Genomic DNA, 57671 nt, shown 5'->3' on the forward strand with positions numbered 1-57671 from the left:
TCATCAGCCACAGAATTTACAGAGCGACTCTGTGGCGGTAATAATTTTTTGAGCGTTGCTGCTTTACGCTCTTCGGAATAACGTGGCATACATGAACCTATGCCGCCCACTGTTTATTAATTAATGGCGAAATTGCCAACTGGACAACTAGGCTGACATAGTGGGTGACCCTTGGTCTAATGCATCATAACCCAGCCAATGCATTTAGAGCCAAGCATGCGGGTGGACAAGAGAAATCAAGAGATAGAGTTTTATCTTTAAAAGAGCTAAAGATTGTTTTTCAAGTAATGAAAAACAATCAAGTTCATTTTATTCGTGAAAACCTTTTAGCAGTAGCCTTATTGATTGTTTTAGGTGTAAGGAAGGGGGAATTAATCGGATTACGATGGAAAGAGCTCGATTTCAAAAATAAGGTGTGGCGACTATCACAAGAAAGAGCAAAGAATAAACACGCGATTGATATTCCTTTACCTACGCAAGTTGTCAAATGGTTTGGAGAACTAAAAATCAGAGCGGGTGATTCAGACTTTGTCTTCCCTGCACGCAGAGCAGGTAAAAAAGGGAATAGAGGCTACATATCAGATGATACGTTGAATCATGCTCTAACCAACCTATTTGGCAGAAAAACAGTAAGCGTAACTCGAACCACACCTATTCAGTCATAGTTTAAAGCCATAGGCTACCATCAAGTTTAACCAATAAGGTGGTAGCATCATGAGCCGAGCATACCGAACTCGCGAGCAATGGCGTGAGCTCATTGCTGAATTTGAACAAAGCAACCTGAGTCAGAAAGACTTTTGTGAGCCACGCGGCATAAATTCTGCCTACTTCAGTCAACGTCGAGCAGAGCTTAAGCGCGAAGCTGAAGATAATGACACGAGCTTTGCTCTAGCGGTGCCTCAGTCGGTCACCGCGCAGCAAACCTTGCAGCTTCGTCTTGGCCAAACCGAATTGGTGTTGCCGTTGTCGGTATCACCGCGTTGGGTCGCGCAATTGGTCAAAGAGCTCAGCGCATGAAGATGTTCGTTGAGCCACCGGCAATTTACTTACACAAGGCGCCGGTCGACTTTCGTAAAAGCATTAATGGCTTGAGTGCCATTGTAGAGAGTGAAATGGCGCTCTCACCGTTCAGTGGTGCGCTATTTATTTTTTGCAATCGCCAACGCGATAAGCTCAAGGCTCTGTATTGGGATAAAACAGGCTTTTGCTTGTGGTACAAGCGTCTTGAGAAAGCCAGGTTCAAATGGCCGAAAAAGATGTCAGGCAGCACCATTTCCCTGACTGAGCAGCAATGGGCATGGCTTTTGGATGGCCTGGATATTACCCTGATGAAAGGCCATCAACCACTGCATTTTAGCTCGATAACATGATCGTTTTTTTCATATAGGGATCAAGCATAAACCATGATTTTTCGATCACTAATCGGTCTAAGAAAGCCTTTATCTGTTGCGGTTTAGCGCCGATTTATGCGGTATAATGACCGCATGAAAAAGATTGATGCAAACACACTTCCAGACGATGTTGAAGCACTCAAAGCTATGCTGCTTGAGCAGCAGGCTGAGAAGGCTCGCCTGCAACAAGAAAGTGAGCGCTGGAAGCGTGACTTCTATCAGTTATTTGAAAAATGGCAGCTTGAGCTGAAAAAGCGTTTTGCGGCCAGTGCTGAAGGTCTTCCGGGTCAAGGCGACTTGTTCAACGAAGTGGAAGACATCCTCAATCCTGATGAGGAAGAGGTCGCTGTCGAACAACACGTTGCCTACACCCGAAAACTACCGCGCCGTGCCAGACTCGATGCATCATTGCCGCGTAAAGAAGTCATTCACGATATCAGCGATGACGATAAAACCTGCGAATGCTGTGGCACGGACATGCATCGCATGGGCGAGGATGTCAGCGAGAAGCTCGACTTCATCCCGGCTAAGATGCAGGTGACTCGACATATTCGACCTAAATACAGCTGCCGCACTTGTGAGCAGCAAGGCACTGAAACCAGGATAAAGCAGGCACCGGTGCCGGCAAGCATGCTGCCAAAAAGCATCACTACGCCAAGCTTACTGGCCCAAATCATTACAGCGAAGTTCCAGTATGGCCTGCCGCTGTATCGCCAGGAAGCCATGTTCAAGCAGTTCGGCGCCGATATCAGTCGCCAGACCATGAGCCGTTGGTTGGTAGCGGTGAGTCAAAAACTTGAGCCACTGTACCAGCGCATGCATGACCTTCTCGTGCAACAGCCTGTGCTGTGGGCGGACGAGACAACAATAAAAGTCATCCAGTCTGAGAAAAGAAAATCCTACATGTGGGTGTATGGTTGCGGCACAGATAAGCCGCCGCCCGGTAATACCTCATCACCACCCAACATCGTACTGTATGACTACCAGGATGGTCGCGGCGGGTCACATCCGAAGGACTTCCTGCAGGGTTACCGTGGGCCATTGCAAGTGGACGGCTATCAAGGTTACGAGCAAACTGATGCTATCCTTGCCGGTTGCTGGGCACATGCCAGACGTAAGTTCGTGGACGCCAAAACCGTGCAGGGGAAAAAGAAAACCGGTAAAGCAGATGTTGCGATTGCGTTTATTCAAAAGCTGTACCGTGTTGAACGGCTGATGGCTGATAAGTCAGCGGATGAGCGTTTGCATGCACGGCAAAGCGAATCCGCAGCTGTAATGAGCGACTTGAAAGAGTGGCTTGATACGCAGTTAAACCAAGTGCCACCGACGAGCGTGATAGGCAAAGCCGTGCAATATACATTGAACCAATGGTCGAAGTTGCAAGTGTATTTAACCGACGGACGCATTAATATCGATAACAACCGCGCTGAGCGCGCTATCAAACCGTTCGTGATTGGTCGCAAAGCTTGGCTGTTTGCCAATACCTACGGTGGAGCGGATGCCAGTGCGATGCTGTACAGCTTGGTAGAAACCGCCAAAGCCAACGGACTGCAACCGATTGACTACCTGATGAGCCTGTTCAAGCAGTGGCCACTCATTAACGACAGCGATAATATCGACCACTTACTGCCCTGGAATATCGAGCTCACATCCTAGCGTCAATTATCTTGGCCGGTTGTGTGGTTCGCGTTACGCTTACGAAAAACAGGTAAAGGTAAGTCGAGCACTGGTAACGTGCTAGGAGATGTCGGAATCGAATATTTTGTAATTCATGATCTTCGTCGTACGACACGCACTTTAATGTCAAAAAATGGTGTTAGGTATGAAGTCGCAGAAAAGAGTATCAATCATGTAAAGAAGGGGGTTGAGGGTATATACAATCGAGACGCTTTCTATGAGGAAAGAATAGCAGCGCACCAACAACTTACTGATCAGGTATCACAGTTATTATAAATCTGACGCTGGATAAAATAAAACTTGATAAGAACACATCAAGATAAAATCGATGACCCAACATGTGATATAATGTCGAAATAAAAACAGTTTGTTGGGATTTTTGAAATGGATATTCGTACCACTTTAAGAAGTTTGATTCTCTCCGAGAAAGACAGGTTCGCGATAGTAGTTAACAAGTTATTACTGTTTCCCGAAGATATTATTGCCAACCATATAAGCTCTGATATGCCAAGGTATCCATATATAGCTCATACTAAGAAGTTCTCGCTAGAAGATATCACAATTAATTTAGATGGTTTTGACGTCGCGTGGATTCAATCAATTGTTTATGACACTGTTAACAATCAACTAGAAATAGGTCACTTTGCGCTTAATAGGAAATTAGAGGGAATAGGTATTGGTAAAAGGCTTGCTTTTGCACTCAAAAACGTCGTGAACGAAGAGCTTTTTGTTACTCAGATTTTGTTTAAAGAGCGTTCAACAAACCCTCGGTATCCGACATTTTTTGAGAATGTTCTTGGAGCCACCAAAGTACCGGCATTTCCAGACGGCGCTGGTAATGATTGGCATTGGAATTTTGCTTAAAGATTATTCGAATTCTTTAATAAGAGCGATTATTCTTCTGAAATTATCATCATCGGATGAACCCTTCCAACGATTTGCAAAGCGACAAACTACTTGTAAGTTACCTGCTTCGTAATGCCCATCACTGTCAATTCTGTCTAATGAGCAGAATAACTCGCTGTCGCCATGCACTTCATCCATTTCCAAAGGCAGACCTGTGAGCACGCAGACTCCGTCCTGTAAATCAATCAAATCGACTATATGCTGCTCAAGTTCTAATTCATTTCGAAATCGGAACTCTTTGTTCTTGACACTTCTTTCTTGTAATTGCCCGTTTGCTTGTTGAGTGGTTTTTAATGCTGTGTGAGCCATTCTTTGCTCAATTGAGATGCGACACGCGATTTTTTGAACGTTCGATGCGCTGGTGACAGGACTATATTCGTTTGCCGCAAGTCCGTTTTTCTTTCGCCAGAGCTCTCGTCCATGCCACGGAGATAAGTCATTTCCTTTTATTAGGGCAATTGCATATTCAGCGTTGTCGTCGCCAAGCTTTTGCAATGTGGCTTCCGTAGATAAGAAGTCCTTTGCTTTAGGATGAAGAGCTCGCCATAAAAGTTGGTCACCTTTTTCAGTTCGGTCAGACCATTGATGGCAAGGTTTGTGACACACAACAACTTCCCGCTTTCTCCCTACGGGTTCTTTTTTCTCAACAAAATGTGGAGCTTCGTCCTTCGATATTGTCCAAAAAAGCTTTTCACCGTCCTTGTGGATCCAAATGTCGCCCGATGTGGTTGAGACGGTCGTCATAAGATTAAACCAACGAGAAGCAACCGCTCTTGTTGGTACTTTGCCCGCAGCGGATTTGTCGTTTTTAATTCTTGACGATATGTATTCTTCTTTTTTACCTTGCTCCCAAAGTGGCTGGGCATCAACATCATTCATTGTTGCAACTGTCGACTTTTCCTTGCAAACAGACCATTCGTAATTCTGTTCGCCAAAGTTTGCTATGTAGACTTTCATCAAAGTAAAATCCAAATTTTTATTTCTCTATGAGTGCATCGATAGCCAGGCCACTAACTTTTGATCTATATGACGAATATTTCCATTCAGTATTTCTTTCTGTTTTGCATCTTTCTTTTTTCCTGATAGTAAAAATGAAGGATCCAATTGCACAAGAATCTCGTCAGATAGATGTTGGTATCTATTAAATGCCTCTTCAGGCGTTGCGATGCTTGGAGCGTTATTCATTGTGTATACCATCGCATTCAATGTGCTTCTAAGATAGTGTTCCAAATTGACTACAAGCATATCAAGTCGATCATGCAACGAGGCATTATGAATAATTGCATTTCGGACTCGATAAAGTCTATGAATTTGAAGCTCTACTTTGTTTCGATGCTCTTGTATTTTGCAGCCTATCTCATATGGATTTTTGCACTTGGAAATAAATTTATTGAACCTAAATCTTGCATAAGGATAGTCTTGAAGTGCAACTTGTAACTGTTGAACAATATCCTGATCTTTTAGGGCGTTGTACATTTCTCCCAAATTCACTGTTTTAAAGTCTACAGAAGAATTATCATTTTCTACTGTTTGCCAACGAAGCTCTTTTGCTACGCCTCTCAATGCATAAAGTTGTTTGACTGGATAATCGAGCCCAATACAGGGAAGAACACTTTTAATAACGTGCTGATCATGGGACAAAGAGTCATCATGCACTCCTAATGTAAGTGATTCCAAAGCAGACCAGATAGCAGTGAATCTACTTTCTTGACTCGTCTCATTGATTCCGTTTTGGTAAAACCTGAAAGAGGAGTTCACCTTGTTGATTGTTTTTTCATCAGCAATGTCATGCAGGTGAGATATCGTTTTAATGAATAGATTAAATTCACTGAAACTTAGGCGATCGGATGCGTTTACAAGTGGTGATGCAAAGTCGATGAGTGTTTTTATATTGGCGGGCTCATTATTTTCATGAAGGGTACAAACACTATATTCTTTCTCTACTTGGATATCCGAACGATTCATCATATATGCAATGATATCTAAGGCGTTGTTCAAGTCGACTTCTGCTTTTGCTCTCGCAGCGCTATAAGAAATCGCTTCAATTTTGATATTGACTGCAACTGTATTTCGTCTTCGATGTTCAATTAAAACAAACTCACAGTTTTGAAAATTTGTCTTACTATCTGAGCTCTCAATGAGAGTGTACAATCGCTGACTGACAAGTTTTAGTGATACCCTCATGCATTGACTCGAGTTATTAATTTTTCCCGCAAATGCATCAAAGCATTCGACAAACTCAATAAGGTTTTCTGTACCGTCTGGTAGTTTTCTGAATCGCTTCATTAGGAAGTTCTTATACAACAAGTAGCATTCAGAAAGAGGCATTCCAATTGTGAGGAGTGTACTCATCAACATGTTGGTGATTTGGTAGATTTTATCTCCCTCTGCTTCATCAATATCATTTGAAGCAGTTAAACGGTCCCTTAAAATATTTACGGAAGATTTAACATAGTGTTCTTCAATCAGTATTTTTAACTGCCTCAAGAAGCTAACAACGAGATTATTCTTTTCTTCAAGATTTCTTAAGTCTCTCTGGCCAGAAGGGTTTAGCTTAAACAAACTCAATATTTGGTTGGGGATTTCATTAAATTCAGGGGCACGAAGGCAAATGTCATTTTCAATAATTTCAAACAGCTCAATTGCAACATGGCTCCTCTTCTGTGGAGCTCTATACTTATCGCCGATTTTGTAAAGCTCCAACAGCTCAATGATACCATTCAAAGGATTATTGAAAGTTACTCTGTCTGTGTCTATGTTGTTTCTGTTGGCGAGACTTGACCAGCATTCAATAAAAAAAAGCTGGCGGGGGGTCAATCCTTGTCTATTGAGGTGCTTGTCGATTCTCATGTTGCTACTTCCAATTTTTCTGATATACTCGGGCTATCAACAGTTTTAAATCAAAGACCTTATGTACTTAGGTTTTTGATTCGGAAAAAAACGGTCTCACCTTTCGACTGAGGGTAGTTCCCGGAAAGGCTCGAGACCAATCCATTCGAGGGGGAGCACAAGCTCCCCCTTTTTTTATATGCTTAATCCTGCGCCGTTCTTCCTCAACCACTCTTTGCGTTCGCGGTAGTCCGGCATCACTTTATCTACTTCATTCCAGAAGGCATCGGAGTGGTTGCGATGATGCATATGACAGAGTTCGTGAACTATGATGTAGTCGATGATCTTAGGAGGGGCCATCATGCACTTCCAGTGGAAGCTAAGTGCCCCCTTGTTGCTGCATGTAGCCCATCTGAATCCCATGTCCTTCACGTTGATACTTTGTATCTGAACACCAACCTTTGGGGCATAATATTTTACCCTGTCGGAAATTCGTTGATGGCCCTTGTCGGTGTAAAACAGCTCGAATGCTGACTCTGCTGCTTGTGTTCCACCCTGGTCAATGAGATCTCGAGACAAACAAAAGCGGCCCTCTTTGAGCATTATGTGCCGCTTTTGACCTGAGACTAGCGACAGTCGATAGCTTCGGCCTAAATACAAAAACGTTTCACCATTTACCCATTCTCTGGCGACTGCGCTTGCGTTGAGATCTCGCCATTCTGCAAGATTACGGTAAATCCACATTCGCTTACTTTCTACAACTGCGTCCACCTGCTCAGGTGTGAAGTGAATTGGGGGGCGAACAGCAACTACACCATTTCTCTCAATGACAATATCTGTTGTTTTTCTTTCTGAGCCAGGGAGAAGGTGATAATCAATATCTCTTACTCGACGTGCATTCATTCGCTGGTCCCCGTCAACAATGCATCATGCCGGTTTTTGGCTAACTTCATAATTTCCACTGCGACGCGCTCTCTGTTTGTTTTCAATTGAGTTAACCCGGATAACGTAATTGCCTGCTTAATCTGGCTACGCGTTCGTCGTTGTTTATCGCTATTGTTCCAGTAATCAATACTGCCAATATCATCTTGAAGAATTTCGACAATACCTTCCATTAACACTTTCATGGTTGGTTTAGCATCCGACGGCACATTCCCATCAGGAAACGCCTCATTCGCTATATGCTCATAGAATGTCGTTGCTTCCTTGCTCATGCCTTCCTCACCAGCTTTACGCCCAGCAAGCGCCTCTCCGCGCAGTTTTTCTAACTCTTCTGCTAGCCGTTCCCAATCTTCTTGATAACGGTCTATTAGGTTTTCCACCTTTTCGGACAAGCTTTTATAGAAAGCAGGATCTTCATCATGATGCACGGTGCAATGCTTTCTGATGGCGTGCTCCATCTCGCTGGCTTTTGCTTCTGGGTTACCATCCGAGTGTTTGTTCAGATTCTCGATAAAATCATCGGCAAGCAACTCAACTGGCGCTACTTTGGGGTTGATACCCAAGCTAATAAGATGTTCATTGATGAGCGTTTTTACTTTTTCACCAGCATTCCCAAGATCAAGGCTTGTATCTTTATATCGTTCTTTAGTAACTCGCAAGATATAACCAAAACGCTTTGCAGGAACACGATAAGGGTGCGCCAGTGGGTTTGGTAAAATGATATCCAAACTCATTAAAAACTTTTTCAGGTAAACATCGAAGTCAGCGCGAATTTTTTCGTCTTTGAGGACTTTTACTGCCTCGTGAACAACTTTCGCGTCTTCTTCAATTCGAGCAAATTTACCAGTAACAAAATGCTCTATTTCTAAAACCTTATGAGACTTAAATAACTGTAATAACCGCTGATAACGCTCTTCAAGCACAGGCATTTCCGACTCAATGCTTTTTAAACCTTCTCGGAGTTCTTCTTGCTCGTCTGTCGCAGCATAGAGTGTCAGAGCCTCGGTAAGATGTTCAGTCAGGCCGATATAATCGACTATATAACCTCGTTTCTTTCCTTTTTTGACCCGGTTTGTCCTCGCAATTGCCTGTAGAAGTGTATGTTCTGTGATCTTCTTATCCAGATACATGACCTGTTCTATCGGTGCATCAAAACCTGTCAACAACATGTCACACACAATCAAAAACGCGACGCCAGTGTTCTTCTTATCAGGGTCATTGAAGTCAAATGAACGACAAAAGTTTTCTACTGCGTCCAGTTCTTTTGCTTGTCTTCGAGCTGCTGTTATATATGCAGCTTCGTTGGTTCCATCGCCTGATATAACAACCGCAGTCTTCAAAAACTGAATACGTTTAACTTCGCTTTCACTTACATCTGGCGATTGCAGTAACTCAGCGATTTTAGCTTCCAATGCCCTTTCAATTGCAGCCTGGTAACGAACAGCTGCGAGCTTTGAATGGCAAACAACCTGTGCCTTAAAACCGTTGGGAAAAATATTAGAAAGGTAATGATCCACTAAGTCTTTAGCGACATCGTCAATACGTGCTTCCGCTTCGAGAATATCGCCGGTAGCGCCATACTTTTTCTTAATTGCGAGCAACTCTTCTTCTGAGCGCTGCTTAAATAAATTTTCAAATTTAGTTTCGAAACCATGCTTGTCATAAAGCGCTGAATCGGCTGTTTTTCCCTCATATAAAATTTGCAGGGTTACGCCATCTTTCACCGCGTCCATCAAGCGATATTTATCAATGTACTCACCAAACCGCTTATGCGTGCGTTTTTCACCGTGGCGCTCTGTAATCAGCGGGGTACCTGTAAACGCAATTCTTGCTGCATTGGGGAAGGCTTCAAAAATATTATCGCCAAGGTCTGAGCCCTGAGTGCGGTGTGCCTCGTCAATCATTAACACAATGCGGGATGAGTCATTCACAACGCCGAAGGTGTCAGCAGTTGGAATGGCTTGGTATGTCCCCAAAGCTTCAGCAACAGAAAGTGGCATGCTCTTATCGCGCAATTGAAACTTGTGTACCATCACCATGTTGATATCTGAGCTATCTGTTGCCAGGTTTTTACGTAACGCGTCGGTGCTTTCTATGGTATTGACTCGCCCCCCGATGATAGTGGCAGTCTCTGCAAGCTGGTCTTCTAGATCAGTACGGTCATTAATTAACAAAATTTTGTAATCGCTGAGATCACGAGAGGCTCTTAACATCCTCGCCACAAATACCATTGTCAGGCTTTTTCCCGATCCTTGGGTATGCCATACCACGCCACTCTTCTCAGCGGCAGTCTGGCCGTTACGCAATTTCTGAACAATCTTATGGGCGGCCCTGAACTGTTGGTAACGGCAAACTACTTTGATTCGGGGCCCGGCATCAGTATCCATAAAAACGGTACAGGTACGTAAAATACTGAGTAAGTTTTGTTTATTCAGCATGCCACTGATTAATTGCTGTTGCTGCGACATACCCTTGGTAATGCTGTCGTTTTCAGGCCATTGAGTTTTCCACGGATAGAAGTGCTCCAGGCCCGAAGTGAATGTGCCGTAATCGGCTTCATTGTCACAGGTTCGGATCAGCATCATATTGGTATAGAATAACCTTGGCTCTCCTTCCTTCAGGCCGTGTTTTTTTGTCTCTTCACGACGATTCATATATCGCTGAAGTTGCTCAAAGGCTTCAAACATCGGATTGGCACAGGTCGGCCCGCCTTTTTTGCACTCCACCACGATTAATGGGATGCCATTAACAAACAACACAATGTCGGGAATAATGAATTGTTTAACACATCCAGGTGTATCTATACGGAACTGGTTTACCGCGTGAAAGGTATTGTTTTCGGGGTTAGCAAAATCAATTAGCTTAACCACCGGGTCTTGCTCGCCAGTCACTTCATTCTCATCAACCTGAGTTTTGAATAGCAGCTTCTGAATATTCTCATTGGCTTCCAACAAAGTGCGGTTAGGTTGACGAAGTATTTGATCCTGAAGGTCTTGTAACTGCTTTTCTGTTAGCCATGAAACGCCATCACCGGTTTTATTGATTTTGGTGACAGAGGACTTAAATACCCCTGGCAGAATCCATTGACGGAAGTTTTGGCGCAAACTTCTGTCTGGATTTTGGGGAATATCCGGACCTTGATCGATCACATGATCCCAATCCAGCTCTTCAAGCTGTTGGAGGAAGGGCTGCTCAACTTCCGTGTACTCAGACATGGGCAGTCTCGTGCTTTTCAACTTGGACGGTAACTTTTCCCGAAAGAAGGTCTTTCATAACTCCTTGTTTTTTAGAAATAAGTTTTTTTAAAAACCGATTTTCAGTATCAATTTTTTTCTCACACGCTTCTAAAATAATACCTATTCTTTCCATCTCCTCATGTTTTGAAGCAATGGCTACCATTAATGAGCGCACCGCATCTTTCGTAATAGTCTTTGTACCGGTTCCACTCGAAAAAGATTTGACATATTCTTCTTTGAATTTTAGGTAATAAGAAAAAAACTTGGGGCAAAATTGGCTTTTTAATCTTATAAGAAAAAGGTTCATCCCTAGTGATACGGGAAAATTTAAATCTGGCATTAAATAAGAAACCCCCGGATTTGCAATCTTGTTCATGAGGATATCATTGGGAAAAACAGCAGATTTTGACAAAAATTCATAAGCGGATTTTGATATATATTTTAGATTTTCCGAAAAGTCATTCTGCTCAAAGTTAGTCGTTCTTATCATTACAGCGTGATCTTTATGGTCATAAAGCTCCACATGTTTCTTTAGTATTTCATATGCACCATTTGCATGATAATCAGTTAAGGTTTCAATGCATTGACCAAAACTTATAGTGTGCCAATCCTTTGGAATCCACCCAATCGGAGTTTCTTGATACAGCTCAGGCGCTTGATCCCGGGAAGGACGAAGTTTACCATCTGAGGTGACCCCACGAGTAAACAGGTCATGTATTAAGCCCGCTTTGATTTGTTGATATTTTTCGATAAGGGCTTCGGTTTCTTCTATTGTCTGATCGGTTGCTCTCAGTATTTTAGTAATTTGATAAGCCGCAGCTGGTTCGGGCATATCGACTAATAAAGACTTAACGAAGTCTTTTCTAAGGTGACGTAAGCCACTTCCTTCAAACCCAGCGTAGTCAATTTTAGATAGATTCTGCTGTATCTTTCGATACAAAAATTCCGTGGAGTATTCTTCATTATTAGATCTGAACGCCCAGGTATCTGTCGAATAGGAAAACTCTCCTTCAGCGTAACTTACAGAAGCAACACCACCCGTCCCCATAACAACAGCAGGTTTATTTTGCATCCAAGAGTCGGTTACCTTTGGAGTAGAACTACTACAGATAAATAAGTATGGTCCACTTTCTGTCGCAGCAGAAGCTGGTAATTTTGACTTTGGTAACTCTACAATTAGATTGCCAAATTTGAGCTTATTCATATCCCAGTTCCACCATATACGCTTGTAATTGCTTTGAAGCAGCATCCCGCTCAGCCTCAATTGTTGTGGCAGGAACCGCGTATTTACTCCACAAGTTCTCAATGGCATTAATACAGGCGCGTTGGTCTGCCCGCATATACGATTGGTATATATTGAGCAGAGTTTGTTTCAGGCGTTCCAAGATTACGACGCGCGCTTCATCAGCAGAAATATTCTGGCGAGCCGCTTCTACCAGATCATCACGTTTGTTCTCGATTCCTTTAATCGTGGCTTTCAGCGCTTTGGCTTCATCTTCGAGAGCTTTGTGACGTTCCAGACTCTTGGTAATGGCTTGTGCTTGCTCATAGCTGAGCTTGCCTTGGGTGATAGCATCTTTAATCGGTTCGGCATACTCAGACGCAAAGCCAACCTCTTTGGCAAGCTCCAATATCCGTTTACCATTATCAAAGGTAGGTTCCTTTTGCGTTAGCCCTTCTGTGCAGTAGAAGCCTTTTTTTGTGCCCTTAGGTAATAAATCAGCAGCTTTGATTTCTGTAAAAAGATTGCCAGCTAGGTCTTTGATCAGTTTAAGCTGTGCCTTCCACTCAGCATTTGCGGATTTAAGCTCATCTTTCTTGTTTTTCACTTCATCGGCAGGTAATACACCGGTGTCTTCAGTATCTTCAAAGTCTTCTTCGCTGGCTGCGGCAAACAGAGCTTGCAGCTCAGCGAGCCTGGCTTGAGCTTGTTCCAATTCATCTAACACTTCAGGGTACTGGCTTAAAAGAATATCATTGTCTGGAATGAGCTCTGGCCCCCAGCCGCTGGCCGCAATGGATTTGAAATCGGCTTTAAGCAAATCAACGTATTGAGCAAATGCGCCGCGTACCTGATAGGCGTTGAGAAGGTTTTGCCCTGATAGCTCTCGCTCGATACTCTCTAACAGTTCGCTACGCATTTTATAAACGTTGCCAGGCTTTGCATGCTGATTGGCAGGATCGGGGGCTAAGGCTTCGATTAGGGGCGAGTTATTTTCCCACCAGGCTTCCAGTTGTGTCATTAATGTGAGATGCCGGTCGAGCACACCTGAATGGCTGGAAACAAATTCAGCAATGTTACGCTTTTCTGCAATGTTTGGGGATAAATCCAGATATGTCTCATCCCTTGGTACAAAGCAGTCTTCACGCAGTCCTGGGTAATTGGCCCAAAAATGCTCGAGGCTATCCACTTCAACAAGTGGCACGCCACCATGCAGGTGCGCACGCACATCATGGGGTTCGGGAGGTGGTGCATTATCGACGTAGCGGCGAATATTGCAGTTGTAATCTTCTGCGGCAATTTCAGCTTTAGGTACTTTTCTCGCATAGGCAGGGATGTCATTGCCCGAGCGGTAAGCATGAATAATTTTATCGATGTCCTCTGGGCGAAGGTGGTTTTGCGCCTTGCCTTCCCGGTACTCTCGATCGGCATTGATAAATAAAACATGATCGCGCTCGGCAGCTCCGGCTTTATTCAAAACGAGAATGCAAGCGGGTATTCCCGTACCGTAAAAAAGATTGCTTGGCAGGCCGATAATGGCCTCTAAGTAGCCTTGCTCGATGAAGTACTTGCGTGCCTGTTGTTCTTCTCCACCACGAAACAACACGCCGTGAGGCATAACCGTTGCCAGTCGACCATCGTGCTTTAGTACCGATAGCATGTGCTGAACAAACATCAGGTCCGCCTTTTTGCCTTTTTCCGGCATCATCACCGGAAAGCGACCAGAGAACTTTAGGTCTTTTTTGATGTAGTTCTGACTAAAGGGTGGATTAGCTAGCACCCGGTCGAAACGCTTTAACTCGTTTGTTTCATCATCTAAATGCTGGGGGGCACGAATGGTATCGGCTTGGCGAATGTCTGCATGGGAAATACCGTGAAGCAGCATATTCATTTTACAGATAGACCAGGTAGTTCCGATTTTCTCCTGGCCGTTCAACGATAGCTCGCTTGCATCGCCACCGTTTTCACGCAGGTAATCCCGCATCTGTATCAGCATGCCGCCAGAGCCCACAGTAGGATCGTATACGCTCATGCCTTCTTTTGGGTTACAGATTTCTACACAAATACGAACCACTTGTTCGGGGGTGTAGAATTCTCCAGCTTTTTTGCCCGCTGAGTCTGCGAAATATTTTATCAGCCATTCGTAGGCTGCACCGAGGAGGTCGGGGAATTCAAAGTCTTCGTCTTTTAGTGGTATTTTTTCGAAGTTTTGAACGAAATTAGCAAGGGTGTCATCGTCAAGTGTTCGCTGACCTATCTTTCTGTTGAAGTTAATGCTTTTTAGTACGTCTTGCAGTGCATCAGGGTTGGCATCTTCTATCGCTTCTAACGCCTTATTGAGCATGGTGCCAACATTTTCTTTTTCATGCTTTAGTGCAGGGTGATTTACTGTCTCAAACGTTGGATTTCCATCTGCACCAAGGATCGGGTTACCGTCCTTATCCTTAAGCATAACCTCTTCGTCCCAGGGCTCGTTCCATCTTGCCCGAGGAGGAATATAAAAGTATTTACCTGAATAATTATCAGGGTCTTCCAATGCTTCTTCTATATCCGCAGCGGACATGCCTTTTTGAGTTAGCTCCTTTTTTAGCAGCTCACGGCGTTGGTCAAACAAGTCACTTGCACGTTTGAGGAATAACATACCAAAGATGTATTCCTTGTATTCACTGGCATCCATGCTGCCACGTAAGTCATCACACGCAGTTAATAAGAGGTACTCTAATCGAGGTAATGTAAGTTTTTGCGTCATTTGTCTGCTCTAAACATTGTTCTTCTGTGATTCAATCCAGGTATCAAGGTCTGTTCGCTTAAACCTCCAGGAACCACCCACCTTGAATCCTGGCAGCTTGCCTTCAGCTGCAAGCCTGTACGCTGTTTTTTCCGTTAACTTGAGATATTCCGCCACTTCCTTAAGCGTGAGAATTTCATCACTCATAATTATGCTCACTTTAATGATTAAAATGAGCGTATGAGAAAATTAGGGAATAAACAAGAATAATTTGAAAAGGAAGGAGTTTCTGTAATTAAATGGTGAGTTCTTGTTCGTTGATTTTCACTTTTTGTTCAAGAGCGACGCTTAATTCATCGTTAGACAAATATTCGACTGCAAGCTTTGGTCTATTATTGCGTGACATGTTTGCTGCCAGGGCTTCTCTTAGCCCTACGTCGCGAGGGGCATGTATGAAGTTTTCCGGAATGTTGCCCTCTAATTCTTGAGAATTCACAAAAATGTGTGCTTTATCCTTATGTCTTGAACAAGCTACATAAGTGTGAGCTCTGTCCATGTTTGGTGAGTAATAGACAAAAACATCACCATCAATCGTCAAGCCCTGCGCTGAGTAAACAGTTTGCGCGTACGCTTGGGTTATGTATGTTCGCCCCTCCTCATTTGCGTAAGATGACGCCATAAACTGAGTTTCACGACCAGAGTCGAGCTTTACTCGGATCCAAATATCTCCATCATCCATGACTTTAACTTTGGTCACAGTTCCGAGATCGCCATTCGTATAATTTCTTCCGTAGTCATTTTTTGTGAACCGGATTCGTTCCCCCAAAGAAACTTGCAGGTCAATTTCCCGCTCGCTCACAATTCCCTTTACCGGAATGTTTTCTACGCCAACGATACCTTCTGCTTGAAGCTTTGTTCTCATTTCATTGTTGAGCTCCACCACATCCGCCCAGCTTTGAGCAATGACTAACGAGCGCTTTGTTGGTTGGGTATGACGAAATTGAGTCCATTCACTGACAATCCGTTCTTTGATTTTTTCATCACTAGATTCAAAATGAAGTTGGCCACGTTTTTGATATTGAGAAAGTGCTTGATGTGCATACCCATCTCTAAAATCTGCAACTGCTTGCCTATCCCAAGCTTTGTTTTGTCGGCGTATAGTTTCAACCCTAGTTGTCCCGATTACATCAGGGTCAGATAGATAGCGTAAAACACCGCCGTGTTCGATAGCATCAAGTTGTTTATCTTCTCCCACAAGAATGACTTTGAAATTGAGTTGTGTCGCAAAGTTCATTAATTGCTCAAGTTGAAACGTGCCTACCTGGCCTGCTTCGTCAATGATGAGTACGTCACCTTCTGAAATTGGAGGTTTATCTGTATCTAGCCATGCAAGCAAACGAGCGATGGTAAATGATTGAATACCAGCTTCATTTTCGAGGTTGTTCGCCGCGGTCCTCGCTACAGCAGCACCAACAACGTGTTTTCCTATTGAGTGGTAAATTTCGCTCACACATTGCATGGATGCTGATTTGCCTGACCCAGCAGAGCCCTGCAAAATAGCAAGTTGTGATTTAGAACAAACATTGTGGACGGCGAATATTTGTTCATCGCTTAACTGTATCGACTGATTAGCAATGCAGTGCTCAACTGTCTTTGAGGAAACGTTTGCCCAATCAGCGGCTCCAAGTTGTTTAGCCTTTTTTATCAATGACCGTTCAGTGCTCAGTACGTTTTGCGTTGTGAAGAGTTCGGTGTGTTTCCAATCCTTGCCAAGTTCTACTGTAGATTCCCATTGAGCCAGATTGTTTATCAATGCTCGGAGTGACTGCACTGATTGGCCATGCTCTAACGCTTCTATACCTCCAGTGAAAAAGGCTTGCTGCTTAGTGAAGGAGGAAGATTTTTCTGTAAGAGCACCAGCGAGCGTTTCGTGATCAACAATAGCTTCATTCAATAGATCTTTTTCGTCCGGTGTGTTTTCTTTTAACTTGCTTATATTCTGCTGAGCTAAACCTAGCGAAGAAAGTTCTGTTTGCCACTTTTTAAGCAGCTCTGCTCGATTAATCTCGCCTTTAGCTTCACGTGTGCTTAATGACGCTATATCTCCCGAGACAGATGAACGATTCTTAATACCTCGCTCTTTTAGCGCATCAACAATTTGCGCTGAGCGCTTGGAAAAGTGTTCACATACAGATTTTGGAATACCGCGAATATGAAATGTTTCGCCATCAAGTTCCGTCTCGAAGCCCATATTTCTAATCGAGTCTGCAAGGCTGACTTTATAAATCATACCAGCTGCTTTCTGCCAAAGCATGACGGTGCGGGAGTCCAATGTTCCCCAGCTTCCATCCTCTCGGGGCGCTAAGTTTGCAACTATTGCGTGAGTGTGCAGATGAGGATCTACTTCCCGACTGGTTGAGTGTTCAAACGTTGCTGCAATAAGACCTTCAACTTTTTCTCTTTCGTTACCACCGTGACCTCGCCGTGTGAAAGCCGCATACTCTTCAAGCAAGGATAACGCTTCTCGAACTGCTAGAAGCTGGGCTGCTTGTATTTGTTGCCGAGTCTTGGAGCTTGCCGCGGCCCAAAGTACAGATACGCTTTTGGGAGCATTAAAAGTTAGATCCCACCCAGGTGTATGATCATCGCCGGGATTCTGACAAAGACTGTTCTTTCCGCATGGCGAAAAGCCTTTCAGAATCTTCTTAAATTGATCTTTCTCAACCTTGCCTTTTAATCCAAGGATTATTGCTCCCGCACCTCCCCAAATTCCGTCGGGTTCGCCACCATTAACGTAATAGTCCTCTCTAGCGAGGTCTAAGTAGTATTTACCCTCATTATTGATTTTAGCGAAGGTCATCATGTTGACTCTCTCCTATTTAGTCTATTAGAGACTTTGACCTTCGATTGATGGTTCTGCTTATCCTGCTCTACAAGAGCGGGAGCAATTGTTTCTAGGTTCTTGGTTATGGGCCAACGTAAGCGATATGCTGCTGCAATTCCGGTAACCATTAAGTAACCCTCAATGCCATTTTTCAAACTTGGTTGGGGTAAACTAACGATGTCTTCAGGCGTTACAACAGCTATGTTCTCTTGGGGGAGGGAATAGGACTGTTCTTGCTGAGCGTTAAAAGACGCAGACAGGTATTCAATGCGGCGTTTACCAAAGACGTCGGACGCAACATTTTTTGCTTCTCCTGTCGCACCTAATCGAAAGGTGACGATGTTCCCAAACAAGCCCAGCACTGTATTTGCGTCGTTTGTGCCGTAAGTTGAATGTAGTTGCGATAACAGTTGAACTCCGGCTATTGTCCGGCAACCTTTACTTCTTCCCTGAGCAAGCCACCGCTCAAAACTCGAACTTTTATTAATTGTTGCAAGTTCATCAACAACTAACCAAATGGGGCTCGCATCTTCGTCGGAACGAGATAGGACGGCATTGCTGAGCAGGGACATCAATGCCGTAATGAGCGCTTTGCTCATGAGAGGGGAGTTGATATCGCCTCGAACAATAAGTGTTCTCTTGTCATTATTGAGTAGCCAGTCAGTAATAGAGAATTCATTTAATGAATCGGCTTTTGGTTGATTGATATTACTTATCCAAGAGAGCTGGGTGGCAATCATCGAACGAATTGACTGAGTGGTTTTGTCATGCGGGTTGACGAGGGTGGCAGCCTGAGGATAGTGCTTTTCCAACAGTGCGGAGAGCTTAGTGTCACTGGCGAAAACTCTCTCGGCAAGGTCTTTCCAAGACCAAGGCTTTCGTTCTGCTATGAGACCAACAATAACGCCGATCAGAACTACTCTGGCGGAATCAACCCAAAATGTTTCGTCGGTGGCCGAACTAGAAATTACAGATTCCGCGAAAGCCTCTGCAAGCCCTGGAGTCGTGATATCTCTTCCGAGGCACCAGTAAACACTCCGTTGGTCGCTTGGACTCAATAGTAATGTTTGTTTATCAAGAAAAAACGCCTGAGTGTATTCACCTTTCATGTCGTAAATGACGGCCCGATCTTTACGTTCAATCAATTGTTGAACAAGATACTTTATCAGGTTTGATTTGCCAGAACCCTGCATCCCCCAAACTAAGAAATTTGAAACCTCATAAACAATTGGTAACTTAATTGATGGATGGATATACAAGCCTCTCTGGCCACCACCTTTGGATTTTTTTCTAAAATGTTTTACCGCTTGTCGATGTAAAAGCAAGCGAGGCCCTTCAAGGTGCTTGTATTGAGAGCTATTAGAGTTTCTGATTCTGAACTGCCAGGTTATCCAGACACTCATTGAAGCTGATGTGAACAGAGCGCCAATACATACATACGCAACTTCTGTTGAGATTGCAGGGGGGCTTGGTAGTGCATCCTGTGAGAGAAAGGACATAAGGCTGAAAATAAGCCATTTAACAATCGCCTCAGCGATGACCCACTCTTGCAAATAGGTAAGAATGGCTGCTCCTATAAAAATGCACAGAATAACCATCAAAGCGAGCATTACTAGAAGGTTTTCCCAGAACAAAGCTGTACGTGAACGCTTCATTTGAGCCTCCTTTTCAACTGTTTCTCAATGCTGATTCTTGCCGCTTCAGACTCATCAGGGTTTAGGCCTGCAACATTCGCGGTAATGACAAAGATATTTTTGGTGATGTGACTAAGAAGGCTCGAAATCATGTCACGAAGTTCAATCTGCTTCTCCGCAAGTTGAATCCTTTGCCGAGCAACCTCTGCTACGGTTGTACCTTGTCGCTCGGCTTCGAGCACGAGCCGTTGATGATCCCGGGCCGGTAGTCGAACACTAACTTGTTTGGTTGGGCTTTGCCTTTTCATTTTATCTTCCTTGAATTCAATGAAACCACTGATAGGGTGAGGGCTTTCGAATGCATGTTGAGCGAATTAAATTCGGTGCCGAATTCGCTTCGATCTCGCACTGGGCTTGGGTCAGAGAATGAATTCGTACTGCATCGCGGCAGCACCACAGGTGCATGGGGTGTAAAACAAATTCTCTCGTCTGAATAAAGATCTCTGTAACAGAAATTCATAAAGAATCTCCGGTAGTGTTTTGCTGACTGTCGATCCATTCGGTGATCACATCTTTCTTCCAGCCTATAAAGCGAGGGCCAAAGCAAAGGGGTTCTGGCATGATTTTTTTTCTTCTCCAGTTCCAAAGGGTTACAGTGCTTACTCCTAGCATTTCAGCTAGTTGAGCGGGTCTGATGATGAGTTGATTGTGTTCCATAAGACTTCCTTGTATTCATTTTCCGCCACTGACATTCAGTGCCGGCTGGTTTGGCAAAAAGTATCTTAGCGGGTTGGCTAGTCTTATTTTTAGCTAATTTCATAACCCTATTGACTGACGCCTGTGTGTGTAATCTAATGACATCTTAACTATCTGTTAGGTATAGATTTTATGTATCCAATTTTTTGCGCATTGTGTTGGAGGCCCGTTAGAGAGCTGAATAGACATGACGGAAGAAGGCAGTATTTTTGTTGGCAACATCAGGCTTCAGGAAAGACAAGAAAGGTGCAGATTAGAGATAAAAGAAGACTATTGTCCGCCATTGAAAATAACGGGGATAAGCTGGCTCAGAACATAAAGAAGAGTAGTTATTACCGGATGTTTTCAACGCACATTCTTGCTCTGACAATAGATCCAACAAAAGCCAGCTTTGAATTAGTGAGGATATCAAAAGGTTCATCTAAAGGTATATTTGATTCTGTGAAACAGATAGTTGGCCGCTTCTACCCTATAACATATAAAAAATTGTCGTCATGTTATGCGAGTATTGGTTATGCTCGGCTTGAGTTCATTAAGACCCTAATGACTGACCTTGAGGGAGAGAATCGCGAGCCCGAATTACCAGCTTTCTTTTTAAAAAAAGCAAGTGATTCGGACTTTGAATATTGGTTGGACTTTGTGTTCGAAATTATTGCTCGGCACGAGGTCTACATGACCATTTGCGAAAAAGAAATACAACCAGGCCCAAAGAGGGGGGCCGGAAGGGACGAGGAACTGAGGTCGCGACTAAGGGAACGCTTATCTGATCTTCGAACTTCTGGAAAACAGTTTAGGCAACAGGACTTAGCAGCTGAGTTCGGTATTTCCAAGCAAAGAGTCTCCATCCTTATCAAGGAGCTGAAGCCATAAGTAGTTGGTATGACATAAAGTATGACATATTTATTTTTAGGTGGGCTTTATATTTGTAAGTATCTTATTTTCAAAGGTTAAATTTATCTAAATAATGTTCAGATCCAAAATATAGAATGACGTGCTTTGAGTAGCCTGCGGTTTTACCGCAGGTGAGAGCTCATAGTTCAGTAAACCTCAGCAATCGAACAATATTTAACGCATCATCAATAGCTCGGTGATGCGTGCCTTCAAAAGACAAACCGTGATATTTAAGCGCATTGGCTAAGCCAGCGCTACGACTGTTCACTTTCCCCTGACGCCACTGTTGTTATGAAACGCCTACCGAGACTTTTCATAAACCGTCATTGTGAAGTGAACGGGTTCGGTAGTGCTGTTTAGGTAGGTGTGTTCGACATCCATTTCGGCGGTCATTGAGTCACCTGCGGATAACGTATAAGTTTCTTCATTCACCAAAACGTCTAAACAACCCTCCTCAACGTGAATGAGTTCAATGGTTCCTTTAGAGTGCGCCTCAGATACAAATTGTTCTTTGGGAAACATAGACCATCGCCATAACTCGATCATGATTGTGCCCTTTGAACCTGCAAGCAGTCGAGCAGCCCCCCCATGATCACCATTCCAGAGTGTCGGAATGTCCTGAGGCTGTCGAATCGTTACTTTCGGGTCGTCTGATACAGCTACTATATCCGCCACAGAAACGGCAAGTGCATTGGCTAATTTGCATAGAATTCCGATACTTGGGTTTGCACGCCCTTTCTCTATTTGCACTAGCATTCCCTTGCTGATTTCGGCATTTTTAGCCAGCTCATCAAGGGACATTCCGTATTGCTTACGAAAGGTGTAAACGCGTTTTGCGATAGCTTCGTTAATAGCTGTTTTATCTTTATCGGTCATTATATTGACTGTTTGTTTCTTTATATTAAACTGGAGATGATTTCCATTATCGTTGACTTAAACGATTAGAACAACGCAGGAAGTGATAATGTTTGAGTTTGTCAGTGTATTCGTTATGGGTGCCGTAATTTCTGGTGGGTTGATTATCGCAATTGGTAGCCAGAATGCATTTCTGTTAAAAACCGGGCTAACCAATAATCATCCGTTTGCAGCGGCGACCGTTTGCTTTATCGGCGATATTCTACTTATTGGTGCGGGCGTATTTGGCGTTGGCGCGCTCTTTTCGATTGAAAGCATCTGGGGGCAAATGCTGAGCTTAGCGGGTGCTATTTTCTTAATCTGGTATGGAAGTAATGCGCTAAAAGCTGCGATAAAAGGTGAAAGTCGATTATCGATAGAAAAGGGTGAAAGCAAAAGAACATCGCTTAAAAGCGCATTATTGATGGCTTTTGCAATGACATTTCTAAACCCACACGTTTATATAGACACTGTTGTTCTGGTTGGCGGTGTTACTGCTGGCTTTGAGCAAGTCTATAGACCGTGGTTCGTTGCCGGAGCTTTATGTGCCTCGGCAGTCTGGTTCTATACACTGGTATTTGTTGCAAAAAAACTTGCGAACAAACTGAATAAACCAAGAACCTGGCGTATTATCAATGCATTAATCAGTGCGGTAATGTATCTGATCGCAGGTAGTCTTTTAGTAGATTTAGTCCCGTATTGGCTTTAGCAGGTAAAAGGTACAGAAGTACCAATGTTTGCAAAATGAGCCGAATACACCTACTATTTGGCTCATATATCGAGCCGAATAAATTTAGTATTCAGCTCACGACGCAAGCAACTAAGGTAATCAGCAAATGACCGCGTGGCTTTGGCAACATAAAAATTGGCCGAACATGGTGTGGCAGCAACAACAGCTGGCGCCTTTGTTGCGTGGTGTTTATGATCGTCTTGGTCAGCTAAAGGGTAAATCTGCACTAGTTGAGAATGACGCTGAGTTTAGTCTGGATACGCTCTTGGCAAATATTGTTGCATCGTCGGCGATAGAAAGTGAAAAAGTTGATGTGTACGCGGTGCGCTCATCTTTGGCTCGGCAGTTCGGTATTAATGACGAATCACCGGTAAAAACAGATGGTTCCTCGGAAGGGCTAGCCAGTTTAATGCGATCTGCAGTAACAGACCTGGATGAGCCAATTAAATTAGAAAAGCTACTAAACTGGCATCGGTGGTTGTTTGAACATCATGAATCGCTTATGCAAAAAGTAGAGCCTGGTGTTTTGCGCGGTGAAGCACCTATGCAAATTGTTTCTGGCCCTATTTCACGACCGACCGTTCATTTTGAAGCGCCACCAAGAGCCAATATTGAGCCAGAGCTCGAAAGCTTTGTTAATTGGTACAACGAAACGCAGCAGGACTCGCACTACGACCCTTTGTTACGTGCTGCTATTGCCCATTTGTGGTTTGTGACAATACACCCATTTGAGGATGGGAACGGGCGTATAACTCGAGCGCTTACCGACAGAGCTCTGGCTCAGGCGGACAGGCAAAGTATTCGGTTATTTGCGATGTCCGAAGCGATTTTGGCAAATCGTACGGGTTATTACGACATACTGGAATATACCCAGAAACATGGGGTTGATATAACGCCATGGCTTGTTTGGTTTTTACAAACACTTACTGAAGCTATTGACGCTGCCCTAGTAAAAATTGACAGGGTTGTCGCTAAGGCAAAATTCTGGGCTCACCACGCGGATAAAAATGTTCAACCGAATCAGCAAAAGGTGCTTAACCGGTTGTTGGATGGTGATTTTGCGGACGGCATTAATGCATCGCAGTATAAGTCGGTGGCTAAAGTGAGCAAAGCAACGGCGACGCGACACTTGGCGGATATGGTTGCACAAGGGCTGCTTTATAAAACAGAAGGCGGTGGGCGAAGTACGCGTTATAAGGCTTCTACCTAACTTATCGACAACCACATGCTACCAGCATAGAGCACCGTAATAAATACGCTTTCCATACCAATATAGCCGAGGCTTTCTGTTGAACGAATACGAAAGGTTTCTATGCGAAAAACGGACAAAAAGCTAGAACGCGAGATAATCCGCGAACTGACTCAAATGTGCGAAGCCGCAAAGTTTGATCACGAGGGGTTTATCTGGCTGACTCATGAAGTGAACTACCAGCGCTTTCCGCAAAGCTTAAAGGTGACACTTGTGTTTAATGAAAGCGTAAGCGAAGAGGTTTTGCTGGCAGAGTTTCAGGCACTGATCCCAAAAGTGCAGTTAGCACTTGAACCGGTAATAGGTGAACCCTTGCCTGCGGCGCAAATTGAAGCCTGCCGGGAACATAGACTGCAATAAGCAGCTGCCTGCCTTAACAATTTACCCTGTGGTCGTGCCTGCGTTGACATACTGTGCTACAACAGATATCAAGTTTAGAAAACTGACAGGAGAGAACACATGTTTGAATATAAAAAGATAGCGCTGGCGGTCTCGCTAGTGTTAATGACAACAGCCTGCTCTGACGCTTCCAAAGAAGAAGCGACGACGGCAACTGCGGAGTCGAAAACTGCGACGACTGAAAACACTACCCATAATGCGGAGCAAACCGAATCGGAAAAGGCGAATAAGCTGTTTGAAGACATTTTCATGGAAAATGTTATGCGCAGCCCTATGTATCAGTCTTACCTTGGTATTAAAGATGACCAGGATAAATGGGACGATATTTCTGAAGAGCGCGCAAAAGAAGATTTAGAGTTTCAGAAAGCACAGCTGGAACGGGTAATGGCTATTGATGAGTCTAAGCTGAATGAGCAGACTAAAATAAGCTGGACGCTAATGAAGCAGAAGCTGGAAAACGACATTGCTGACTTTAAATGGCGTCACTATAACTACCCGGTTAACCAAATGTTCGGTATGCACTCCAGCGTAGCATCGTTGCTAATTAATCAGCACGGTATTAGCGAAGTGGATGATGCAGAAGACTATATTGCGCGTCTTAATGGCCTGCCGGAATTATTTGAGCAGTTGGCAGAGAACCTGGAGCTGCGGGCTGAGAAAGGCATTATCGCACCTAAGTTCGTTTACCCTTATGTCATTAGCGACAGTGAAAATATCATTACCGGTGCGCCGTTTGATGATGGTGAACCCAGCGCGTTATGGGCAGACTTTTCTAAGAAAATAGACGGCTTAGATATTGATGACAGTCAGCGCGATGAGCTTTTAGATTCGGCGAAAAAAGCGATGCTGGAATCAGTAAAACCGGCCTATGAAAGCTTGATCACCTCAGTAGAGGGCATTGCTGAGCAAGCGGATACTAAAGACGGCGCCTGGAAATTTCCTGATGGCGAAGCTTTTTATAATAACGCATTAAAACGCACCACCACGACCGATCTGACTGCCGATGAAATTCATCAAATTGGTCTGGACGAAGTAGAGCGTATTCACGAAGAAATGCGCGGCATTATGAAAGAAGTTGGCTTTGACGGCACGCTTCAGAAGTTCTTTGTGCATATGCGCAACAGTGACGACTTTACTTATTCGAGTACGGAAGAAGGTCGTCAACGTTATCTGGATGAAGCCACTGCCGTTATTGATGACATGCGTGGACGCCTTGATGAATTGTTTCTTAATAAACCAAAAGCTGAGTTAACGGTAAAAGCGGTAGAGCCTTTCCGCGAGAAGTCTGCAGGTAAAGCATTCTATCAGCAGCCGTCAATGGACGGTTCACGTCCGGGAATCTATTACGCCAACCTGTACGATATGTCATCTATGCCGACGTATCAGATGGAAGCTTTGGCTTATCATGAAGGTATTCCGGGTCACCATATGCAAATTGCAATGGCCCAGGAGCTGGAAGGTATTCCGAGTTTCAGAAAGTATGGCCGCTACACGGCTTATACAGAAGGCTGGGGGCTATATACCGAAAAACTTCCAAAAGAGATTGGCCTTTATGAAGACCCTTACTCTGACTTTGGTCGTTTAGCTATGGAGCTTTGGCGTGCAGTGCGTTTGGTTGTTGATACCGGTATCCATGACAAAAAATGGACTCGTGAAGAGGGTATCGATTTCTACGTGAACAATACGCCGAACGCGAAAGCCGATGCCGTGAAAATGGTTGAGCGTCATATTGTTATGCCAGGCCAGGCAACAGCCTATAAAATTGGTATGAACAAAATTCTTGAATTGCGCGAAAAAGCTAAATCAGAGCTTGGTGATGCGTTTGATATTCGTGAGTTCCATGACGTTGTGCTGGGTAGTGGTCCGGTACCACTTAATGTACTTGAGCAATTCGTTAACGACTATATTAGCGAAACGAAAAGTTCTTAAATCTTTTCCCTAAATACAGCGCATCACCGCACTAACTCTGCGGTGATGCGCTGCTTTCATTGGTTATTCACTTAGTCGATTCCCACCGCCGCGCTTGGCCTGATACATAGCTTGATCTGCCCGGTTTATTAGAGCGTCTACGGTGTCTCCGTGTTTAGGCCACAGAGCCATTCCTATACTGGCGGTAACAACCTCTTCTCCATGCGGCAGTATTAATGGTGCCTGCATTGCCTGACGAATTTTCTCAGCAACGGTTCGCACTATATCGACTCCTTCATCTGTTGTCGGAACCGCATCAATAAGTACCACAAACTCATCGCCACCTAAGCGCGCTACCGTGTCGGTTGCACGAACTGAAGCTGCAATCCGTTCAGCAACTCCCTTCAGTAACTGGTCTCCGGTTGCGTGCCCATAGGCGTCATTGATAACTTTGAATTTATCGAGATCTAAATACAACAGACCCAGGCCGCCGCCATCGCGTTCTGCTCGTGTTTGTGATGTACGAACCCGGTCATAAAATAGTGCGCGGTTGGGGAGCTGGGTTAATGGATCGGTCAGTGCCATATGCTCTAAGCGCGCTATTAAAGCTTCACGTTCTGCTTCAAGTTGCTTTTGCTCAGATACATCCCGGGCAACGCCAACCCGCATCTGGTCTCGTTCAGACCAGCGCGCGGACCATAGCAAATGCACTATTGAGCCGTCTTTACGTATGTATCGGTTCTCGAACTGAACAACCTCGTTACCTGAGTTGACTTGTTGAGCGATAGCCATGGTTGCCTGATGGTCATCGGGGTGCATAAAGTCAAACATTGAACGACCAATCATTTCTTCAGGGGTATAACCAAAAACACGGGCTGCACCCGGGCTCAAATAACTGAACTGGTGCTGCTTATTAACAACGCAAATCGCATCTAATAGCAAATCCATGTATTCGGCAAGATCGGCGAACGCGGCTTTATTCATTGAAAATATAAGACCCGGCTGGTGTAAATAGGAATATGGACATGGTTACGCTTAAGCAAAACCATTGTCCACTGTTTTAAGCAGGTTTTCTCCTGTGCGATTTAGTACGTAATTTTATGTTCGTAGGTTCAGTATACACATTCCAATCTTTACAAAACCACGCTAGCATAGAAGAAAAGCGGCTAAAGAATTTTATGAAATATTGGCGAAAATACCACCCGACTATTGGCGCTGATGACCCTCGGTATCATCAGGTGTCGCTAGTTTTGACGGCCTTGTCTTCGACAGCGTTCAGAGCAGTATTTAACGTCATCCCAGCAGTCCTTCCATTTTTTACGCCAGACAAATGGACGCTGGCAAACCGGACATAGCTTGCTGGGCAGGTGCGGTTTTTGGTGCGCCAATTGAAAGCTCCTCTTTTAATAAAGCATGAACAGCGTTTATTCCAACTGCATTCTACGGCTCCTTAAAGATATTGAAAGAGTTGAGTGAAATCTCCACTTCTGTGCTATTGATTAAGGATGGAATTGAAACCGAGAGTCGTATTATGAAACACAACATTTCTTATGGTTTAGTTTTTGGTCTGGCGTTGTTAATGGCGGGCTGTGCGTCACCGTCTTCTTCCGTGCTTATTGGTGATGCTCGTCCGGAAATTCCGGCTGAGCAGGTAAAAGTCTATTTAGAAAAACCAGAAAACTATGAGGAAATAGCTTTAATTGAAGCAACCAGCGACTCCTCGTGGAGCTTTGGTGAGCAGGCGAAAATGGACGCGGTATTAAAGCGCCTGAAACAGGAAGCGGCAAAAGTTGGTGCTAATGGAATTTTGCTTCAAAAAACGGGTGAAAAAGAAGGTAACTCTGTTTATGTCGGCACCGGCGCAGGGAAATACTCGGGTAACTTGGGCTTAGGAGTAAGTGTGGGTAAGGCTTTTGGGTTGACTGATAAAACCGGAGAAGGCATTGCTATTTATGTAAAATCTGAAAACGAGAAAGGCGTTGAGCCGGAACAAAATAATTAAGTCCGGCACCGCCCCGGCCAGCTAACTACGAGACAATGTCTTAATTAAGTGCCAGCCAAATTGGGTTTTGACCGGGCCATGCACTTCAAGTGTGGGCTTACCAAACACCACTTTGTCAAATGCCGGTACCATTTGTCCGCGGTTAAACTCGCCTAAGTCACCACCTTTTTTGCCCGATGGGCAAAGTGAGTGCTTACGTGCAAGCTCAGCAAACTTTGCACCTGTGGCCAGTTGCTCTTTTAGTTTTTCGGCTTCATCTTTCGTTTCAACTAAAATATGTAATGCGTGTGCTCTTGCCATTTCTACCCCCGGTGTTTATATCGGTTTTATTCAGGGACTTCAGTCGCGTTCCAGTTAACAGCCTGCCAGCGACCGTCCCGTTCAATAAGAACGCCGGTATTGTAATAGTATTTTGTCACTTTTCCTTCTTCTTCGGCGGTTAGTGTGAAATTAAAAACCACCGTGTCACCAAATTGTTTTACTTCGATATCTTCGGCACCGTACCAAACTTCGACGTTTTCCGGTTCTTTGGTTTTTGAGCTTTTCACGCCGGACATAAGGTGCTCTTTACCAAAGCGGTTTCCAGTCGAGCTGGTGTAAGTGAGTTCTTCTGCCCAGAAGTTATCGTGAACCTTGTGGTCATTGATGCTGGCACCGTAAAGAAAGCCCTCAACAGCCTTCGTTGTCGCTTCCTCTACATTTTCTTGAGCTAAAACCGTACTGCTGAATAGCAGGCTGAAAACTATAATTAAGTATCGCATCGTCAGTCTTCCTTTAAGTTATACTTTTATTTTCTGTATGCTGTCAGCATATGGCAAGCTCTGATATACGGCAAACAGGTTTACAAATGCTTATCAAACAAACGGAACTTCAGTTAGCGGCTAAGCCGCGTGGTTTTCATCTTATTAGTCATGAAGTAGAACAAGCTTTATCACAACTCGGTTCGGTTAAAGCTGGGCTATTACACGTATTTATAAAACACACATCGGCATCGCTGACCATCAACGAAAACGCTGATCCAACAGTGCGGCAGGATTTTGAAAGCCACTTTAATGAAATGGTACCGGAGAATGCGCCCTATTACCGGCATACATTTGAAGGTTCTGACGACATGCCCGCACATTTAAAGTCCAGTATTCTGGGAAGTAGCGTGACGGTTCCGGTTACCGAAGGTGGTCTGAATATGGGAACATGGCAAGGTATATACCTATGTGAACATAGAAATCATGGTGGCGCCCGTACTTTAGTTTTGACATTGCAGGGTGAGTGAGGGGTAGCGAGTACTCACTTAGCCAAACCTGGCAATAAGAAAAATAAGAGCTAAAGCAGCAATTACCCCGACAATGGTGAAAATGCCGTGTTTGTAGATACGCTGGTCTTTCCGTTCTGTCGTCATGCTTTTTCTCTATGCTGATAATTTACGCATTGCCCATAAACCAATAACGGGGCCGGGCAGTAAAAGCCAGGTTACCCATTCATTATGTATAGACCAAAAATTGCTGGTTAGCCATATTGCCGGTAGTGTTAAAGAAAAGCCAATGGCATTCATTATAGCCAGTGCCGAACCAATATTCTCCTTTGGCGCAAACTGGGCGGCTAGTGCCGAAAATTGTGGGGAGTCGGCGATAACAGTCAGTCCCCACAGTAGTAATAAAGCGAAAATAAACCCTGCCGGAAGCTCTGTCATTAAAGGGTATAGTAAGCAAATAGCACCGGAACTGAATAAAGCCAGTCGGGCAACGCGTAAACCGCCTATTTTTTTACTCATGATACCGCCGCCAATGCAGCCCAGGCTACCAATAGCAATAATGCTAAAGGCCAGCCAGGGCACTGTGCCTAACGGCACGTTGAGAGTCGCTAATGGGTGCAATACCAACAATGGTGTCAGCATCCAAAAGGCGTAGAGTTCCCAGGCATGACCAAAGTAGCCTATTGCTATGGCACGAAACTTAGGTTGGGTTAATGCGCGTAATCCGGAACGTAACGTTTGGGGTGTCGCTACGCTAGGTAAATGAGGCCCACTACCAAGCCAGCCCACTAATAAACCGCCAAGCAATGCCAGTATTGACGAAGTTAAAAGAGGAATTTCCCAGGAAAAGTCCAGAGTAATGCCACGCATAAGATGTGGTAGCGCTGTTCCGAGCGTTAGCATGGCTAATAACCAGGAAAGGGCACTGCCAGCGTAGCGTGGAACCCAGGATATCACCAGTTTCATTCCCATTGGGTAAATTCCTGCCAGGCAAAGTCCGGTTAAGAAGCGCAGCAACCAGGCTATGCTGGCGATATCAACGGTAAGGATAAAGAGTGCATTAACGACTGCACCAAGCATGCTTGAGAACAGGAAGATCTGACTTGCCCGGTAACGATCAGCCAACCCGGTTAATGCCTGCGTCAGAGTGCCGATAATAAAGCCCAGCTGCACGGCAAGTGTTAGAGCGCCTAAGTCTGACTCAGTAAGTTGCTGTTCTGCCGATAAAGGATGCCAGACTCCGTTAATGCTGAACCACAAGGAAGTACCGAGTAATTGAGAGAGAATAATTAAGGGTAAAGCGAGTTTCTGGTGCAGTTTGATATTGCTTAGCATGGCGCCGTTAATGACCTCTTATAGGAGGTTATTTTTATCGGCATTACATTACCTTAGTTAACGAACTAATGCGACGTTGGGGTTTTTTCTGTGATAATTTACGTTGAAAACCCTATTGTTAAGACAAAGAGCCATGCTAAAAAAAGCTGAAATTAACGAGTTAAAAGTGGCGCTGACCTGGCCTGAGAATGCCGCAGAGTTCCGGCTGTGGTTTGGCGATAAAGTTCGGTATGGCAGCCCGGCGGATGCTATCTGGCAACAAATTAAAGGCAACGAACGCGGGACTTTTACGTTTTATCAGAATGAAGAGCTGGTTGGTTTTGCTCAGGCCTATGAAAAAGTCGAGAACGGTATTCACATAGCCTGCCTTATTGTTAACCCGAAAGTTAGAGGCCAAGGCGTTGGTCGGTTGTTTGTAAAAGCATTACTGGAAAATGCCTGGGCGCAGCAGCAAACCCGGTTTATTACGTTGAATGTATATCCTGAAAATATCCCGGCCCGGTCACTTTATAAAGATTTGGGATTTCAAGAGGTGGGCGAGAATAATGATATGGTCTCTATGCGGCTGGAGAGAGAATAATTCAAAAGGCTTTGCTCTGTATTTAAGATAAACTGGTCGTTATTGGTCAACACTAAATCTATGCATACGGGCTTCCCATGACAGAAAATGAATTACATCGACGCCGCTTAATTTCAGCAAAGCAGTCTGAAGAATCTATTGCCAAAATAGAAGGGCAAGGCTCGTATAAGTTGGCATTTGCCGACCATGAATTTTTACTACAGGACAATTTGCGCGCGGTACGCTTGCAACTGGAGTATTTAAAGCCTCAGTTAACCCTGGAAAAGCATCAGATAGACGCAACCATTGTTGTGTTTGGTAGTGCACGATTTTTATCGCCTGAGCAGGCGCAGCACGATGCTCGTATGGCCGAGCAGGCGTTAGAAGAAGAACCAGATAATGACAGCTTAAAAGGTAATTTAAAGCGCGCTCAGCGGGCATTAAAAAACAGCGCTTATTATCAGCAGGCAATGGACTTTTCTCGTATTGCCACTGAACATAACCTGAAGCACAATGAAGAAAACCTAATGATTGTCAGTGGCGGTGGTCCCGGTATTATGGAAGCCGCTAACCGGGGGGCAATGGAAGCGGGAGGCGAAAGTATCGGGCTGAATATCGTACTGCCTCATGAACAACGACCAAACCCATATATAACGCCTGAATATTGTTTCCAATTTCATTATTTCGCCATTCGCAAAATGCACTTTTTGCAACGAGCACGTGCGTTGGTTGCTTTTCCCGGCGGCTTTGGAACACTGGACGAGTTATTCGAGACCTTAACTTTGGTACAAACTAAAAAGTCCGAACCTGTACCTATCGTTTTGGTCGGTTCTGAGTTTTGGCGTCGGGCAATCGATTTCGATTTGCTGGTAGAAGAAGGCACTATTGCAGAATACGACTTAGATTTGTTCCAGATTGTGGATAGTGCGGAAGACGCGTGGCAGGCTATTTGTCATTGTTATGACTTAAAGAACGGGAGCAAAGGTTAACCTGCTCCCGTTGTGGTTGATTTTATTAAACCATAGGTTTCGTGCTCTTGCCGCTTTCGCCGGTTCGGCGCCACAAGCTAGTGATGCGTGCAGAGCGGACGATAAGCCAGGTCATGGCGAATAAACCAAGGCCTAAACCAAGTGCTAACCAGCGGTTATAAACGGTTGCTGAATAGATACCGCCATTGCCAACGGGCACAACTTCTTGTGGCATTAACGGAAGGCCATGTCGTGTGGCCATATCTTTAATGCCACTAAAGTGAATACCCGGAATATCTTCTTGCAGGAAATAGCCCATCATGGTGTCGACAGCAAAAGCTCGTGAAGGAGCGTCCCTCTGAAGACCAGACTTGAACATATCATCAATACCGGGAGGGCCTACTATAGTTGCGCCACCACCAACATTTATGAAGGCTTTGTATTGACGGTCAGCTGAATATTCACGAAATATGGCAATACGGTCAGCGACGGCTTCCTGGTAGCTTGCAGGATCAATAAAATTGATACCGGCTCTTTCTATTGTATTTCGTATTGAGGTAATGCCTTCTTCGGGGATACCAATTCCCCGATCTTCAATACCTCCAATAGAAGCGTAAACGGGTTTTGAACTGAGTACGCCGGCTTCGCGGAGTTCTCGCTCCATATCAAGCCATAGAAAGTTGGGTACGTTTCCGCCCCACTGCGAGGATGATGCGGAAGCGATAATAATCGCTTCTGCTCCCATCGCTTCGATAGCTGAATAGACGGCCAGGTTCATTGCCGGAAAGGAGCCTGATACCGTAACTGCAACTAAATCTCCTTCCTGCACACCAGCATCTGCCATTAATTTGACCGCGACCGCTGCCCAGTTAGGGTTAACAGTGGTTTGCTTGGATTCGCGACTACCATGGTTAGTGGTAACAATACTGTTTTCCAAACCAACCATGCCAGAGCGTTGGGGGTCGAACTCCGGGTTAATTGGAGCCAGTTTTGCGCGTAACGGTTTAAGAACCTGCATACCTTCACGCATTATTTTTGACGCATTAACCATGGTTGCGTAATTGTCATCAACGACGGGATCGCGTTGTTTTATATTTTCCGCAGAAACCATAACGATTACTGACAGTACGATAAGAAAAATAAGTCCCCAGGTTGGTACGCCCGACGAACGCCAATAAATCTTTGTAAAACTACTCATGATTCGTCCTCCTGTTACCAGCCTGGCATCTGAAATGCTTGGCTTGCTTCGTACATTTGTAATGATTCGGGCATAATGATGATAAGTGCCAAGCGGACCAGTACCGCAGTTACTGCGAGTCCGCATAAGGTCTGCAGTACGCCTTGCCGATCAAACCAAATAGCGATAAGCCCGGGAATAATGTAGCCGACGATGCTACTTTCCATAATCGACATCATAAAGCTAGATTCAAGAGTGGCAACTTGAGCCTGTGCATCACCACCGCCTGCTATCATTTGCAAATCTACCCAGTTAACAATGTTACCAAGGAATAAATCCATCAAGCCGGCAATGAGATAACCGGTAAGAATCATGATAATGGTTTGGCGACGCCCATAAATAATAGCGAAGCTGGCAATAACTCTGACAATTAGGTAGGTAATAAGCGCCGCAACAAGCGTGATAGCCAAGCTTAGAGGATCAGTCAGTTGCAATGCAACATAACCGGGAACAACCAAGCCGCCGGCGGCTAAACCTAATGTTTGTGTGAGTAACAAAGTAAAAAATAAACCGACACCAATGGCAACGGCAAGAATGTTTAATGCAATCATAAATCTTCCTCCTTGATTGCCCGGTTCTGGAAGAAACGAGCGACTTCTTCGCCACCTCCGTGAATGTTGCACATACCGACAACTAATGCGCTGCTGCCGGATTCTTCTAAAATAGTTTCGGTAATTTCGGTCATCTCAGCATTTTCCATAACAAGTAGCTTTTCGGGGTCAAGGCCGTATTTCACGGCATTACGGACGAAAATAAAGGTTCCTGAGCCCATCAGCAGATATTTATCTGCCGGACTCCATTTGACGATGTCTTCGGCCATTTGCTGAGAGCGGTGGGGGCGGTCAGCCCTGCAGTTGATCAAAACAATTTTACGTCGCTCTTCGCCATGTTTTTCCAGCATATTTTCCCAAATGCGTCCTGTAGACTCAGGGTCATTGGCTGCAAAGGCGTTGACGAATACAATTTCGCGCTTGAAGTAGTTAACGTGAAGAACCTGCATGGCACCCGCTTCCGGCTCTAATGCAACCATGCCATCCAGAGCTTTTTCCCGGTCAACACCAAGGTGCTGGCAGACATTCAGAGCTAAAGCAACATTTTCGGCGTGCTCTGCGTAACGGAAACGCTTCATGGTGTCATCGGTAATAGCGTTAACTTCGTCCTCGGTTACGCCATGCAGTTCACTTTTACGGTCGTTACATGAATGTTTAAACACATCCAGTAAGTCGCGTTCGGCGGTGAATAAGTCGCCTTTTAGTGGGGTGCTACCTGCCAGAGCTAAGGCGACATCGTTCTCTCCGGGGCCCATAACATCTAAATGGTCGGCACGGGCATTGGTAATAACACCAACAGTTGAGCGAACCATTCGCAATTCACTCAAAGACTGATACTGAGGCTGCAGTGCCATACATTCCATAACCACAATTTCAGGCTTTAATGCTGCCATTCTTTTGAGTGTGCGCATTTGTTCAATAATATTTGCACCGCTTATTCGGTAAATAGGAAATTCGCGACCATCCGGGTCGGTAATAGCTGCTGCAGAACCAGTTGTTTTAGCACAAATGCGTTTACCACCACTGCGTAATCCTGCCGCAATTAACCGGGTAACGCTGGTTTTTCCCCGAGTACCATTTACATGGACTCGCACTGGAATTTTACGGACAAGTGCCCAATGGCGAACGGCCTCAAAAGCGCCGGCTATCACCAGAACAACCCACAGTGCAGCCACGATAGCGAGCATGCTGGGTATTTCCACGAGAATCCTCCTGAATTAATTCGTTTAAAACGGGACTATAATTACAGACTATCCCTTAATAGTGCTATTGTTTTTAGGGATCTTTACAAAAGGGTAATCCAGAATGCTTAAAACACGAACAACAGAAATAAAGTGGGGCGTTATTTTTATTATAGTCAGTATGTTGTGGGTATTAATAGCAAGGCTAGTTGGTCTTCATGACAATTACATTGCTTACCATTCAACTTACTCGAACTTCTTTGCACTTATTGCTATCGCCATTTATGTATTAGCACTTAGAGAAAAACGAGAAAAAGATCTTAACGGATCAATGACCTGGAAACAGGGGTTTATCAGTGGTCTGATTATAGCCATTGTGGTGGCGGTTTTAACGCCAATTAGCCAGTGGATAACACACGTTATTATTTCACCGAATTATTTTGAAAACGTTAGTAACTTTGCTGTTAATGAAGGTGGAATGGACGCTGAGCAAGCAGAAGTTTATTTTACTTTAGGTAGCTATATTATTCAGTCAATGCTTTTTGCCCTTGTTGTCGGCACCATCACGGCAGCAATAGTCGCGATATTTATGAAAACACCGCAACTTGACGATAATTAATTCGCTTTTAAGATTGGCCGGAGTACGTCAGCCCGGCCATCAATTTCGGTGAGCAGCTCTAAATTGAGTAATTCTGCCAGCATTGGGTATATATGGATATTCTCAAAACGCTCAATTTGCTGGCCACGATGAAAACCGGTTCCGGCTGCAACAAAAAAGCCGTCCATATCGCGGGTGCCGTAATACCCGTGAGTGCCGCCGTCTGACCACTGATCACGCGGCCGTGTAGCGAAGCTGGTAGGAGCATCCGTTGCTAAAACAATGGCAGGAACCCGTGGGCTATTCACGAAATGCCGCTGAGCCAACGCTGCTTCCGATTCTGTATAAAAGGGGGCATCAGCCATTTGGTTCAGGCGTTGTCGGAGTGAGTCCACTTGCTTGTCCGAAGTCTCCTCATTTGCGTAAATAAGCAGTCGAGTTTGTGCATTCACAACGTTAAAAAGCTCTTCATCAATATTCAGCTCATTAACATCAATCATCTTGTTGGCCTTTATCGGCGCCATGCCGTGGTCAGAAACCAGAACCAGATTAACCGGCGCATCCACTTCCGTTTGCATTCGCTGCCATAACTCGCCAATAAGCTTATCAACGTGCTGAACTGCACCTTTCACTTGTTTAGCGCCCGGGCCAAACCGATGACCCATGGTGTCAACGACAGAAAAATAGCCAGTAACCAGTCTTGGACGCGCTTGCTCCGGTAACTTTAACCATTCAATAATTTGGTCTACTCGTTGGCTATTAGGAACCGGTGTACTGTAATGATAGAAGTAACTGGGCGTCCGGCCATTAATGCGGGCATCAGACTCAGGCCAGAAAAAGGTCGCCGCTTTTACGCCCTGAAATTCGGCAAGGTTCCATAGGGGTAAAGCGGTAATCCAGCTACTGTCCTCTAAGCCGTCGCCCATGCTGTACTTTTGCTGGCGTTCGGTATCGTAAAAATTATTATCCACCAGGCCGTGATTAGTGGGATAACGGCCGGTGATAATAGATAGATGATTTGGGAATGTCTTTGACGGATAAACAGGAATAAGCCCTTTACTGCGCACACCGCTTTTAGCTAATTCTGCAATGTTTTTGGCGTCATGTTTTTCAATATAGTCGTGACGAAAGCCATCAATTGAAATAAGCACCACAGTTTGTTCATTACTTTTCCCGAAAGTAAATGACGAAAAAAGAACAAGGCAGACAGCTAAAAGCGTTCTCATAGTAATTTCCGGTATCCGATTTTAGACCTTTTTAACAAATTCAGATTTCAGTTTCATTGCACCAATACCATCAATTTTACAGTCGATGTCATGGTCACCATCAATTAAACGGATATTCTTAACTTTGGTACCGACTTTAACGACCGATGATGAACCTTTAATTTTAAGATCTTTAATGACAGTGACAGTATCGCCGTCTTCCAGTGGTGCACCGTTGGCATCGCGAAAAGTGGGTGCATCGTCAGTTGTTTCTGGCTCGTTTTCAGACCATTCGTGTCCGCATTCAGGACAAACTAATAAGGTACCATCGTGGTAGGTGAAGCTTGATTTACACTCAGGGCAGGCTGGGAAGTCGCTCATGTCAGATCCTTTTGAGGAGATGAAAGCGTGCGATTATAGCCTGTCAGAGCTGTCGGCGCACTAGACAAAAATTAATACCACTAGTGTTGTGACAATGGCCAGCAAAATATTCAGTACCAGGCCTTCTTTCGCCATGTCTTTTATAGTGACTCTATTAGAGGCAAAAACAATAGAGTTTGGCGGTGTGGCCACCGGCATGCAAAAGGCACAACTGCAGGCAATAACCGCCGGTATCATGAGTAACTCGATAGGTAACTCAAGTGCTGTTGCCGTGGCAGCCAGAATTGGCATCAGTAAGGTGGCAGTTGCTGTATTGGAGGTGACTTCTGTAACGAAGGATACGGTCAGACTCAAAACAAAAATCAGTAACCACAATGGCAGGGCGTCCAACGTCGTGAGAGACTGACCAATAAGTTCGCCAAGCCCACTTTCCATAACGCCGCGGGCTAAGCAAATACCGCCGGCAAATAATAGCAGAATGCCCCAGGGAATATCTCTAGCCAACGGCCAGTTTAGCAGTTTCTCGTTTTGCGCATTTCCGGTAGGAATAACAAACATAGAGACAACGCCGGCCAGGGCAACGGTCGCGTCATTGAGGTTGCCAACGCCAAGCAATCCAGTCCAGCCGCCAAAGGGAGCGGTACGTGTTATCCACAAAACGACGACAGTACCAAATACCATCAGCACGCGCTTTTCGTAGGTTGTCATTTCACTGGTGGTTGGCCACTCAAGTGGCTTTGACAGTTTGACGTTACGCGTTAACCAAAGTGCGATAATAGGTAACCCCAGCAGAACCATGGGTAAACCAATGCCCAGCCAACGGGTAAAACCGAATTCTACGCCGGTAATATTCTGGTAAATAGACGCAAAAATCAGATTTGGTGGTGTTCCTACTAACGTCGCGACGCCGCCAAGTGAGCCGGCGTAGGCCAGGCCTAACAGCAAAGCCCGCTGGAAATTTTCGTCGTCGCTGGCATCGGCCAGAGCTAAAGCAACGGGTAAAAGTGCTAAAACACTCGCTGTGTTCGATATCCACATGGACAGAAAGGCGGTTGCTGCCATAAAGGAAATAACCACTTTGCGACCATTGTCAGCACCAATGCGGGCAATCAAAGACAGAGCCATGCGTTTATGAACACCGCTGGCTTCAACGGCTTTGGCCAGCATGAATGCCCCCATAAACAACAGAATGATGTTGTCGCCTAAAGCGCCTGCGGCGGTTTGTGTGTCGATAACCCCAAACGTTGGAAGCAACACAAAAGGCAGTAATGAGGTGACAGGTAAAGGGATGCACTCGGTTACCCACCACCAGGCCACCCAGACAACGGTGCTTAAGGTTAGAGCCGCGGGTAACGGCATGTTTGCCAGTTGTGTTGTGAGTAATACAATAAGGGCGGTTATGGGCCCCAGTGCTAAATGTTTCATTAAGTGGTTGTCACATCCAGTTCATCTTTTACCCTGTAAGATAATAGAGAAGTGACTGAATCACCAACGAAAGAAAAAAGGGCAACCTATGAGTCAACAACTCGTGCGTTCCACCTCGCTGGCCGGAGCTATAGTTTTAGGGCTGGGTTCCATTTTAGGTACCGGTGCGTTCGTTAGTGTGGGTATTGGTGCGGATATTGCCGGTGGTGCCGTTTTATGGGCCATTCTCATTGCGGCAGTAACGGCCTTATGCAATGGTCTGTCTTCGGCTCAGTTAGCTTCCGCACACTCAGTAAGCGGCGGTACCTATGAATATGGTTACCGGTTTCTGACCCCGGCTTATGGCGTAACGGCGGGCAGTTTGTTCATAGTAGCAAAAAGTGCGTCAGCGGCAACTGCCGCCCTGGCGGTAGGCTGGTACGTAACGAATGTCATGGCAATACCGGAATATCTCGCACAGTGGATAGCCGCCGCAGTATTGGTGCTATTTACGTTATTAGTACTGGGGGGCGTTAAGCGCACAAACTGGGTTAATGCAGCCATTGTTACGGTGAGCATAGTGGCTCTGCTGGCTTTTATTATTACAGGTCATCAACAAACCGCCGTTGTTGTTGAGCGGGCTTCGGTCGAGTGGTGGCACGTTTTGCAGGCGGCAGCTCTGCTTTTTGTTGCCTACACAGGTTACGGACGTATTGCCACCATGGGGGAAGAGGTACAAAATCCGCGTCAGGTTATTCCGCTGACCGTTATTTTAACTCTGGCGGTTGTGACGCTTCTGTATTTGGGGGTTGGTAGCGCTCTCTTGCATTTTCCCAGCATAGCGGACTTCCAGGCGGAGCACTTCTCTTTGGCGAGTTTGTTGCCAACTGGACCGATACAATGGTTAGTGGCCGTGGGTGCAGTGGTCGCTATGGGCGGAGTTATTCTCAACTTAATTTTGGGGGTGTCGCGGGTGGTTCTGGCCATGGGCCGCAGAGCCGATTTGCCAATGCGCTTTGCTAACTTAAATGACCAACAAACCTCGGCGCCACCGGCAACCTGGTTAACTTGTTTTGTCATGCTAGTGTTGGTCGCAATTGGTGATATAAAGACCGCATGGTCGTTCAGTGCCTTCACGGTTTTAGTGTATTATGGCATCACGAATTTAGCGGCACTGAAGGTCACAAAAAGTGATCGTTTTGTGCCTAAATGGGTATCCATACTAGGTTTAGTCAGTTGTCTTGGGCTGGCCGTTTTTGTTCCCTGGCAGGTATTGTTGTCAGGGCTTATTTTTATTGTCGTAGTTCTGCTGATACATCAGCTGAGACGCTAAGAGGTAACCATGCGAGATATTGTTATTCTGCACGAAAATGAAGAGTGGCTGGTGCCACTAAGAGCAGAGTTTGAGAAGCGCGGTGTGCAAGCCAAAGAATGGTTCCTGGATACGGGGGTTATACCTTTTTCCGAGCTTCCGGAAGATGCGGTTTACTATAATCGTATGAGTGCCTCCTCGCATACAAGAGGACATCGTTTTGCACCGGAGCTGACTCGCATGGCGTTAACCTGGTTGGAAAACAGTAATAGAACCGTGGTTAATGGTACCCGGGTGCTGGCGCTGGAGGTGTGTAAGCTGTCGCAGTATGCGGCATTACAAAAAGCCGGCCTTAACGTGCCTAAAACACAGGCTGTGGTGGGGAAAGAGCTGCTGACCGAGGCCGCTGAGAAATTTGCCGAGTGGCCATTGATTTTAAAACCTAACCGCGGTGGTAAAGGCTTAGGTGTTATTAAGTTTGATGATGTTGCTGGCTTAAAGAGCTACATAAACAGCGATGATTATGAAGAGCCTTTAGATGGCATTTGGCTGTTACAGGAATATATTCAGCCAAAGCAACCGCATATTACGCGCAGCGAGTTTGTCGGGCAGAAATTTGTTTACGCGGTTAACGTTAATACTGAGCAAGGCTTCGAGTTATGCCCTGCCGATGTTTGCAGTGTGGATGATGCGTTTTGTCCAACCAGCGAAGCGCCTGCTGATGGCAATCAACCCAATAAATTCACTATTACGCAGCGCTTTAATGACCATGAAATTATTTTTGCGCTGGAAGCCTTTTTAAAAGCCAATGATATTGATGTGGCTGGCATTGAGTTTATCGAAGACGCAAAAGGCGAGCTGTACGTTTACGATGTGAACACCAACACTAACTATAATCAAAGTGCAGAACGCGAAGCGGGTGTTAAGAAAACAGGCATGGGCGCGTTAGCGGATTACCTTATTAGCTTAGCGCAATAAGGCGGCCCAGAAAAAATGGCCCCATAAAAATGGGGCCATAACAAATGCAGGGAGGGATTGCCTTTTAGAAAGTGTATTCCACACCGAAAGAAGCGGTTTGAGGTTTGTTCGGACGCGCGCCATGTGGTGAGCGAGCAACGATCTTCTGTTGGTCGAATAGGTTCTCAACTTTGAAATAAACCGCCATGTTGTTGTTCATTTCGTAGCGGCTGACAAAATCGGTGACAAAAACAGACTCCGTTTTGTCAAAGCGGCTGTTGCTTCGGTTGCAGCCGGTGCTGACGCACATTTCGTCAGCATATTTGGCGACAACATAATTTAGCCATCCTTGTTGGTTATCGAGTGCAATACGCATACTGAACATGTTTTGTGGAATGTCAGCTAACTCGTCGCCGTCAAGGTTATTAAGGTTGTCTTCGCTAATTTCACCCTTGGTATAGGTGTAAGTGACATCAATAGGTATTAAGAAACTTCCTGCTTCAAAGGTATTGCTCGCCTGGAATTCCAAACCGCGAACTACTGACTCACCCAATACGTAGTTACCCGATTCAGCACCGTTGTCACAAGGGTTAGCAATTGAACATTGCTGGGTGGTGTCGCTAAAGTCGCTATAGAAACCAATAGCTTCCGCAAAGAAAGAACCTTGGTTAAAACGAACGCCGGCTTCGTAGTTGTTACTGGTTTCTGGTTCCTGGAACTCTTTGGCACCGCCGCCTAAAGGAGAAAAACCTTTATGTGCGCCGGCCAGTACCTGCCAGTTATCGTTTACGTCATAAGTGAAGGATACGCCCGGCAACCACTCGTCGCTGTCGTTTGAACGCGTGCTGTCCAGTTGCTCGCGAGCCGTATCAGCAAACTGGTAACGGTAAGACTCTACGTCTTCATAACGTAGCGCAAAGTGTACATTAAAGTCTTCTGTTGCCTGCCACTGATCTGTCAGCCAGAGGCTGATTGCGTCAGCGCCTTCTAAACGGTTATTGCCGCCGGTAGGCATAACTTCGCCCTGGTAGACGAGGCTACCGTTAACCTGATCATAAATTTCAACTGGCTGGAAACGATCCATTTCGTCACTGTGGTCACGAACACCCACTTCCAGGTTATGAGTTCCAAAAATAAACTGAGCATTGGCTTCAATGCCTTTTGATTCATAAGCACGGTTGTTGTTTTTGTAGTTCAGACCGGCTTCGTCCTGAGTGCCTCGCAAAATAGCCAATGCCTCGGCGTCACCGCTGTTAGCTGCACTGACGTATGCATTACCGCCATCCAGTTTGAACCAGTTGCGAGCATAGTCGTTGTAATAGCCTAAAATACTGAAAGTCAGATTATCCGTCGCTTCAAACGCGTAGTTTAAGCTGTAGCCTTTGTGCGAGTTATCCATCTGGTCAATCTCAGACAGCCCGTAACGGCGGTTTTCATTCTGAGCGAAATCTTCATCGGTCAAACCGAGATAAGTTTCGTTTGAGATTTCTTCTGAATATTGAACTTTGGCCAACAAGCTCTGGCGCTCGCCAGTCCACTGCAGTTTTGCAACGTAGTCTTCAATATCAAAACCGGCATCGCGGCTGCTACGGTCAATTTCTTTGAAGCCGTCACTGCTGCGTTGAACGGTTTCTAATAAAAAGCCCCACTGGCCTTCCGTACCGCCCACATGAGCGTGAATGTCACGGCTGCTGTTTTCGCCAAATTCAGTTAGTACCTGGCCGCCAAAGTCTTCCGGAACGGGTGTTGTCACCAGGTTTAGAACTCCGCCGGTTGTCTGTGGGCCGTAACGCAGTAAAGGAGCGCCTTTTAATACTTCAACTGATGACATACGGAAGGTGGTCGGGAAGTAGTAGGCGGCCGGGTTTGAATAAGGTGCCGGAGCCATCATGACACCGTCTTCCAGCAGCGTGACCTTGCTGACACGCCCTGCTGTTGCAGCACGAATACCGATATTCGGACGTAGGCCTTCGCCATCTTCTTCACGGACATAAACACCCGGGATGGTTTTCATTAACTGGTTGATGTCGCTCGGAACTTCAATGCGCATCTGTTCTTCGTCAATGACGGCGCTGGAGCCGGCTACATTGCGGGCGTCTGTTTTACTGCCAATAATTTTGATTTGCTCGATATCAGTATCGCCGTTGGCGTTATTGGCCATAGCGGGAGTTGCAAGAGCGGCCAATATGGTGCTGGCTAAGATCGTTTTCTTCATAACGGACTCGGTTCACCTTTATTAAAAAATTATTTTAGATTAATTAAATTCGAGGGGATGATAATTAAAATAAGAATGATTCGCAATAATAGATTCCGTTGTTTTTTGATCTAGCTCTTGATTCTGGCGCTGCTTCCACAGATTTGAAAAAGACTTGGAAGAATTAATGCAATTACCAGCGCGATCTATAGAATTCTAACTTAACGGTTAAAAATATAAGGATGGCAAGTATGCCCGCGATACATATGAAAGGAAGTGTCTCTATTCTCGTTGTAATGCTGCTGTCAGGTTGCGCCCTGTTAACTCCGAAAGAGCAAGTGCCGACATATTACCAGTGTGGTGCCAGCGAGCTCAGTGTACTGCAAAAAGAAAACGGTGTGCTGTTAAGTTACGGGTCGCAACAGGAAGAGTTACCTCGGGCTGTGAGTGGCTCCGGAGCTCGTTACTCAAATGATAAAGATCCATTAACTCAAGTCTGGAATAAAGGTAACGAAGCCGATATTACCTGGCGGGGTCAGGAAATGCCGCTGTGTGTTGAGCAAGGCACTTTACCCAAACACTTTACGGCAAGAGGTAATGAGCCTTTTTGGCAAGTGGCGGTAAATCCACAGCATATGGCACTGACCACTCCTGAGAGCGAAGCAATTATTGATTTAGTCGCAGCGGAGGTTGTTTCTGAGCAACCTTATGAATGGCGTATTGAGTCGACGACCGATAAACATCTTATTGTTATTGACAGACTATGTCGCGATTCGATGAGCGGACGTTTATATCCATACCAGGTCGACTTACAAGAATCTGACCGCATGTATTCTGGCTGCGGTGGCGATAGCGAATGGTTACTTCAGGGGGCTACCTGGGAGCTCTCTGAATTTGAAAGCCATGCGATACATTCTAAGCCGGCAACCATTCAGTTTTTGAAAGACAGCCAGCTTGCCGGTTTTAATGGTTGTAATCGTTATTTTGGGAACTACAACATGGGTGGAGAACTCGCTCAAATTCGTATTACAGGAAGCACAAAAATGGCGTGCAGTGGCGAGGCTAACGAACTCTCGCAAGAGTTCAGCAGTGTTCTGGAGCGAGTTTATCAAGTGAATATTGATGATAAAGGGCGCTTGATATTGAGCACTCGTGGGGGCCGTCAAATGACATTTAAGCAACAGAGCGAATAACGGCAAAAGGGCGCCACCATGCAATTAAAAAAGTACACAGATTACGGTCTGCGAGTTCTTATGTATCTTGCTGCAAAAGAGGATACGAAGCGCGCCACTATTGATGAGTTGAGCGGCATATTCAATGTTCCCCGCAATCACTTAAATAAGGTCGTTCATCAATTAGGCAAAGAAGGTCTAATTGAAACGCGTCGTGGTAAAAATGGTGGCTTCCTGTTGGCTATTAAGCCGTCTGATATCCGGCTGGATAAAGTCATACGCAGACTGGAGGGTGATGAGTACTGGGTCGACTGCCATAAACCCGAGTGCGCTATTTTTCCTGTTTGCGAGCTGAAACATGTGATCAATCAGGGGAAAGAAACCTTCTACGACTTTCTGGCGGGCTATACTCTTGCTTCATTAGTAAGTAATGATGCACAAATTAGAGAGTTTTGGGGGACCCCTATTCCGGTAACTATCGACAAAGACTGACTTTTTGTCTCAATGCTGGTCGCTGCCGTTGCAATTGGTTAGAGTTCGGAGTATCAAAGAAGAACAATAACCAGAATGAAGATTAGGGGGAACTATGCTGAAAAAGATAGCTATCGGATTGACTGTCGCTTTAGCCGGGCATTCCGCTCAAGCCGGTGAATGGCTGCACTGCGGAAACGTTTTTGATAGTGAGAGTGGTCGTCTGGCTGGTGAGCGTTATATTGAAGTTACTGACAACAAAATTACCGCTGTAAAAGTGAACCGACCCGGTGATGATGCTTCGATTACCGACTTGAGTTCTCATACCTGTTTACCCGGTCTTATCGACTTACACGTGCACCTTGACGGTCAGTCCGGGCCGAATTCATACATAAAACAGTTTACAGAAAACCCAGCCGATCTCGCTTTAACTGCTCAGCATTACGGTATGAAAACGCTGAATGCGGGCTTTACCACGGTAAGAAATCCGGGTGACTCTTATAATGTAACTATTGCTCTGCGCGATGCCATCAATGACGGTGTCGTTGATGGCCCCAGAATTTATTCTGCGGGCAAATCGTTGGCAACGACAGGTGGGCATGCCGACCCTACTAATGGTTGGAAGGAAGAACTCATGGGGCGTCCCACACCAAAAGACGGTGTCATTAACAGTGCGGCGGGCGCACGTGAGGCCGTACGCCAGCATTATAAAGATGGAGCTGATTTCATCAAAATTACCGCAACAGGTGGTGTTTTAAGTATGGCCAGTAGTGGCGATAACCCACAGTTTACCGATGATGAATTAAAAGCTCTGGTGGATATTGCTAACGATTATAACTTTCACGTTGCAGCCCATGCTCACGGCAAAGCCGGTATGTTACGTGCTGTAAAAGCGGGGATCACCTCGGTGGAACATGGCACTTACATGGATGACGAAGTGATTGCTGCAATGAAAGAGCATGGTACTTATTTGGTTCCGACAATTATGGCCGGTAAATTTGTTGCTAAGAAAGCTGAAATTGACGGCTATTTCCCCGATGTTGTCAGACCAAAAGCACGTGCCATAGGACCCCAAATTCAGGACACTTTTGCTAAGGCTTATAAGGCTGGTGTGAACTTTGCTTTTGGCACCGATAGTGGTGTTTCAGTGCACGGCGATAACGCGCTTGAATTCCAGTACATGGTAGAGGCTGGCGTATCGGAAGCAGAAGCGATCCAGTCAGCGACTAAAACGGCAGCAAAGTTACTGAAAAATGAAAATATTGGTCATCTGGAGGAAGGTAAACTGGCCGATATTGTTGCCGTAAAAGGGAATCCGCTGGATGACATCACACTATTACAAAATGTGAGTTTCGTGATGAAAGACGGCAAGGTTTATAAGCACCAGTAAGGCACCCCGGAAGGGTTAGTCGAAACGAACTGACCCTTCCAGCTTTAGTGAGCTGTGATCCGCACTGCGCACTTCGTATTTGGTTTTATCATCTTGCTCTGACGCCCATAGCTGTACCCGTGCAGGTAAAATAACTGGGCGCTTAAAGGTAACGTCGATATAAGTTACAGGTTTCTGCTGACGTTGCTCGAGCTCAGCCTGAGCTCTTGCCATCATATACATGCCATGAATAATTGGTTTTTCAAATCCAAACCAGCGTGATACCAGCGGATGCAAATGAATAGGATTAAAGTCGCCGGAGATGCGCGCATAGCGTCTGCCCATACCGCTGCCTAATTGCCAGTGACTGAGATTTTCCCAGCCGGCTTCCGGCTCAAATGCTTTTATTGGAGGCGTCGATTTCTTCGTTGACCCGGTGTTTTGTCCGCTCATAACCTGATAAACGCTGGAGCATGTTGCTACTTTCTCATTATTTTGCCAGAACTCAACCACAAATTGAGGCCGCAGTCGGCGCGGAGAAACATCAGGACCACGTTTGGGTACTTTCACTTTGGATACTAATTGAAAAGGCACTTGTGCAGAAATAACCTGGTGGCGTTCAATTTTATTACTGACATGAACCAGACCAGGCGCAGGCCAGGGAAAGCTGTCATCAAGCATTTGCGATAAATGAGCTCTTTGCGCAATGCAGTACAGCATGGCCAGAGGGACATCACTGACGAAACCACCGAATGACTGTTGATAACGACTCAGGTGCTTAGCTGTTGGCGCAGGAATAGAATATTCCTTAAGCAAAGTCTCGGACTCAGCTTCTGATTCATCGCTGCGCTGTAGCGTTAGTAAAGAACGCAGTAACATGCTGGGCATGGGGGCTAGCTTCTGAGGGCCTGTTTCAACACGTTCCATAGTGATCGTTAAACTCCATATTGACGATATGGCTATTCTCGCACATGTCTCCTGTTATCAACAGTCCGACCACTAAAAAGCCGCTCCGAAGAGCGGCATATTTACTTTAATTTTACTTTTGCGATTCCAGATCATCGTTAAGATCTTCATCATGTTTTTCAAGATCCCAGGGCAGAACTCCGGGACTGTTATGACGAAAATGAAGATAGTTTTCAAACTGATTAATCACATCATTAATGATATCGGTCTGCTCGTAACCATAGAGATCATAAGACTGACCACCTTGTCTGAGAAACACCTCAGCCCGATAGTAAACTTCTCTGTTTTTATCGTTGGTTAAAGCGAATTCAGGCAACAGATAGTCTTTTAAACGAATTTCGTAAGCAAATTCTAAATCGCCTTTTCGTTCAACACTGAGAATAATACGGTTATGTTCTTCGTCAGTTTTGAACTCTGCCGGCCAGTCCTGATCTCTTAACTCGTCTCGGACTTTTTTCATACTTTTTGTTGCAGGCCCGTTGATGAACTCAAGTACCTTCTCTTTTTTTGGAAAGTCGACCAGACCCGCCAGACGTTTTTTCCAGTAGTCGGCTCCCTCATTGACTCCGCGACGATGAGAATGGCGATGACTTTGAAGACTATTGGACTGGTGTCCTTCTATGATAAGTGCGCGCCACATGCCTGCCGCGGATATTAAAATAATAATCGCAAATGGCAAGGCGCTGGTAATAGCGGCAGTTTGCAGAGCGTCTAGACCGCCGGCGACCAGTAGCACAGAGGCAACAATGCCTTCGGTGCTTGCCCAAAAAACACGTTGCCAGATAGGTGTTTCCATCATGCCGCCAGAGGACAACGAATCAATAACCAACGAGCCAGAATCCGATGACGTTACAAAAAAGGTGATGATGAGTAATACTGTCAGGAAGCTCAAAATACTGGTCATAGGCAGGTTTTCGTAGAGCTTAAATAGTGCTATTGCCTGGTTATCCTGAACTTCTGAAATTAAGGTGGTGTAACCCTCGTTCATGATCATATTTAGTGCTGTGTCACCGAATACAGCAAACCAGAAGAAGGTGAATATAGTTGGTACCAGCATAACGCCAAAAACAAATTGGCGAATAGTGCGGCCGCGGCTGATTTTGGCAATAAATAAGCCGACAAAAGGTGCCCAGGCGATAGTCCAGCCAAATATGAATAAAGTCCAGTTACCTATCCAGTCACTGCGCTCATAGGCTTGTAAGTTGAAAGTGCGCTCGACAATGCCACTCAAATACGCGCCAGTATTTTGCAGGAAGGTTTCCAGAATATGGATAGTAGGCCCAACAGCAAAAACAAACAGAACCAGGAACAGGACTAAAGCTATATTGATCAAAGATAATCGTTTAATTCCTTTATCCATTCCTGCAACTACTGACGCAATTGCGGCCAAGGTAATAATGCCAATAGCGATAACCTGAACCGTGGTTCCGACCGGAATGTCTTCCCACAAATAGTTGAGACCGGCATTAATTTGAATAACCGAAAGCCCTAACGTGGTGGCAATGCCGAACATGGTGCCGAGAATGGCGAAGGTATCAATAGTGTGCCCAATGGGGCCATTAATTTTATCACCGATGAGTGGGTACAAGGTTGAGCGCATGGTGAGCGGTAAGCCGTGGCGAAATGAAAAATAGGCCAGAACCAAACCGACCAGGCCGTAAATTGCCCAAATGTGAAAGCCCCAGTGGAAATAAGCGATTTGCATCGCCTGTTTAGCTGAGCCGACGGTTTCAGCCGCACCAGCCGGGGGCTCGGCATAATGTAGTATGGGCTCAGAGACACCAAAAAAGAGTAAGGCTATGCCATAACCTGCTGAAAAGAGCATCGCAAACCAAGAGGTGAAACTGTATTCGGGTTCGCAATGATCGGGGCCGAGTTTAATTTTTCCCCAGCTTGAAACACCCACGCCAATAATGAACATGAGGAAAAGTGCGACGGCTAACATGTAGAACCAACCGAAATTTTCGGTAATACCAGCAAGAGTCCAGCTAAACAGCTCGCCGGCTTTTTCCGGGGCACTTAAAGTGCCTACAACCAGTAAAGCTATAACGATAACCGCAGGAAGAAAGACAGGCAGTAAAATCGCTGAATGCCACTTTCGCTTCTCGGTCGACATAAAAGCTCCTGTTTTTATTATGATTTATTTATATATAGACTACTTAAAAAGATTTGTAATGGGTCACTTTGCATTTATTTGCTGTTTAGTTTCTGGTCTGTGGGTTAATATTGCGGCGTATGTTTATCGATAATGAGTTATGTTGCAATTTATGGATCATGAGAAACAACTGGTTAACCTTGAACATTTAGCAAACTCGGTACCGGGGGCGCTATACCAGCTTGAACGCTCACCGGACGGGCAATTGAAATTTAATTATGTCAGTCAGGGCGTTGAGGCTATTTTTGGGTGCTCGGCTGAGTCACTGGCAAATGACGTGACATTGCTGAGTGAAATTATTCATCCCGACGACTTACAATCTGTTTTGAGCAGTATGCATAACTCTGCCCGCTATCAATATTTGTGGGTGAAAGAGTATCGGGTGATTAAAAATGGCAGAGTTAGCTGGATATATGGGCACGCAGTAACCAGTCAACAGGCCGACGGCAGTACGCTCTGGAATGGACAGATGCTGGACATTACTGAGAGAAAAATGCTGGAGCTGAAAGTTGAAGAAAACCAGCGCAATTTAATGCTTGCTGAGCGAGTTGCCGGGCTCGGGCATTGGCAGCTTGATTTAGAAACCGGGCAGTCGCAGTGGTCGGATACCATGTACAATTTGCATGGACTGAACAAGGCCAAAGTTACCCCCTCCTTGGCTCTGACTTTAGAAAGAACTCATCCTGAAGATAGACAAGCTGTAACAGAAGCAATAAACGCCGTTAAACAGTCCGGCGCGAGAGATGTCGAGCATCGCGTTATGTTGGGTGACGGTGAAATTCGATGGTTAAGACGCTCGGGGATTTACCGTATTGACGAAGCCGGGCGTGAAATTATTTTTGGTACCACGCAGGATATTACCGATTATAAAGAGCTGGAGCTCAAGCTCAGGGAAACCGGCGGCAATGACGAGCACACCGGATTTTATAATCGACGGCTTATGCTGCAGTCTCTGCAACGGCGCTTTAGTTTATGCCAGGCTCATTCTGAGCATCAGTATTATGTCATGGTCGTGCGCGTTGCAAATAACGCAGAAACGTTAAAAGCCGTCAGCAAAATTGTCCGTCAGAACATTCAGGATTACGACACTCCGGGTTGCTTAGGAAAAGGAATTATCGTTGTACTCATGTCAACGCTGTCAGCAGAGCAAAATAAGAATTGCCTGCAGGCTACCCGGCAGTTGTTAGAGCAGCACGGCATTGAGCATAAAATAGCGTTGGAATCTGCACAAATAACAGATCTGAGGTTTGACGATGTGTTATTACGTGCGTTGAATTAATTTAACGGCTTACCCGTTGGCGAGTTATCGATACTCCAGTCTTGCGCCTTACCCATGGAATTTATGGGTAATTGCTCTCCAAAGCTAATTCGCTCCGGTATTTCCGCAGCGCAGAGGTTGTCACATAACCAGGTTTGAACACTTTGTTCAGTTACCGTTTCACTAATATTCTCCTGTAAAACAATAAAGGCCTTCAGTCCATAGCCTTCGTCGGATCTCATCGGGCGTACCGTTGCATCGGCAACTGCCGGGTGTTGACGCAGACACTTAGCAATATGAGCCGGGAACACATTGATTCCTCGTATCGAAACCGCCTTGTCGACTCGTCCGGTGATTTGGAATTCATCCTCTGTATGCCACTGGGTATTATCTGGTATTTCGTAAATAACCTTTGTTTTCTTATCAATTAGCTGCTGATGGTTTTCTGTATTTCTGCGCCAGCGGGATAACAAACGGTAGTTGTTTTCTGGTTTACTCCGGTAAGCCATACCTGCAGTTTCAGAGCTACCATAAATTTCGACAGTGCGTGCTGCTCCTATGGCATATAACTGGTGCGAGGTACTGGCAGGGCACGGTCCGGCAGAGCTAATAAAAAGTACTCCGGGCGGTAATGGCGGCATCTCTGACGATAACTGGGTAAGCAACTCAGGAAAACCGACAACGACATCTCCGGCACGTAAGCCACCGTTGCGAACGTGGCTATAAGCTTTAAAACCACGCAAAACCGGCGCATCGACAAGATGTGGCAACAATACGGTAAACAGAAATCCATAAATATGGTGGCTTGGCACTAAAGCGACAATACGAACTGGAGATAACTCATAATCGTTGTCAAAGATACGGACAAACTCTCTCACTTCCTCAACTAATGCACTCCATGAATGCTCGCAGGCTTTGGGTTGGCCGGTGCTGCCGGAAGTGGTAACTGTTAAGTTTTGGGTGTGAACTTGCCGCGATTTCAGAACAACTTCAGCCCATTCAGCCAGACTGTTACGGCGCAGAAGGTAATCTTCCACTCCGCTGTCCCCCATATGAAAGAACTGAACTACCCGGCCAGCTAAGGCCAGTCGTTCCAGCGAATCAACTACAACGTCATCCTCGCCATTGTCTTTGGTTGACTTGTGTTTTGCCACTAACGTGTCGTCTTCATGCCATTGGCGACGCTTCCAGTACTCACTTTCAGCCGGACGCATACGCGCAAGTTCATCGGCGATAAGATCGCCTATGACAGTAACAATAAGGTGCTGCTGAAGTGAGTCTGTCACTTTATAGTCGCTTAACGAATACCCAGTAGGTGTCGCCGGTTAAAGCTTTTTTCATATGAACTTTAACTTTGGTCGGTTGCATTTCGTAGTCAAAAACATATTCAAACATGGTGTTTAAATTGCCGTTTTTAACGCCTTCGTCGAAGCGTCCTTTAAACTCAGGGCTGTTGGTGCATGGTGCCACTTCGTTAAAAAAGTTTTTGCCAACGACAGCGCCCGGATCACGACCGGTAATGTCGCCTTCGGCGGCGTTGTATTGAATAATTTTACCGCTAGCGTCTAACTGAATAGCGCCAAAAGCAATGTCGTTTAACTTGTCATCTGACATTTTAGATAAAGTGTTTTCGATATCATCAGAACCGAATTGAACAATCTCCATTGTGTTACCTCTAAGTACGAAATGTATGGGTTAATAGTGGAGCCCGAGATATTTAGATCATGTTTTCTTAACACTTCTTAAAGTGAAATTAACAACAAGCAGGTCTATACTTGCCTTCAGGTAAATAATTAAGGATAAAAATAATGCCCAGAACGCCTAAATTTCACCGGGAAACAGCGCTTAACAATGCGCTGAAGCTTTTCTGGCGCAAGGGATACCACGCAACCTCTATGAAAGACATAGAGGAAGAAATGGATATGAGGCCAGGAAGTATTTATGCTGCATTTGGCAATAAAGAAGCCCTGTTTAAAGAGACCCTTGAAGAATATTCCTCTCTCGCAGAGGAAGAGTTTAAGCAAGCCTTAGCGCAAAAATCTTCGGTGCTGCAGGGAATAAGTTTGTACCTTCGTAACATTGCGGTAATGACAGCAACCTGTGCACCAACGCAGGCTTGTATGCTGGTAAAAACCTTGCTGGAATTTACGCCGGAAGACAAAGCGTTTAGCGAGCCGGTACAAAGTTATCTTGAAAAATTCGAGCAGCTTTTTACAGAGGCGTTTCAGCAGGCGCAGCAGCGAGGAGAAATTGGTAGTTCGCAGTCTCCTGAACGTCTGGGCCTTTTATTACAGACGAATATTATTGGTTTACGAACCATGGCCAGGCGAGAAATTCCGCGGCAGCAGCTGGAAAGCTTGGCCGATGATATAATTGCGAGAATTATTCCCGCAAGTTAAACAGGTCACGGTAGCTGTTAGGGTTAAATTGCCAGGTTATAAGCAAAATAAGAATGCCGACAATAATATGTAACTGCCAGCCTAAACTGTAATTACCGTAAACGTCTCTGAACCATCCGGTCAACAACGGCATCAGGCTGGCAAACATAAAACCGATACCCTGCATAAAAGAAACCAGGCGTCCTGCCTGCACAGGGTTATCGATATGGTCCAGCGCCATAACAATACATAGCGGGAAGGCACCACCTAAGCCAAAGCCGCAAAGTGCCGACCACAGCCAGGGAGCTTCGGTCGGAAACCAGCTTAACCCCGCAAAGCCTGCCATTTGAATAAGTACTGCGATTGTTAGCCATAACCGTCGGTCTTGTGTGCGCGATAAAGCCGGCAGCAGCAGGGCGCCGATAACCTGAACCAGAGAAAACAGCGCCAGTAAATTCCCTGCTTTTTGTGCCGGCCAACCGAATTCACCATAAAATGGCGCTATCCACGCAATAAATCCGGCGTATCCTGCATTCACCAGGGCAAAATAAATACCCAGGAGCCAAGCCCTGGGGTAACGGTGAGCCCGCAATAACAGGTGCCGGGGAGGAATGCTGGCAACCGGTGTGCGGTTAAAAGGTAAGTACCAAATAATCAGCACTATCGCCGCTAAAAGAGACCAGCTGCCTAGTGCCTGAAAGCGCTCTGGTAATAAATTTGCAGCCCATGGCGTCGCGACAGCACCTAGCGCCGCGCCGCCCATGAGTGCCGCAGACCAAAGGCCAGTGACCATACCCAAACGATTCAAATACTGTTGTTTGGTCAGTTCCGGAATAACGATATGCAGTAACGCAATGCCAACTCCGCCCACTAAAGCACTGGTAATCATGCTGGTGCTGGTCGGCTCAAATAGCCGGGCAGTAAGGCCTGCGCACAGAATCAACAAGCCCAGCCCAATACCTTGCCGGTAACCCAAAGCTGTTGTCACCCGCCCGGCAAATAAGGCCATTAAGCCAATCATTAGAATGGGTAGTGTCGTTAACAGCGATATCTCACTGAAAGACAGACCTGTGATGGTTTGTAGCTCATCGGTTAGTGGCCCTACGGATGTCAGCAAAGGACGTAAATTAAGTCCTAGCAATACCAGTACGAGCAAGCCGAACAGCAGGGGGAATTTAGACGGTTTTGCGACAGGCGCCGGTTGAGTCTGCAAAGTAATACCACCAGTCCTTAAAAGCCATACTTTACTCAATTTTCATCGCGGTGTGAAACCGTGTTATTATTTCGCGCCAACAGTGATCGTCCGTTTTTTAAAAGAGAACCCGTTATGACCGCGTCTCCGGTGTTAGGGAATTTGTTTATCATTGCGGCCCCGAGTGGCGCAGGGAAATCGAGCCTGATTCGGGCTTTGTTGGAAAAGCATCCTGATCAGTCTATGCAGGTGTCTGTATCGTCCACCACACGTGCTCCGCGTCCGGGAGAAGTACAGGGTGTTCATTACCACTTTCTTAGTACTGAAGAATTTGAGCAACGTATTGATGCCGGTGAATTTTACGAATGGGCACGTGTATTTGGCAACTATTACGGCACTTCCCGTAAAGTTGTAGAGTCTTTATTGGCTGAAGGCAAAGACGTGTTTCTGGATATTGACTGGCAGGGCGCTCAGCAGGTTCGTGAACATCACCCTGAAGTGCGTTCGGTTTTTATTGTTCCGCCTAGCCTGGAAATTCTGGAGGAACGTTTGCGTGTTCGCGGACAGGATTCCGACGAAGTTATTGCTGAGCGCATGGCAAAAGCTCAGGCAGAAATGTCGCATTATCATGAGTTTGACTATCTACTGGTAAATGATGACTTTAACAACAGCCTGGCATCGCTGGAGCATATCGTTTTAGCTCAGCGACAAAAAATGCCGCATCAGCAAATAAGATATTCATGCGTATTGAAGGAATTACTTGGATAATAGGCCTTAATTCCGTATAATTCTTAGCCTTTCGAAAAATACGACTCACGCTTTATTGGGAGTAAAAACCATGGCTCGCGTAACTGTAGAAGATGCTGTAGACCGTGTTGGTAACCGTTTTGATTTAATTTTGTTAGCCTCACGCCGCGCGCGTCAGCTGGCCAATGGTAAAGAGCCATTAGTTGAAACAAAAAACGAAAAACCAACTGTTATTGCTTTGCGTGAAATAGAGCAAGGCCTTATCGACAACGAACGTCTTGATATTGAAGATCAGGCGGCTCAAAAGCAGCAAGACGCTGAAGAACTGCGTGCGGTAGATGCACTACGCGGTATCGAATAAAAGTTTCTGTTCGCCAACGGCATCAATGCCGTTGGCAATTCCGTCAAATCCCCTTATTCTGAAAGTATATTCATAGTCCGGTATTACCCGGGGAGTTAACTGGTGTACTTATTTGAAGGCTTAAAGGCTCAGGTTAGTGAGTATCTTCCGTCCGAGCAGGTGGAACGTATTCGTGATGCCTTTGTTGTAGCAAACGAAGCCCACAGTTCGCAAAAACGCAGCAGCGGCGAGCCTTACATTACGCACCCGGTTGCGGTTGCAAGCCTGCTTGCTGACATGAGGCTGGATTGCGAAACCTTAATGGCGGCTTTACTCCATGACGTTATTGAAGATACTGAAACCAGCCGGGAAGATCTGGCCGAGCGTTTTGGGGCAACTGTTGCCAGTTTAGTGGAGGGCGTGTCTAAACTGGATAAGTTGCAGTTCAACTCCAAAGAAGAAGCTCAGGCCGAAAACTATCGCAAGATGATTATGGCGATGGTGCAGGATATTCGGGTTATTCTGATTAAACTGGCTGACCGCACCCATAACATGCGCACCATTCAGCATTTGCGCCCCGACAAACGCCGCCGTATTGCCCGTGAAACCCTAGAAATTTATGCACCTTTAGCGCACCGCCTGGGTATGCACGATATTAAAAATGAGCTGGAGCAACTGGGCTTCTGGGCGCTGTACCCCTGGCGTGGAAAATTGCTTGAGTCAGAAGTAAAACGTGCCCGCGGTAACCGTCGCGAGTTTACCGAGCGAGTGCAAAGTGAAATCAGTTCGCGCCTGGACGGTAACAATATTCAGGCACGGGTGTCTGGCCGTGAAAAGCATCTGCACAGCATTTACCGGAAAATGCAGGCCAAAGAAGTGAAGTTTGAACAGGTCATGGACATATATGCTTTCCGCGTCATTGTGGACAGTGTCGATACTTGTTACCGGGTTCTTGGGGCGCTGCACAATTTGTATAAGCCTATTGAAACGCGGTTTAAAGACTACATTGCTATTCCAAAGTCGAACGGTTATCAGTCGTTGCATACCTCCTTGAAAGGCCCTCACGGGGTGCCGGTAGAAATTCAGATTCGTACCGAAGAGATGGATCTGATGGCCGACCGCGGTGTCGCCGCGCATTGGATGTATAAACAATCGGACGATTCCAGCACCACGGCTCAGGTGCGCGCGCGTAAGTGGATGCAAAGCTTGTTAGAGTTACAACAAAGCGCTGGCAACTCGTTTGAATTCATTGAAAGCGTAAAGTCTGACTTATTCCCCGATGAAATATATGTGTTCAGTCCCGATGGCCGAATTACCGAATTACCTCAGGGCGCTACCGCGGTAGATTTTGCCTACGCTGTGCACACCGACGTTGGTAACACCTGTATTGGTGCGAGAGTTAACCATCGTACTTATTCGTTGAGTAAACCGCTGGAAACCGGGCAAACGGTTGAGATAAAAACAGCACCTAACTCGCGGCCGAATATTGCCTGGTTAAACTTTGTGGTAACCGGTAAAGCCCGGGCTAAAATTCGCCAGTACCTGAAAAGTCAGGAAGCTGACGAAGCGCAACAGTTGGGTGAGCGCTTACTTCGCTCAGCACTCGGGCAGGTCAGTTACGACGAAATTCCAGAGGCGGAATTTAAGCGGGTATTGCAGGAAACAAAAATTGATAGCCGTGAGAATTTGCTGAAACAAATTGGGCTGGGCAATATGATGTCGGTGGCCATTGCGAAGCGGCTTTTAGGCGACTTACAACCGATAAAAGATGACAACGCATCACAAAAAAGCCTCTCGATTAAAGGCGCCGAAGGCCTGCTGGTCAGTTTTGCCAAATGCTGTCGCCCCATTCCGGGCGACGATATCATTGCCCATGTGAGTCCGGGTAAAGGTTTGGTTATTCATCGTCGTGAGTGTAAAAACGTTCGTGGCCATGAAGATGACCCGGGGCGTTACTTCCCGGTTGAGTGGGATAACAAACCCGAAGCCGAGTTTATTTCTGAAATTCGCATTGAAATTGTCAATAATCAGGGCGTGCTGGCTAAGTTAACATCGGCTATTGCAACCACGGGCTGCAATATTGATGGTCTGCAGACCGAAGAAATTGATGCCAACATTTATTTCATTGATGTGGCTTTAACGATAAAAAACCGTAAGCATTTAGCGGATGTGATCCGTCATATTCGCAAGATGCCGGATGTTCAGCGCGTGACG

Annotated in this window: 54 protein-coding genes (1 of these 54 running past the window's edge); 25 read left to right on the top strand and 29 right to left on the bottom strand. The window is 45.5% G+C overall.

Features of this window, described 5'->3' with window-relative positions; all coding sequences use genetic code 11:
* Nucleotides 1-179 precede the first annotated feature (179 nt).
* From B2U97_RS05965 to B2U97_RS05985, 5 genes are all read left to right on the top strand, one after another.
* A complete protein-coding gene (locus B2U97_RS05965; protein WP_286823087.1) occupies nt 180-665 on the top strand; it encodes a tyrosine-type recombinase/integrase in 486 nt (161 codons plus the stop codon).
* A gap of 49 nt (nt 666-714) precedes the next feature.
* The gene (gene tnpA, locus B2U97_RS05970) at nt 715-1017 is read left to right on the top strand and encodes an IS66 family insertion sequence element accessory protein TnpA (RefSeq protein ID WP_051018781.1); all 303 of its coding nucleotides are present in this window, start codon (nt 715-717) and stop codon (nt 1015-1017) included.
* Nucleotides 1014-1370, top strand: a complete 357-nt coding sequence (tnpB, locus tag B2U97_RS05975) for an IS66 family insertion sequence element accessory protein TnpB (RefSeq protein ID WP_034821960.1) — start codon at nt 1014-1016, stop codon at nt 1368-1370. Before tnpA ends, tnpB begins: the two co-directional genes overlap by 4 nt.
* Before the next feature lie 114 nt (nt 1371-1484).
* Nucleotides 1485-3047: an IS66 family transposase gene (gene tnpC / locus B2U97_RS05980; protein WP_034821963.1), complete on the top strand. Its 1563-nt coding sequence runs from the start codon at nt 1485-1487 to the stop codon at nt 3045-3047.
* Between the two features lie 405 nt (nt 3048-3452).
* A complete protein-coding gene (locus tag B2U97_RS05985; RefSeq protein ID WP_286823088.1) occupies nt 3453-3932 on the top strand; it encodes a hypothetical protein in 480 nt (159 codons plus the stop codon).
* A 3-nt stretch (nt 3933-3935) separates the two neighbouring features.
* Here B2U97_RS05985 and B2U97_RS05990 read toward each other — a convergent pair whose 3' ends face one another.
* The 11 genes from B2U97_RS05990 to B2U97_RS06040 form a co-directional block, all read right to left on the bottom strand.
* Complete coding sequence (locus tag B2U97_RS05990; protein ID WP_286823129.1) at nt 3936-4931, bottom strand: hypothetical protein; 996 nt, start codon at nt 4929-4931, stop codon at nt 3936-3938.
* Nucleotides 4932-4958: 27 nt separating this feature from the next.
* Nucleotides 4959-6824, bottom strand: coding sequence for a hypothetical protein (locus B2U97_RS05995; protein ID WP_286830348.1), 1866 nt, complete (start codon nt 6822-6824; stop codon nt 4959-4961).
* A 174-nt stretch (nt 6825-6998) separates the two neighbouring features.
* Nucleotides 6999-7706 carry a M48 family metallopeptidase gene (locus B2U97_RS06000; RefSeq protein ID WP_286823093.1) on the bottom strand — a complete coding sequence of 236 codons (708 nt, stop codon included), beginning with the start codon at nt 7704-7706 and terminating at the stop codon, nt 6999-7001.
* Nucleotides 7703-10960, bottom strand: coding sequence for a type I restriction endonuclease subunit R (locus tag B2U97_RS06005; RefSeq protein WP_286823094.1), 3258 nt, complete (start codon nt 10958-10960; stop codon nt 7703-7705). Before B2U97_RS06005 ends, B2U97_RS06000 begins: the two co-directional genes overlap by 4 nt.
* Nucleotides 10953-12185 (bottom strand): restriction endonuclease subunit S, encoded by a 1233-nt coding sequence (locus tag B2U97_RS06010; protein ID WP_286823095.1) that lies wholly within the window; start codon nt 12183-12185, stop codon nt 10953-10955. Before B2U97_RS06010 ends, B2U97_RS06005 begins: the two co-directional genes overlap by 8 nt.
* The gene (locus tag B2U97_RS06015) at nt 12178-14952 is read right to left on the bottom strand and encodes a class I SAM-dependent DNA methyltransferase (protein WP_286823098.1); all 2775 of its coding nucleotides are present in this window, start codon (nt 14950-14952) and stop codon (nt 12178-12180) included. The genes B2U97_RS06010 and B2U97_RS06015 overlap by 8 nt, the downstream gene beginning before the upstream one ends.
* A 9-nt stretch (nt 14953-14961) precedes the next feature.
* Entirely contained in the window at nt 14962-15138 is a 177-nt protein-coding gene (gene mads1 / locus B2U97_RS06020) for a methylation-associated defense system helix-turn-helix domain-containing protein MAD1 (RefSeq protein ID WP_286823100.1), read from the bottom strand.
* Between the two features lie 88 nt (nt 15139-15226).
* On the bottom strand, nt 15227-17794 hold the full coding sequence (gene mobF, locus B2U97_RS06025; RefSeq protein WP_286823101.1) for a MobF family relaxase: 2568 nt from the start codon (nt 17792-17794) through the stop codon (nt 15227-15229).
* Nucleotides 17791-19470 (bottom strand): type IV secretion system DNA-binding domain-containing protein, encoded by a 1680-nt coding sequence (locus B2U97_RS06030; RefSeq protein ID WP_286823102.1) that lies wholly within the window; start codon nt 19468-19470, stop codon nt 17791-17793. The genes mobF and B2U97_RS06030 overlap by 4 nt, the downstream gene beginning before the upstream one ends.
* Entirely contained in the window at nt 19467-19757 is a 291-nt protein-coding gene (locus B2U97_RS06035) for a hypothetical protein (protein ID WP_286823103.1), read from the bottom strand. Before B2U97_RS06035 ends, B2U97_RS06030 begins: the two co-directional genes overlap by 4 nt.
* A gap of 208 nt (nt 19758-19965) precedes the next feature.
* Nucleotides 19966-20166 carry a helix-turn-helix transcriptional regulator gene (locus B2U97_RS06040; protein WP_286823104.1) on the bottom strand — a complete coding sequence of 67 codons (201 nt, stop codon included), beginning with the start codon at nt 20164-20166 and terminating at the stop codon, nt 19966-19968.
* A 285-nt stretch (nt 20167-20451) separates the two neighbouring features.
* Between B2U97_RS06040 and B2U97_RS06045 the strand changes: the two genes are divergently transcribed.
* Nucleotides 20452-21075 (top strand): hypothetical protein, encoded by a 624-nt coding sequence (locus tag B2U97_RS06045; protein WP_286823105.1) that lies wholly within the window; start codon nt 20452-20454, stop codon nt 21073-21075.
* 321 nt (nt 21076-21396) lie between these two features.
* Here B2U97_RS06045 and B2U97_RS06055 read toward each other — a convergent pair whose 3' ends face one another.
* Entirely contained in the window at nt 21397-21972 is a 576-nt protein-coding gene (locus tag B2U97_RS06055; RefSeq protein ID WP_034822738.1) for a helix-turn-helix domain-containing protein, read from the bottom strand.
* An 88-nt stretch (nt 21973-22060) separates the two neighbouring features.
* Here B2U97_RS06055 and B2U97_RS06060 point away from each other — a divergent pair, with 88 nt between their 5' ends.
* The 4 genes from B2U97_RS06060 (at nt 22061) to B2U97_RS06075 (ending at nt 26297) form a co-directional block, all read left to right on the top strand.
* Nucleotides 22061-22699, top strand: coding sequence for a LysE/ArgO family amino acid transporter (locus B2U97_RS06060; protein ID WP_034822737.1), 639 nt, complete (start codon nt 22061-22063; stop codon nt 22697-22699).
* 127 nt (nt 22700-22826) lie between these two features.
* Nucleotides 22827-23930, top strand: a complete 1104-nt coding sequence (locus tag B2U97_RS06065; protein ID WP_034822736.1) for a Fic family protein — start codon at nt 22827-22829, stop codon at nt 23928-23930.
* 102 nt (nt 23931-24032) lie between these two features.
* Nucleotides 24033-24329, top strand: coding sequence for a hypothetical protein (locus B2U97_RS06070; protein ID WP_034822735.1), 297 nt, complete (start codon nt 24033-24035; stop codon nt 24327-24329).
* A gap of 99 nt (nt 24330-24428) precedes the next feature.
* Nucleotides 24429-26297 (top strand): DUF885 domain-containing protein, encoded by a 1869-nt coding sequence (locus B2U97_RS06075; protein WP_034822734.1) that lies wholly within the window; start codon nt 24429-24431, stop codon nt 26295-26297.
* Between the two features lie 63 nt (nt 26298-26360).
* Here B2U97_RS06075 and B2U97_RS06080 read toward each other — a convergent pair whose 3' ends face one another.
* Nucleotides 26361-27260, bottom strand: a complete 900-nt coding sequence (locus tag B2U97_RS06080; RefSeq protein ID WP_011235640.1) for a sensor domain-containing diguanylate cyclase — start codon at nt 27258-27260, stop codon at nt 26361-26363.
* A gap of 260 nt (nt 27261-27520) precedes the next feature.
* A complete protein-coding gene (locus tag B2U97_RS06085) occupies nt 27521-27664 on the bottom strand; it encodes a DUF2256 domain-containing protein (RefSeq protein ID WP_082815469.1) in 144 nt (47 codons plus the stop codon).
* Between the two features lie 143 nt (nt 27665-27807).
* On the opposite strand from B2U97_RS06085, the gene B2U97_RS06090 reads away from it, so the two are divergent.
* A complete protein-coding gene (locus tag B2U97_RS06090; protein ID WP_034822802.1) occupies nt 27808-28278 on the top strand; it encodes a hypothetical protein in 471 nt (156 codons plus the stop codon).
* 21 nt (nt 28279-28299) lie between these two features.
* Here the strand turns inward: B2U97_RS06090 and B2U97_RS06095 are convergent, their stop codons facing one another.
* Both B2U97_RS06095 and B2U97_RS06100 read right to left on the bottom strand, forming a co-directional pair.
* The gene (locus B2U97_RS06095; RefSeq protein WP_286823106.1) at nt 28300-28578 is read right to left on the bottom strand and encodes a peptidylprolyl isomerase; all 279 of its coding nucleotides are present in this window, start codon (nt 28576-28578) and stop codon (nt 28300-28302) included.
* A gap of 26 nt (nt 28579-28604) precedes the next feature.
* On the bottom strand, nt 28605-29039 hold the full coding sequence (locus B2U97_RS06100; protein ID WP_286823107.1) for a nuclear transport factor 2 family protein: 435 nt from the start codon (nt 29037-29039) through the stop codon (nt 28605-28607).
* An 86-nt stretch (nt 29040-29125) separates the two neighbouring features.
* Between B2U97_RS06100 and B2U97_RS06105 the strand changes: the two genes are divergently transcribed.
* The gene (locus B2U97_RS06105; protein ID WP_286823108.1) at nt 29126-29548 is read left to right on the top strand and encodes a secondary thiamine-phosphate synthase enzyme YjbQ; all 423 of its coding nucleotides are present in this window, start codon (nt 29126-29128) and stop codon (nt 29546-29548) included.
* Nucleotides 29549-29683: 135 nt separating this feature from the next.
* Here B2U97_RS06105 and B2U97_RS06110 read toward each other — a convergent pair whose 3' ends face one another.
* Nucleotides 29684-30862: an MFS transporter gene (locus tag B2U97_RS06110; protein WP_286823109.1), complete on the bottom strand. Its 1179-nt coding sequence runs from the start codon at nt 30860-30862 to the stop codon at nt 29684-29686.
* Between the two features lie 133 nt (nt 30863-30995).
* On the opposite strand from B2U97_RS06110, the gene B2U97_RS06115 reads away from it, so the two are divergent.
* Together B2U97_RS06115 and B2U97_RS06120 are read left to right on the top strand one after the other, a co-directional pair.
* The gene (locus B2U97_RS06115; RefSeq protein WP_286823110.1) at nt 30996-31442 is read left to right on the top strand and encodes a GNAT family N-acetyltransferase; all 447 of its coding nucleotides are present in this window, start codon (nt 30996-30998) and stop codon (nt 31440-31442) included.
* Between the two features lie 77 nt (nt 31443-31519).
* A complete protein-coding gene (locus B2U97_RS06120; RefSeq protein WP_286823111.1) occupies nt 31520-32410 on the top strand; it encodes a TIGR00730 family Rossman fold protein in 891 nt (296 codons plus the stop codon).
* A 25-nt stretch (nt 32411-32435) separates the two neighbouring features.
* Here the strand turns inward: B2U97_RS06120 and pgsW are convergent, their stop codons facing one another.
* The 3 genes from pgsW to pgsB are packed head-to-tail and all read right to left on the bottom strand — an operon-like array spanning nt 32436 to nt 35379.
* A complete protein-coding gene (gene pgsW / locus B2U97_RS06125; RefSeq protein ID WP_011235628.1) occupies nt 32436-33587 on the bottom strand; it encodes a poly-gamma-glutamate system protein in 1152 nt (383 codons plus the stop codon).
* A 14-nt stretch (nt 33588-33601) separates the two neighbouring features.
* Complete coding sequence (pgsC, locus tag B2U97_RS06130; RefSeq protein ID WP_011235627.1) at nt 33602-34177, bottom strand: poly-gamma-glutamate biosynthesis protein PgsC; 576 nt, start codon at nt 34175-34177, stop codon at nt 33602-33604.
* Nucleotides 34174-35379, bottom strand: a complete 1206-nt coding sequence (pgsB, locus tag B2U97_RS06135) for a poly-gamma-glutamate synthase PgsB (protein WP_011235626.1) — start codon at nt 35377-35379, stop codon at nt 34174-34176. The genes pgsC and pgsB overlap by 4 nt, the downstream gene beginning before the upstream one ends.
* 103 nt (nt 35380-35482) lie before the next feature.
* On the opposite strand from pgsB, the gene B2U97_RS06140 reads away from it, so the two are divergent.
* Nucleotides 35483-35977: a DUF4199 domain-containing protein gene (locus B2U97_RS06140; protein WP_011235625.1), complete on the top strand. Its 495-nt coding sequence runs from the start codon at nt 35483-35485 to the stop codon at nt 35975-35977.
* On the opposite strand, the gene B2U97_RS06145 is transcribed toward B2U97_RS06140, so the two are convergent.
* Genes B2U97_RS06145 through B2U97_RS06155 form a run of 3 tightly spaced genes read right to left on the bottom strand, consistent with a single transcriptional unit; the run spans nt 35974 to nt 38967 of the window.
* Entirely contained in the window at nt 35974-37182 is a 1209-nt protein-coding gene (locus B2U97_RS06145; RefSeq protein WP_286823114.1) for an ectonucleotide pyrophosphatase/phosphodiesterase, read from the bottom strand. The two genes, B2U97_RS06140 and B2U97_RS06145, sit on opposite strands and share 4 nt — an antisense overlap.
* Nucleotides 37183-37203: 21 nt before the next feature.
* Complete coding sequence (locus B2U97_RS06150; RefSeq protein ID WP_034822721.1) at nt 37204-37542, bottom strand: zinc ribbon domain-containing protein YjdM; 339 nt, start codon at nt 37540-37542, stop codon at nt 37204-37206.
* A 60-nt stretch (nt 37543-37602) separates the two neighbouring features.
* Nucleotides 37603-38967: an SLC13 family permease gene (locus B2U97_RS06155; RefSeq protein WP_286823115.1), complete on the bottom strand. Its 1365-nt coding sequence runs from the start codon at nt 38965-38967 to the stop codon at nt 37603-37605.
* An 88-nt stretch (nt 38968-39055) separates the two neighbouring features.
* Between B2U97_RS06155 and B2U97_RS06160 the strand changes: the two genes are divergently transcribed.
* Together B2U97_RS06160 and B2U97_RS06165 are read left to right on the top strand one after the other, a co-directional pair.
* On the top strand, nt 39056-40279 hold the full coding sequence (locus B2U97_RS06160; RefSeq protein ID WP_286823116.1) for an APC family permease: 1224 nt from the start codon (nt 39056-39058) through the stop codon (nt 40277-40279).
* A gap of 9 nt (nt 40280-40288) precedes the next feature.
* Nucleotides 40289-41236, top strand: a complete 948-nt coding sequence (locus tag B2U97_RS06165) for an ATP-grasp domain-containing protein (RefSeq protein WP_011235620.1) — start codon at nt 40289-40291, stop codon at nt 41234-41236.
* A 64-nt stretch (nt 41237-41300) separates the two neighbouring features.
* Here the strand turns inward: B2U97_RS06165 and B2U97_RS06170 are convergent, their stop codons facing one another.
* Nucleotides 41301-43430: a TonB-dependent receptor family protein gene (locus B2U97_RS06170; RefSeq protein ID WP_286830350.1), complete on the bottom strand. Its 2130-nt coding sequence runs from the start codon at nt 43428-43430 to the stop codon at nt 41301-41303.
* 230 nt (nt 43431-43660) lie between these two features.
* Between B2U97_RS06170 and B2U97_RS06175 the strand changes: the two genes are divergently transcribed.
* From B2U97_RS06175 to B2U97_RS06185, 3 genes are all read left to right on the top strand, one after another.
* Entirely contained in the window at nt 43661-44602 is a 942-nt protein-coding gene (locus B2U97_RS06175; protein ID WP_034822711.1) for an META domain-containing protein, read from the top strand.
* A gap of 18 nt (nt 44603-44620) precedes the next feature.
* Nucleotides 44621-45073 carry an RrF2 family transcriptional regulator gene (locus B2U97_RS06180; RefSeq protein WP_034822709.1) on the top strand — a complete coding sequence of 151 codons (453 nt, stop codon included), beginning with the start codon at nt 44621-44623 and terminating at the stop codon, nt 45071-45073.
* Between the two features lie 94 nt (nt 45074-45167).
* A complete protein-coding gene (locus B2U97_RS06185; RefSeq protein WP_286823119.1) occupies nt 45168-46442 on the top strand; it encodes a metal-dependent hydrolase family protein in 1275 nt (424 codons plus the stop codon).
* 15 nt (nt 46443-46457) lie between these two features.
* Here B2U97_RS06185 and B2U97_RS06190 read toward each other — a convergent pair whose 3' ends face one another.
* Nucleotides 46458-47348, bottom strand: a complete 891-nt coding sequence (locus B2U97_RS06190; RefSeq protein ID WP_286823120.1) for a MaoC family dehydratase — start codon at nt 47346-47348, stop codon at nt 46458-46460.
* Between the two features lie 112 nt (nt 47349-47460).
* Nucleotides 47461-49503 (bottom strand): BCCT family transporter, encoded by a 2043-nt coding sequence (locus B2U97_RS06195; protein ID WP_286823121.1) that lies wholly within the window; start codon nt 49501-49503, stop codon nt 47461-47463.
* A 151-nt stretch (nt 49504-49654) separates the two neighbouring features.
* Here B2U97_RS06195 and B2U97_RS06200 point away from each other — a divergent pair, with 151 nt between their 5' ends.
* Nucleotides 49655-50821 carry a PAS domain-containing protein gene (locus B2U97_RS06200; RefSeq protein ID WP_286823122.1) on the top strand — a complete coding sequence of 389 codons (1167 nt, stop codon included), beginning with the start codon at nt 49655-49657 and terminating at the stop codon, nt 50819-50821.
* Here the strand turns inward: B2U97_RS06200 and B2U97_RS06205 are convergent.
* On the bottom strand, nt 50818-52086 hold the full coding sequence (locus B2U97_RS06205) for an AMP-binding protein (RefSeq protein WP_286823123.1): 1269 nt from the start codon (nt 52084-52086) through the stop codon (nt 50818-50820). The genes B2U97_RS06200 and B2U97_RS06205 overlap by 4 nt on opposite strands.
* A 1-nt stretch (nt 52087) precedes the next feature.
* Nucleotides 52088-52465 carry a photoactive yellow protein gene (gene pyp / locus B2U97_RS06210; RefSeq protein ID WP_011235611.1) on the bottom strand — a complete coding sequence of 126 codons (378 nt, stop codon included), beginning with the start codon at nt 52463-52465 and terminating at the stop codon, nt 52088-52090.
* Nucleotides 52466-52608: 143 nt separating this feature from the next.
* On the opposite strand from pyp, the gene B2U97_RS06215 reads away from it, so the two are divergent.
* Complete coding sequence (locus B2U97_RS06215; protein WP_011235610.1) at nt 52609-53199, top strand: TetR/AcrR family transcriptional regulator; 591 nt, start codon at nt 52609-52611, stop codon at nt 53197-53199.
* On the opposite strand, the gene B2U97_RS06220 is transcribed toward B2U97_RS06215, so the two are convergent.
* Nucleotides 53183-54391 carry a CynX/NimT family MFS transporter gene (locus B2U97_RS06220; protein WP_286823124.1) on the bottom strand — a complete coding sequence of 403 codons (1209 nt, stop codon included), beginning with the start codon at nt 54389-54391 and terminating at the stop codon, nt 53183-53185. The two genes, B2U97_RS06215 and B2U97_RS06220, sit on opposite strands and share 17 nt — an antisense overlap.
* Nucleotides 54392-54505: 114 nt before the next feature.
* Here B2U97_RS06220 and gmk point away from each other — a divergent pair, with 114 nt between their 5' ends.
* From gmk to spoT, 3 genes are all read left to right on the top strand, one after another.
* Complete coding sequence (gene gmk / locus B2U97_RS06225) at nt 54506-55138, top strand: guanylate kinase (RefSeq protein ID WP_286830352.1); 633 nt, start codon at nt 54506-54508, stop codon at nt 55136-55138.
* A 70-nt stretch (nt 55139-55208) separates the two neighbouring features.
* Nucleotides 55209-55478 (top strand): DNA-directed RNA polymerase subunit omega, encoded by a 270-nt coding sequence (gene rpoZ, locus B2U97_RS06230; protein ID WP_011235607.1) that lies wholly within the window; start codon nt 55209-55211, stop codon nt 55476-55478.
* A gap of 102 nt (nt 55479-55580) precedes the next feature.
* On the top strand, nt 55581-57671 hold the 5' portion of the coding sequence (gene spoT, locus B2U97_RS06235) for a bifunctional GTP diphosphokinase/guanosine-3',5'-bis pyrophosphate 3'-pyrophosphohydrolase (RefSeq protein ID WP_011235606.1). The gene runs 15 nt beyond the window's last position; only the first 2091 of its 2106 coding nucleotides appear in the window; the start codon lies at nt 55581-55583; its stop codon lies beyond the right edge, outside the window.

The organism is Idiomarina sp. UBA3176, from assembly GCF_002364295.1.
Classification (GTDB): Bacteria; Pseudomonadota; Gammaproteobacteria; order Enterobacterales; family Alteromonadaceae; genus Idiomarina; species Idiomarina loihiensis.

Excerpts from the sequence above, each read along its gene's own strand:
- B2U97_RS05965 (WP_286823087.1), top strand. The coding sequence starts at position 180 with ATGCATCATAACCCAGCCAATGCATTTAGAGCCAAGCATGCGGGTGGA.
- tnpA (WP_051018781.1), top strand. The coding sequence starts at position 715 with ATGAGCCGAGCATACCGAACTCGCGAGCAATGGCGTGAGCTCATTGCT.
- tnpB (WP_034821960.1), top strand. The coding sequence starts at position 1,014 with ATGAAGATGTTCGTTGAGCCACCGGCAATTTACTTACACAAGGCGCCG.
- tnpC (WP_034821963.1), top strand. The coding sequence starts at position 1,485 with ATGAAAAAGATTGATGCAAACACACTTCCAGACGATGTTGAAGCACTC.
- B2U97_RS05985 (WP_286823088.1), top strand. The coding sequence starts at position 3,453 with ATGGATATTCGTACCACTTTAAGAAGTTTGATTCTCTCCGAGAAAGAC.
- B2U97_RS05990 (WP_286823129.1), bottom strand. The coding sequence starts at position 4,931 with ATGAAAGTCTACATAGCAAACTTTGGCGAACAGAATTACGAATGGTCT.
- B2U97_RS05995 (WP_286830348.1), bottom strand. The coding sequence starts at position 6,824 with ATGAGAATCGACAAGCACCTCAATAGACAAGGATTGACCCCCCGCCAG.
- B2U97_RS06000 (WP_286823093.1), bottom strand. The coding sequence starts at position 7,706 with ATGAATGCACGTCGAGTAAGAGATATTGATTATCACCTTCTCCCTGGC.
- B2U97_RS06005 (WP_286823094.1), bottom strand. The coding sequence starts at position 10,960 with ATGTCTGAGTACACGGAAGTTGAGCAGCCCTTCCTCCAACAGCTTGAA.
- B2U97_RS06010 (WP_286823095.1), bottom strand. The coding sequence starts at position 12,185 with ATGAATAAGCTCAAATTTGGCAATCTAATTGTAGAGTTACCAAAGTCA.
- B2U97_RS06015 (WP_286823098.1), bottom strand. The coding sequence starts at position 14,952 with ATGACGCAAAAACTTACATTACCTCGATTAGAGTACCTCTTATTAACT.
- mads1 (WP_286823100.1), bottom strand. The coding sequence starts at position 15,138 with ATGAGTGATGAAATTCTCACGCTTAAGGAAGTGGCGGAATATCTCAAG.
- mobF (WP_286823101.1), bottom strand. The coding sequence starts at position 17,794 with ATGATGACCTTCGCTAAAATCAATAATGAGGGTAAATACTACTTAGAC.
- B2U97_RS06030 (WP_286823102.1), bottom strand. The coding sequence starts at position 19,470 with ATGAAGCGTTCACGTACAGCTTTGTTCTGGGAAAACCTTCTAGTAATG.
- B2U97_RS06035 (WP_286823103.1), bottom strand. The coding sequence starts at position 19,757 with ATGAAAAGGCAAAGCCCAACCAAACAAGTTAGTGTTCGACTACCGGCC.
- B2U97_RS06040 (WP_286823104.1), bottom strand. The coding sequence starts at position 20,166 with ATGGAACACAATCAACTCATCATCAGACCCGCTCAACTAGCTGAAATG.
- B2U97_RS06055 (WP_034822738.1), bottom strand. The coding sequence starts at position 21,972 with ATGACCGATAAAGATAAAACAGCTATTAACGAAGCTATCGCAAAACGC.
- B2U97_RS06060 (WP_034822737.1), top strand. The coding sequence starts at position 22,061 with ATGTTTGAGTTTGTCAGTGTATTCGTTATGGGTGCCGTAATTTCTGGT.
- B2U97_RS06065 (WP_034822736.1), top strand. The coding sequence starts at position 22,827 with ATGACCGCGTGGCTTTGGCAACATAAAAATTGGCCGAACATGGTGTGG.
- B2U97_RS06070 (WP_034822735.1), top strand. The coding sequence starts at position 24,033 with ATGCGAAAAACGGACAAAAAGCTAGAACGCGAGATAATCCGCGAACTG.
- B2U97_RS06075 (WP_034822734.1), top strand. The coding sequence starts at position 24,429 with ATGTTTGAATATAAAAAGATAGCGCTGGCGGTCTCGCTAGTGTTAATG.
- B2U97_RS06080 (WP_011235640.1), bottom strand. The coding sequence starts at position 27,260 with ATGAATAAAGCCGCGTTCGCCGATCTTGCCGAATACATGGATTTGCTA.
- B2U97_RS06090 (WP_034822802.1), top strand. The coding sequence starts at position 27,808 with ATGAAACACAACATTTCTTATGGTTTAGTTTTTGGTCTGGCGTTGTTA.
- B2U97_RS06095 (WP_286823106.1), bottom strand. The coding sequence starts at position 28,578 with ATGGCAAGAGCACACGCATTACATATTTTAGTTGAAACGAAAGATGAA.
- B2U97_RS06100 (WP_286823107.1), bottom strand. The coding sequence starts at position 29,039 with ATGCGATACTTAATTATAGTTTTCAGCCTGCTATTCAGCAGTACGGTT.
- B2U97_RS06105 (WP_286823108.1), top strand. The coding sequence starts at position 29,126 with ATGCTTATCAAACAAACGGAACTTCAGTTAGCGGCTAAGCCGCGTGGT.
- B2U97_RS06110 (WP_286823109.1), bottom strand. The coding sequence starts at position 30,862 with ATGCTAAGCAATATCAAACTGCACCAGAAACTCGCTTTACCCTTAATT.
- B2U97_RS06115 (WP_286823110.1), top strand. The coding sequence starts at position 30,996 with ATGCTAAAAAAAGCTGAAATTAACGAGTTAAAAGTGGCGCTGACCTGG.
- B2U97_RS06120 (WP_286823111.1), top strand. The coding sequence starts at position 31,520 with ATGACAGAAAATGAATTACATCGACGCCGCTTAATTTCAGCAAAGCAG.
- pgsW (WP_011235628.1), bottom strand. The coding sequence starts at position 33,587 with ATGAGTAGTTTTACAAAGATTTATTGGCGTTCGTCGGGCGTACCAACC.
- pgsC (WP_011235627.1), bottom strand. The coding sequence starts at position 34,177 with ATGATTGCATTAAACATTCTTGCCGTTGCCATTGGTGTCGGTTTATTT.
- B2U97_RS06140 (WP_011235625.1), top strand. The coding sequence starts at position 35,483 with ATGCTTAAAACACGAACAACAGAAATAAAGTGGGGCGTTATTTTTATT.
- B2U97_RS06145 (WP_286823114.1), bottom strand. The coding sequence starts at position 37,182 with ATGAGAACGCTTTTAGCTGTCTGCCTTGTTCTTTTTTCGTCATTTACT.
- B2U97_RS06150 (WP_034822721.1), bottom strand. The coding sequence starts at position 37,542 with ATGAGCGACTTCCCAGCCTGCCCTGAGTGTAAATCAAGCTTCACCTAC.
- B2U97_RS06155 (WP_286823115.1), bottom strand. The coding sequence starts at position 38,967 with ATGAAACATTTAGCACTGGGGCCCATAACCGCCCTTATTGTATTACTC.
- B2U97_RS06160 (WP_286823116.1), top strand. The coding sequence starts at position 39,056 with ATGAGTCAACAACTCGTGCGTTCCACCTCGCTGGCCGGAGCTATAGTT.
- B2U97_RS06165 (WP_011235620.1), top strand. The coding sequence starts at position 40,289 with ATGCGAGATATTGTTATTCTGCACGAAAATGAAGAGTGGCTGGTGCCA.
- B2U97_RS06170 (WP_286830350.1), bottom strand. The coding sequence starts at position 43,430 with ATGAAGAAAACGATCTTAGCCAGCACCATATTGGCCGCTCTTGCAACT.
- B2U97_RS06175 (WP_034822711.1), top strand. The coding sequence starts at position 43,661 with ATGCCCGCGATACATATGAAAGGAAGTGTCTCTATTCTCGTTGTAATG.
- B2U97_RS06180 (WP_034822709.1), top strand. The coding sequence starts at position 44,621 with ATGCAATTAAAAAAGTACACAGATTACGGTCTGCGAGTTCTTATGTAT.
- B2U97_RS06185 (WP_286823119.1), top strand. The coding sequence starts at position 45,168 with ATGCTGAAAAAGATAGCTATCGGATTGACTGTCGCTTTAGCCGGGCAT.
- B2U97_RS06190 (WP_286823120.1), bottom strand. The coding sequence starts at position 47,348 with ATGGAACGTGTTGAAACAGGCCCTCAGAAGCTAGCCCCCATGCCCAGC.
- B2U97_RS06195 (WP_286823121.1), bottom strand. The coding sequence starts at position 49,503 with ATGTCGACCGAGAAGCGAAAGTGGCATTCAGCGATTTTACTGCCTGTC.
- B2U97_RS06200 (WP_286823122.1), top strand. The coding sequence starts at position 49,655 with ATGGATCATGAGAAACAACTGGTTAACCTTGAACATTTAGCAAACTCG.
- pyp (WP_011235611.1), bottom strand. The coding sequence starts at position 52,465 with ATGGAGATTGTTCAATTCGGTTCTGATGATATCGAAAACACTTTATCT.
- B2U97_RS06215 (WP_011235610.1), top strand. The coding sequence starts at position 52,609 with ATGCCCAGAACGCCTAAATTTCACCGGGAAACAGCGCTTAACAATGCG.
- gmk (WP_286830352.1), top strand. The coding sequence starts at position 54,506 with ATGACCGCGTCTCCGGTGTTAGGGAATTTGTTTATCATTGCGGCCCCG.
- rpoZ (WP_011235607.1), top strand. The coding sequence starts at position 55,209 with ATGGCTCGCGTAACTGTAGAAGATGCTGTAGACCGTGTTGGTAACCGT.